This window comes from Reyranella sp. GW821-FHT14A01 (assembly GCF_058803965.1).
On the sequence record NZ_JBXAPM010000028.1, the window covers coordinates 1 to 45,611 of the forward strand.

33 protein-coding genes are annotated in these 45,611 nt (G+C 66.4%); 22 read left to right on the plus strand and 11 right to left on the minus strand.

Features of this window, described 5'->3' with window-relative positions; genetic code table 11:
• Window positions 1–642, plus strand: a 642-nt coding sequence (locus tag AC1ROX_RS30305; RefSeq protein WP_493132444.1) for a calcium-binding protein, incomplete at its 5' end; no start/stop codon positions are given.
• Window positions 643–667: 25 nt separating this feature from the next.
• On the opposite strand, the gene AC1ROX_RS30310 is transcribed toward AC1ROX_RS30305, so the two are convergent.
• From AC1ROX_RS30310 to AC1ROX_RS30360, 11 genes are all read right to left on the minus strand, one after another.
• Window positions 668–1,765 carry a glycosyltransferase gene (locus AC1ROX_RS30310; RefSeq protein ID WP_493132446.1) on the minus strand — a complete coding sequence of 366 codons (1,098 nt, stop codon included), beginning with the start codon at window positions 1,763–1,765 and terminating at the stop codon, window positions 668–670.
• A complete protein-coding gene (locus AC1ROX_RS30315) occupies window positions 1,765–3,852 on the minus strand; it encodes an NAD-dependent epimerase/dehydratase family protein (RefSeq protein ID WP_493132448.1) in 2,088 nt (695 codons plus the stop codon). Before AC1ROX_RS30315 ends, AC1ROX_RS30310 begins: the two co-directional genes overlap by 1 nt.
• A gap of 25 nt (window positions 3,853–3,877) precedes the next feature.
• Window positions 3,878–4,630, minus strand: coding sequence for a YdcF family protein (locus AC1ROX_RS30320; RefSeq protein WP_493132450.1), 753 nt, complete (start codon window positions 4,628–4,630; stop codon window positions 3,878–3,880).
• The gene (locus tag AC1ROX_RS30325; protein WP_493132452.1) at window positions 4,627–6,069 is read right to left on the minus strand and encodes a lipopolysaccharide biosynthesis protein; all 1,443 of its coding nucleotides are present in this window, start codon (window positions 6,067–6,069) and stop codon (window positions 4,627–4,629) included. Before AC1ROX_RS30325 ends, AC1ROX_RS30320 begins: the two co-directional genes overlap by 4 nt.
• 28 nt (window positions 6,070–6,097) lie before the next feature.
• Window positions 6,098–6,997, minus strand: coding sequence for a glycosyltransferase family 2 protein (locus AC1ROX_RS30330; protein WP_493132454.1), 900 nt, complete (start codon window positions 6,995–6,997; stop codon window positions 6,098–6,100).
• Between the two features lie 9 nt (window positions 6,998–7,006).
• A complete protein-coding gene (locus AC1ROX_RS30335) occupies window positions 7,007–8,038 on the minus strand; it encodes a glycosyltransferase family 2 protein (RefSeq protein WP_493132456.1) in 1,032 nt (343 codons plus the stop codon).
• A gap of 22 nt (window positions 8,039–8,060) precedes the next feature.
• Window positions 8,061–9,194: a UDP-galactopyranose mutase gene (locus AC1ROX_RS30340; RefSeq protein WP_493132506.1), complete on the minus strand. Its 1,134-nt coding sequence runs from the start codon at window positions 9,192–9,194 to the stop codon at window positions 8,061–8,063.
• 67 nt (window positions 9,195–9,261) lie between these two features.
• Window positions 9,262–11,184 carry an asparagine synthase (glutamine-hydrolyzing) gene (gene asnB, locus AC1ROX_RS30345; protein ID WP_493132458.1) on the minus strand — a complete coding sequence of 641 codons (1,923 nt, stop codon included), beginning with the start codon at window positions 11,182–11,184 and terminating at the stop codon, window positions 9,262–9,264.
• 306 nt (window positions 11,185–11,490) lie between these two features.
• Window positions 11,491–12,450, minus strand: coding sequence for an NAD-dependent epimerase/dehydratase family protein (locus AC1ROX_RS30350; protein ID WP_493132460.1), 960 nt, complete (start codon window positions 12,448–12,450; stop codon window positions 11,491–11,493).
• A complete protein-coding gene (locus AC1ROX_RS30355; RefSeq protein WP_493132462.1) occupies window positions 12,447–13,718 on the minus strand; it encodes a glycosyltransferase in 1,272 nt (423 codons plus the stop codon). Before AC1ROX_RS30355 ends, AC1ROX_RS30350 begins: the two co-directional genes overlap by 4 nt.
• 3 nt (window positions 13,719–13,721) lie before the next feature.
• Window positions 13,722–14,435: a sugar transferase gene (locus tag AC1ROX_RS30360; protein WP_493132464.1), complete on the minus strand. Its 714-nt coding sequence runs from the start codon at window positions 14,433–14,435 to the stop codon at window positions 13,722–13,724.
• Window positions 14,436–14,860: 425 nt separating this feature from the next.
• On the opposite strand from AC1ROX_RS30360, the gene AC1ROX_RS30365 reads away from it, so the two are divergent.
• From AC1ROX_RS30365 to AC1ROX_RS30465, 21 genes are all read left to right on the plus strand, one after another.
• Window positions 14,861–15,394, plus strand: a complete 534-nt coding sequence (locus tag AC1ROX_RS30365; RefSeq protein WP_493132466.1) for an XrtA/PEP-CTERM system exopolysaccharide export protein — start codon at window positions 14,861–14,863, stop codon at window positions 15,392–15,394.
• A gap of 2 nt (window positions 15,395–15,396) precedes the next feature.
• The gene (locus AC1ROX_RS30370) at window positions 15,397–16,863 is read left to right on the plus strand and encodes an XrtA system polysaccharide chain length determinant (RefSeq protein ID WP_493132468.1); all 1,467 of its coding nucleotides are present in this window, start codon (window positions 15,397–15,399) and stop codon (window positions 16,861–16,863) included.
• 125 nt (window positions 16,864–16,988) lie between these two features.
• Window positions 16,989–17,783: a P-loop NTPase family protein gene (locus tag AC1ROX_RS30375; RefSeq protein ID WP_493132470.1), complete on the plus strand. Its 795-nt coding sequence runs from the start codon at window positions 16,989–16,991 to the stop codon at window positions 17,781–17,783.
• The gene (locus AC1ROX_RS30380) at window positions 17,767–19,509 is read left to right on the plus strand and encodes a TIGR03016 family PEP-CTERM system-associated outer membrane protein (RefSeq protein ID WP_493132472.1); all 1,743 of its coding nucleotides are present in this window, start codon (window positions 17,767–17,769) and stop codon (window positions 19,507–19,509) included. Before AC1ROX_RS30375 ends, AC1ROX_RS30380 begins: the two co-directional genes overlap by 17 nt.
• Before the next feature lie 51 nt (window positions 19,510–19,560).
• Complete coding sequence (locus tag AC1ROX_RS30385) at window positions 19,561–20,541, plus strand: ExeA family protein (protein WP_493132474.1); 981 nt, start codon at window positions 19,561–19,563, stop codon at window positions 20,539–20,541.
• Entirely contained in the window at window positions 20,538–21,404 is an 867-nt protein-coding gene (locus AC1ROX_RS30390) for an XrtA system polysaccharide deacetylase (RefSeq protein ID WP_493132476.1), read from the plus strand. Before AC1ROX_RS30385 ends, AC1ROX_RS30390 begins: the two co-directional genes overlap by 4 nt.
• A gap of 1 nt (window position 21,405) precedes the next feature.
• Window positions 21,406–22,452: a FemAB family XrtA/PEP-CTERM system-associated protein gene (locus tag AC1ROX_RS30395; protein WP_493132478.1), complete on the plus strand. Its 1,047-nt coding sequence runs from the start codon at window positions 21,406–21,408 to the stop codon at window positions 22,450–22,452.
• Window positions 22,453–22,457: 5 nt separating this feature from the next.
• The gene (locus AC1ROX_RS30400; RefSeq protein WP_493132480.1) at window positions 22,458–23,678 is read left to right on the plus strand and encodes a TIGR03087 family PEP-CTERM/XrtA system glycosyltransferase; all 1,221 of its coding nucleotides are present in this window, start codon (window positions 22,458–22,460) and stop codon (window positions 23,676–23,678) included.
• Window positions 23,679–23,777: 99 nt separating this feature from the next.
• Entirely contained in the window at window positions 23,778–25,880 is a 2,103-nt protein-coding gene (locus tag AC1ROX_RS30405) for a coiled-coil domain-containing protein (protein ID WP_493132482.1), read from the plus strand.
• Window positions 25,881–25,894: 14 nt separating this feature from the next.
• Window positions 25,895–26,917, plus strand: coding sequence for a TAXI family TRAP transporter solute-binding subunit (locus AC1ROX_RS30410; protein WP_493132484.1), 1,023 nt, complete (start codon window positions 25,895–25,897; stop codon window positions 26,915–26,917).
• Window positions 26,914–27,567, plus strand: coding sequence for a hypothetical protein (locus tag AC1ROX_RS30415; RefSeq protein WP_493132486.1), 654 nt, complete (start codon window positions 26,914–26,916; stop codon window positions 27,565–27,567). The genes AC1ROX_RS30410 and AC1ROX_RS30415 overlap by 4 nt, the downstream gene beginning before the upstream one ends.
• 40 nt (window positions 27,568–27,607) lie before the next feature.
• Window positions 27,608–28,102 (plus strand): DsrE family protein, encoded by a 495-nt coding sequence (locus AC1ROX_RS30420; RefSeq protein WP_493132508.1) that lies wholly within the window; start codon window positions 27,608–27,610, stop codon window positions 28,100–28,102.
• A gap of 78 nt (window positions 28,103–28,180) precedes the next feature.
• Window positions 28,181–28,705 carry an acyltransferase gene (locus tag AC1ROX_RS30425; protein WP_493132488.1) on the plus strand — a complete coding sequence of 175 codons (525 nt, stop codon included), beginning with the start codon at window positions 28,181–28,183 and terminating at the stop codon, window positions 28,703–28,705.
• Window positions 28,702–29,727 carry a Gfo/Idh/MocA family protein gene (locus AC1ROX_RS30430; protein WP_493132490.1) on the plus strand — a complete coding sequence of 342 codons (1,026 nt, stop codon included), beginning with the start codon at window positions 28,702–28,704 and terminating at the stop codon, window positions 29,725–29,727. The genes AC1ROX_RS30425 and AC1ROX_RS30430 overlap by 4 nt, the downstream gene beginning before the upstream one ends.
• Window positions 29,724–30,848, plus strand: a complete 1,125-nt coding sequence (locus tag AC1ROX_RS30435) for a DegT/DnrJ/EryC1/StrS family aminotransferase (RefSeq protein WP_493132492.1) — start codon at window positions 29,724–29,726, stop codon at window positions 30,846–30,848. The genes AC1ROX_RS30430 and AC1ROX_RS30435 overlap by 4 nt, the downstream gene beginning before the upstream one ends.
• Window positions 30,838–31,854 (plus strand): NAD-dependent epimerase/dehydratase family protein, encoded by a 1,017-nt coding sequence (locus tag AC1ROX_RS30440; protein WP_493132494.1) that lies wholly within the window; start codon window positions 30,838–30,840, stop codon window positions 31,852–31,854. Before AC1ROX_RS30435 ends, AC1ROX_RS30440 begins: the two co-directional genes overlap by 11 nt.
• Window positions 31,851–32,990, plus strand: a complete 1,140-nt coding sequence (locus AC1ROX_RS30445; RefSeq protein WP_493132496.1) for a DegT/DnrJ/EryC1/StrS family aminotransferase — start codon at window positions 31,851–31,853, stop codon at window positions 32,988–32,990. Before AC1ROX_RS30440 ends, AC1ROX_RS30445 begins: the two co-directional genes overlap by 4 nt.
• 5 nt (window positions 32,991–32,995) lie before the next feature.
• Window positions 32,996–33,706, plus strand: coding sequence for an acetyltransferase (locus AC1ROX_RS30450; protein ID WP_493132498.1), 711 nt, complete (start codon window positions 32,996–32,998; stop codon window positions 33,704–33,706).
• Between the two features lie 17 nt (window positions 33,707–33,723).
• Window positions 33,724–34,899, plus strand: coding sequence for a GTP-binding protein (locus tag AC1ROX_RS30455; RefSeq protein ID WP_493132500.1), 1,176 nt, complete (start codon window positions 33,724–33,726; stop codon window positions 34,897–34,899).
• Window positions 34,900–35,059: 160 nt separating this feature from the next.
• Window positions 35,060–43,465, plus strand: a complete 8,406-nt coding sequence (locus AC1ROX_RS30460) for a DUF4082 domain-containing protein (protein ID WP_493132502.1) — start codon at window positions 35,060–35,062, stop codon at window positions 43,463–43,465.
• A 404-nt stretch (window positions 43,466–43,869) separates the two neighbouring features.
• Window positions 43,870–45,611: hypothetical protein (locus tag AC1ROX_RS30465; protein ID WP_493132504.1), on the plus strand; the 1,742-nt coding region annotated here is incomplete at its 3' end.

Genomic DNA, 45,611 nt, shown 5'->3' on the forward strand with positions numbered 1-45,611 from the left:
GCCAACGTCCTGACCGGCAACGCAGGCAACAATGTGCTCAATGGCGGCGCCGGTATCGACACGATGACGGGCGGGACCGGCAACGACACCTATGTTGTCGACAATACCGGCGATACGATCATCGAACTCGCGAGCGGCGGCAAGGACCGTGTCAAAACCATGGTCGACTATGTCTTGCCGGCGAATGTGGAACAGCTCCTCGCGACAGGGACCGCAGGGATCGACCTGACCGGCAACAGTCAGAACAACAGACTGGATGGCAATGCCGGCAACAACATCCTCGACGGCCGAGGCGGATCCGACATGCTCATAGGAAATGGCGGCGCCGACAGCTTCGTGTTTCGCGACGCGCTCGGGCCCTCGAACATCGACAGCATCATCGATTTCAACGTGGCCGACGATACGATCAGACTCGAGAACGCGATATTCACCGCCATCACCGGCACGGGGACGCTGACCGCGGCGCAGTTCGTGGCCAACACCAGCGGCGTCGCAACCAATGCCTCGCAGCACATCATCTATGAGACCGACACAGGCAAGCTGTTCTACGACAGCAACGGCAGCGCCGCCGGCGGCGCGACGCAGTTCGCCCAATTGAGCCCCGGCCTCGCGCTGACCCATTCCGACTTCTTCATCATCTGAGCCAGCCCAATCTTCTCGCCGCTCATCACCCAGATCGTGTGCGGGCGCGAGCAGTGAACAGGTCGTTCCAGGCGACGACCATGCCCTCCTCGGCGAACTCGGCCTCGGCGCGCGCCCGGTTGGCGCTGCCGAGGGCAGCCCGCAGATCTGGCCTCATCGCCAGGCTGGACAGGGCGTGGGCCAACGCGCCGTCTTCCCGCGGCACCACATAGGGACGGTTCGCGGCATCCAGCATGGTGGAGATGTCGCCGACATCGGTAGCCACCACGGGCAATCCCGACGCCATTGCCTCGAGTACCGAGAGCGGCATCTGCTCGGTGTCGGAGGAAAGGGCAAAGATATCGAAGCCCGCATAAAAAGGCGACGGGTCCGTGCGGTGACCGACGAATTCGACCCGCCCTTCGACATCCATGGCGGCGGCCAGCGCTTCCAGTGCCGCCCACTCGGGACCATCGCCGACGATCACCAATCGCACCGGTACCGCCGCCGGCACGAGGGCGATCGCGCGAATCAGCCGAGCGAGATTCTTTTCCGGCCGCAGCGCGGCGACGGTGCCAATCACGACGGGCTGCGCGCGCTCACGCGGCCTGGCGGCGGCGAAGCGGGCGAGATCGATACCGTTCGCCAGCAGCCGCACGTTGGCGCGCGGCAGGCGCCAGGTCTCGTTGGCGATGCGCAACAGCAGGCGGGACGGCACGACCACGGTGGACCGGCGCAACAGGAGCCGGCGCGCCAGCACGCGGCGTGGCAACTGACGGGCGCGCTCCTCCGGGCCGAATCCGTCCTCCAGATGCAAATGCGGCACGCCCGTACCGATCCGCGCCAGAGCCCATTCGATGCTGCCCCAGTTGCTGGTGACAAGCAGGTCCGGATCGATGTCCCGCAGCGCAGCCCGGAAGCGGCGCAGATTGCCTCCTGTATCGCCCTTGACCACGTTCACCTGCGGAAAGTGGATATCGAGCGTGGGGTCGAGCAACGCCCGCGCCTCCAGCTGCCCGTCCATCGCCAGCACCGCATGGCTGAACCGTCCGCCCAGCCGGTTGGCGAGGGTGGCAAAGCGAACCTGCGGCCCCCCCGTGGCGAAGCTGGCAAAGACATGCAGCAGCAGCGGCGCGGCCCGCATCACGGTCCCATTTCGAAGGCAGCCTCGCGGAATCGAGCTGGATCGGCCACGGGCACCCAGCCGAGATCGCGCTTGGCGTCGCTGCAGTCGAAGGGCGCGTACAGGCCGCGCGAAAGCAGGTCCCGTCGCGACGGCAAAGGTGAACGTCGGCCGCCAGCTCGTTTCAGCAGCCATTTCACGCCTTCCTCGGCCAGCAGCGTGGCGGGGAACTTGGGATGGAAGCGCAGCGGACGACCGGTCGCTTCAGCCAGCCAGGCGAGGTATTCGCGCGCCGTCGGACGAACATCGCCGACCAGGTTGAAGCAGCGCCCCAACGCCTGCTCGCCGCGAAGCGCGCCGAGGATGGCCGCAGCCACGTCATCGGCAACCACGAAGGGGAGCGGGTTGCGGCCGCGATTCCAGCCGATGACATGCTGCTCTGTGTTGAAGAAGCCGAGACCGCTATGGATCGGCGAGGTGCCTGCCCCGACCACGAGGCCAGGCCGCAGGATCACCACCGGCAGACCCTCCTGCGCATGCAGGCCGAGCAGCATCAGGTCGCATTCCGCCTTGGCGCGCGCGTAATCGCCGCGCCGGACGGCGTCCTGGTCGGGCGGCGTGGTGCCGGTGACGGGGCCGGCGCCCGGGCCGAGATAGAGCGAGGCGATGGAGCCGACATGCACCAGCCGCCCGGTGCCCGCGGCGAGGCAGGCCCGCGCGACCACCTCCGCCCCTCCGACCATCGCGGCGCGAATCGCAGCGTAGTCGGCGCCACCGCCGCCATGGGCGAGGTTGACCACCGCCCCCGCCCCGGTCACCGCTTGCCCCACCGCGTCGGCGTCGGCGATATCCCCGCGCAGCAATCGAACGCGCGGACCGGAGAAGAGCGGCGGCAGCCCCTCCGTGCCCCTCGCCATCACGGTGACACTGAGCCCTTCCCCCAGCATTCGCGCCACGGTGGCCCGGCCGATAAAGCCGGTGCCGCCCAGCACAGCGACGTCCGGGTGGCCGCGCAGCGTGGCCGGTGCCGGCAGCGGCGCGGGACGATTCTCCTCGGCGGGCAAACGGGCGGCGATTTCCTCGCAGAGCCCGACCAGCCGCGTCCCAAATGCGGCGTTCGCCTCGAAGTGCGCAGGCGCGGCGTGGAAGGCCGCGATGCTGCCTTGCATGCTGCGGAAGAACGAGTCGCTTCTCTTCGCCATGCCCAGGAGCGAGGCACCGTAGCGGCCGGAATTGCCAATGCCGCACGCCAGCATCTCGGCCGCCGAGAGAGCCGGCGCGACCACACCGTCGATCGGGTCGACGAAGCGCGTCCGCCTCTGCATGTGGATGCGGTTGCCGATGATGTCGGCAACGATGGCGCCGTCTTCGCAGATCGCCGTGATCTGCCAGAGCGGGAAATTCTCGCCCACGGCAAAGCGCAGAGTGGCAGATTGGTGCGGACCGCGGAGGGTAACCGTCCAGCCGGCCTGGAAGCGCCGCCCCTCCCACAGCACCCGCGGCGCATCCGGCATCGCCTCCATCGCCTCGATCCCGCCGAGCAGGGCCGCAATCTGCGACAGCGGGTGCACCGCTTGCTCCAGCAGGATGTTCGCCGGCGCAGCGAACATCCAGTGCCCGAGTTGCCCTGCAGCGAGCTGACGAAGCGGTACGCTGTAGACGCATTCCACGAAACGCAGCCGTCCCCGCTGGCCCTCGGCCATTGCGCGGCGCAGGGCAAGGAACGCGGGGTGGAACAGAAAATTCTGGTTGATGCCGAGCGCCGCGCCGGAAGCGGCGGCCGCTTCGGCCAGGCGTTCGCACTCCTCGCGCGAGGCCGCCATCGGCTTCTCCAGCAACACATCGCAGCCCGCCTCAAGCAGCGGCGTGGCAATGGCGGCATGGGTGTCGGGCGGCGTCAGCACATGGGCGGCGTCGAAGCCGCCGGCTGCCAGGGCCTCCTCGGCCGAGCCGACCGGCCGTGCGCCAGGCAGCAGGCGCGCCAGCGCTGCGGAGGCGCCGGAACGCGGGTCGGCCACGGCCACCACGGAGACTTCCGGTATCCCGGAAAGCGCCTCGGCATGGACGCGGGCGATATTCCCGGCGCCGATCAGGCAGATACGTCTCATATGCGTGCTCCGAATCTCGTTTCCATCAAAGCCCGACCTGCATCGCTGCCAAGCCGGTCCACTCGCGCAATGCCAGCCAGCTGAGGGCAAGGTAGTCGGCGCGGGGCAGCCAGTCGGTCAGTCGGCCGTCCGGGCGACGCGGCCGCGCCACGGGCGCCGGCAGGACCGGCAGGCCGGCACGCGTCGCCTCGAACTGCGCTCGCGGCATGTGCCAGGCATGGGTGACGATGTAGGCCGCACCAATCCCTGTCTTTTCCAGTATCGAGGCGGCAAGGCGGAGATTGTCCCCGGTGTTGCGCGCGGCGGGTTCCTCCCATTGCACCGGAACGGTGAAATCGCGCAGGAGGGAGGCACGCATGGCGGCGGCCAGCGGTGGGGTGTCTGGTGAAGGCGGCCCGCCTGTGACGAGCAGCGGCAGACCCGTCTCCCGCTGCAGGGCGGCACCGCGGCGCAGCCGCTCCAGGGTCAGCGGACCGACCTCCGGCCCGTCCGGACCGTTGCTGGCCTCCGCGCCGAGGATGATGATGGCCCCCGGCGTGGCCGCCAACGCCGCAGGTGCCGCCCCTTCGAGCGAAGCGAGCAGAAGGCCGGAGACCATCGGCGTGGCGAGCAGCAGGGTGGCGGCGATACCGACCAGCGCGATCGCGCCGCCTGCACGATGGCCTCGCCACGCCAGCGCGGCGCCTGCCAGTGCGGCCAGCAGGAGCAGGATCGGCGGCAGGGCGAGTCCGCCCAGGACATTCCGCGCGACTGCCAACAGAGGCGCTGTCGCACTCACGCCCATCGCCGCACCTGCATCCAAAGACTGCGCATCTCACCGAGCAACGGGTGCTCCCCCAGCCGTAGCCCACCCAGCCACCCGAGGCCGGCGGCGATGATGGCGACCACCATCTCGCCCACCGACAGCGACGTGCGGAAACCGAGCAGCGACATGACCGCCACGATGCCGCCCGCCGCACCGATCGTGGCCACCATGCCCGGCGCGGCGGCGCGCAGGATCTCCGCCCAGGCAATCCGGACATGCGAACGAACGAAGGAGACCGCGACGAAAACCTGGAGCGGCCCGGTGACGAGGCTGGCTGCCGCCACGGCCGTGATGCCATGCGGTGCCGCGACGGCGATCAACAGGATGCTGGGGGGGAGGCTGATCAGGCTGGAGATCAGCGTTTCCCTGATACGGCCGAGGGCGACCAGCATCGGATAGGTCAGGAAGGCGGGAAACATCCAGATCAGCCCCATGGCCATCAGCCGCACCAGAGGCGGCACCTCGCCCCACTGCGGTCCGAGCAGGATGAGCACGACGGGCTCGGCGAGCAGCGCCAGGCACACCATCGCGGGGACATGCACCGCTGACATGTAGGACAGGCCGACCAGATAGGGTTCTTTCAGCGAGCCGCCGCGCCTTGCATGCTCGGTGAGCGCCGGGAGGATGACCGGATGCAATGCGCTGGCGATCAGCTTGTCCGGCATCTGGCAAACCATCTGGGCGCGGCCGAGCAAGCCCACCGGCACCATCCCGAGCACGCGCCCGATGATGAGTTGCGGCAGCGTCTCGTAGATGACGTTGACGATGCCGGTGGCTGTGGACCAGGCGCCGAACGAGAGGATCTCCCGCCAGCCCGCGAGGCTCGGGCGGAAGGCCCAGAGCATCGGCCGTGCGATGTTGGCGCCGAGGGTGCGCAGCGCCACCACCACCACCCCGGCCCAAGCCATCGCCATATAGCCCTGGCCGAGGCCGGCAAGCAGCACGACGGTGCCGAGCTGGCCGAGGCCGCTCGCGACATTGATCATCGCCAGTTGGCCGAAGGCCATTTCCCGGCGCAGCATGGCGATGGCGGGCGTGCCGAAGGCATTGAGCAGCAGCGCGGCAGACAGCACCAGCACGACATGGCCGACGCCCGGCTCACCATAAAAGTGGCCGAGCGGGATTGCTGCCAGGGCGAGTGCCGCGGCACAGCTTCCGGAGATGATGCAAGAGACGGTGAAGGCCGACCGCACCGCGCTCCGCTCCAGCACCTTGAGCTGCACGAGATAGTTGCCCGCGCCGAAATCCCGCAGCACATCGATCAGCAGGATCACCGACATGCCGACCGCGAACACGCCGAAATCGGCCGGGGTGAGCATGCGCGCACTGGCCATCGTCATGGCCAGGCCGATGACGATACCGGCATAGCGGTCCATGAAGGAGAACAGCAGGGATCGGCGAAGGTTGGTCACCGCAGGCCCCGCCCGTAGTCCTGGCCACTCAACGGACCCATGGCGGAGCCCCGTAGCAGCCTCTTGTCCCGGCCCACATCCCGTGCAGCATGCCGCGAAGATTCCGCCAGTATTCCAGCGGACGGCGCGGGTTCATGGCGCGAATGTACCAGGCCACCAAGAGAAAGTTCTGGAACCAGAAAGCGCCTCGCGACATCGGCAACGCCGAAGATGCGAGGTGCTCATAGGTCAAAAAACGATTTCTGAAGGAGATGTAAGCCTTGTTCTCGGTCAGCTCGGCGGAAAACGGCAGCTTCCTTCGAAAGCAGACTCTGTCGATGTAGATGACGTTGGTGTAGCGGGATGCCTGGTAGCCGTAGATCTGGTCGTCGCCCATCATGAAGAAGCGCTTGTCGGGAAATCCGATCCGCTCGACGATACGACGGCTGATCAACGCTCCTTCGAAGCACCCGTAATTCACGGGAATCCACGTGCGGCCGTTTTCAAACGATATGTCCGTGGGAAACGACTTCTTGCTGCCGCTGGTCGGATCCAGAACCCCCTCCCAGGGGAACGGATCACCCCTATCGGTCAGGCGACGGGGATGGATGAACTCCGATACGGGCTGGAATTCCAGCAGCGTCGACAGGGCATCCGGGACGGCTTCCACATCGTCGTCCATCACCCAGATCCAGTCGAAGCCTTCCGCGTAGGCCTTCTTCATGCCTTCGTGGAACCCGCCCGCGCCTCCAGTGTTGGCCTGCAGGCGGAGAAGCGACAGATGACCGAACTCGTCCGCGAGCATCGAGTCCGTGCCATCGGTGCTGCAATTGTCGACCACCAGAATGGCGTCGAGTGGGCGTGTCTGCTTCTCCAGGGCCAGGAGGCACTCCCGGAGAAGGACCTTGCGATTGTAGGTCACTACGACCGCACAAATGCGAGCGTTCATGCGCCACCTCTATGAGCTGCGGGGCTGGTCGCTCAATCGGCGCGACGGTGCATTCAGCAGCCGGCGCGCCGTCCTGAACAAAAGAGTCGATCCCGCAACGCGTCGAGCAAGGACTTTCCACCACAAGGCCGACCAGACGATGCCGGGACGGATACTTTTCGCCTCGGCCACCAGCTGAACCGCGACACCGCTTGAATCTTCTTCATCGAAGGCGCGGGCAGCGGCCCACAGCATCTCCTCGGCGAGAGACCGGTAGGCGCTGGCTTCGAGCGCTCGCCGCTCCTTCAGATCGCGACCATCGCCGGCGAAGAAGGTCCGGAAGACCACCCGTCGCTGGCGAAAGTCCTCCAGGTCCCTATTGGCCTTGTAGCTGAAGTGCATGTTGTTCGCGTGGATGCGCGTGAAGGCCTGCACGGCCGGCACAAAACCGACCTTGCCGTGCGCGGCGATGCGCAGCCACATCTCCATGTCGCCGGAATGCGGGATCTCGGGGCGGTAGCCGCCCACCTTCTTCTGCAGGCTGGTTCTGACCACGGCCGTTGCGGTCTCGATCCGGTTGACGGGATCGGCGCAGAACCGACGAATAAGGGCGATGCCTTCGTCGACGCTCGCCGCCGACTCGCCGACCCGTGTCATCCGCCCGATCGCTGCGTAGACGTCGGCCTGCGCCGTGAAGCGGACCGACGTTCCGTACACGAAGCCAATGGATGGATCGGCCTCCATCAGCACCAGCGCGCGCTCGAAGGCTCCGGGCGCCAGCATATCGTCCGATGACAGCAGCAGCATGTAGTCGGACGAGAGCCACTCTATGCCCTCGTTGTAGGTGGCGATGTGCCCGCGATTCTTCTCATGGGCCACGACCTGGATACGGCCGTCCCTTGCCGCCAGTGAGCGCGCGATCGCCAGGGAGTCGTCGGTCGAGGCATCGTCGATGATGAGGATGCGGACCTCGCATCCTCGTTGGCTGAGGACGCTGTCCACGCAAGATCGCAGGAATCGACCGTAATTGAAGCAAGGGACGATGACATCGATCGTCGGCATGGCCTGTCTCCTTGACGGGTGTCTACGCCGCACTTGCCAGCCAGGTACGGGCACCCTGCAAGGACTGGTTGATGACTTGATCCATGTCCAAGTACTGATAGGTGCCGCACCGTCCGATGAAGCGGAGTCGGGGCTCGCGACTGGCCAGTTTCTTGTATTTTTCGTAGATGGCCTGATAGCGACCGTCCGATGTCTTCACCGGATAATACCGTTCCAGATTGTTGTCCGCGTAATCGCAGGGCTCTTCGCGGGTTACCGTCTTCATCCCCGTATGCTGCTGCACATGGCAGGGAATTCGGCTCCAGTCGGTCTGCCGGGTAAAAGGCGAGGCGTCGGTGAAGTTCACGACCGACGTTTCACCGATTCCCGCTTCGAACGGCTCCTCCCGGTGGCTGAAGCGGATGGAGCGGTATGGCAACGGGCCGTAGGCGGCATCGAAGTACTCGTCGATGGGCATACTGTTGAAGCAGAAACCGTAGTCGGCAAGCATGGCTTTCTCGAACGTCGTGGCGAGCCCGACTCTTATCCCAGGATGGTCCAGGATCCGCTCGACTATCGCGGTGTAACCATCCCGAGGCATCATCTGGAACTTGTCTTCGGGAAAATAGTGATCCTCATCATCGAAGCGCAGGGGAATGCGTTTAACGACAGCCGCGTCCATGTCCTCGAGGTCAAGCGCCCACATTTTCTTCGTGTAGGGCCGGAAGAACAGGTCGGTCAGCTCCGCCCCGATCTGGGAAGAGAGGTATTCGGCAGCGTTGCGCGGCTGCTCGCATTTCAGCGCCTGGCGGGCGAGGAAGGCGCGCACCTCGGCTTCGTCGCACAGTTCAAGCCCGAACACGGCATTGATGGTGCGCCGGTTGATCGGCAGCGGCACGAGGGTCTGGCTGTCGGGCAGCAGCGCAGTGACCCGGTGCTTGTAGAACACGAACTCGCCAAACCGCGTCAGCCAGTCGATCACACGTTCGTTGTTCGTGTGGAATAGATGCGGACCATAGCGGTGCACCCGGATGCCATTGTCGAGCGTCTCGTCGAAAGCATTACCGCCAATGTGATCCCGACGGTCGATAACGTCGACCAGATGGCCAGACTCGGCGAGCTCACGGGCATAGGTGGCCCCGGCAAATCCTGCTCCCACTACTAAAATTCGTTCCATCACGAACTGTTCCTTCAGACTGGCCAGGAGAACGGACGCCGATCTTCAGCGTCCCTCGCGGAGGCATTCACGCGACGCGGAGCCTCGCCGTCGGATCCAAGTCCGACAGCCTTGCCTCGATCGCCAGAAAGCCCTCCACCACAAGCAGATTCCAAAGAGCCTGCGTATTGTCCGAGCGACCGTCGGCGTGCTGATCCACGAGCCGCGCCATCGACTGCAGATCGAACAGTCCGCTGTCGGCCATCGGTCCGCCCGTCAGCCGCGCCCGGATCTCCGGCGCGGCGGCACGGAACTGCCCGCTGAGGTCCGCCGCGAAACCGCGCTTGCCCCGCCGCAGCAGGGCGGGCGGCAGGAGGGGCGCGGCGGCCTCACGCAGCACGCGCTTGCCGATCCCGCCGCGCAGCTTGGCCGCCGCCGGCAGGGCCAGCCCCCAGCTCACGAGTTCCGGGTCCAGCAACGGCGGGCGCACCTCCAGCGACACCGCCATGCTGGTCCGGTCCACCTTGGTCAGGATGTCGCCCGGCAGATAGGTTTGCAGATCCGCATATTGCGCCTGGAGCAGCGAATCCTCGGGATCGCATTCACCCATAAGGGTTGCAAAGCGCGCCGCCGGATCGTGCCCCGCGATCGCCGCGCGCTGGGCCGGCGTAAACAGCCTCCGCCGATTTTCCTCTGCCAGCTTGCAGACGGTGCCGTAGTAGCCCAGCGCGCTGTCCAGACTGATCTCGGTCAGCGTCGTCTTGGCGCGCAGCCAGCGGGGGGCGCGGTCCAGCTTCGGATAGGCGCGGGCCAGCGCACCCACCGCGCCGCGCCTCAGCCCGGCCGGCAGCAATCGCCGCGCCGCCTCGGCCATCATGTGAAAGCGATAGCGACGATACCCGGCGAACACCTCGTCCCCGCCATCGCCCGAAAGCGCCACCGTGACATGGCGTCGTGCCAGGCTCGCCACCGCCAGGGTCGGCACTGCGGAATGATCGCCGAAGGGTTCCCCGAACAGCTGCGGGATCTTGCGCGCCATATCGAGGTAGTCCAACGCCGCGCCATTCTCGGCGACATGGCGCGTGCCGTAGCGCTCGGCCACCAGCGTGGCGTCCGGCCGTTCGTCCGCCGCGCCGGCAAAGCCGATGGTGAAGGTGGCGAGCGGTTGCGCTGCCGCCGTCGCGGCCAGGCTGGTCACCGCCCCGGAGTCGATTCCCCCCGAAAGGAATGCGCCGAGCGGCACGTCGGCCATCATGCGCGCCTGCACCGCCGCATCGAGGCGCCGCCGCAATACCTCTTCTGCATCGGCGCCGCCGGCGCCGGCCATGCGCGGCGGCGCCCAGTAGCGCCGTTGGGTCGCCCCTGCCTCGCCCAGGCGGAGCAGCATGAGATGCCCCGGCGGAAGGCGCCGGATGGCGGCGTACATGGTCGCCGGCTCGGGGACGTAGCTGAGGGCCAGAAAGTCATCCAGCGCCACCGGGTCGAGACCACGCGGGAGCTGCGGTAGCGCCGTCAGCCCGCCGATCTCCGAGGCGAAGGCAAAGCCGCCATCCTGTAGCCATGCATAGTGCAGCGGCTTCTCGCCCAAAGGGTCGCGGGCCAGCAGCAGCAGCCCGGCCCCGCGGTCCCAGAGCGCAAAGGCGAACATGCCGACCAGTCGGGCCGGCATTTCCGGCCCCCATTCGCGCCAGCCATGCAGCAGCACTTCCGTATCGGAGCGACTGCGGAAGATGTGACCGCGCGCCTCGAGCTCGCGGCGCAGGGCTTCGTGATTATAAATCTCGCCATTGAAGGTGACGACAACCGCGCCGTCTTCGGTGGCCATCGGCTGCGCCCCGCCGGCCAGATCCACGATCGCCAGCCGCCGATGGCCGAAACCGAGATGCGGCTCGGCGTGAAAACCTTCTCCATCGGGACCGCGGTGACGCTGTGCGTCGGTCATCGCCCGCAGGGTGCGGGTCGCCGGAACGGAAGGCCGCAAAGGATGGAACAGTCCGGCTATGCCGCACATGGAGACGACCCTTCCCGTTCGACCACATTGAAAGTTGCGATAATTCCGCGACCTACGCGTGCACCTGGCGAAATGACTTGCCCCGCGACGCCGCACGCTCGTAGGCTGTCGAACCCCTGATGTGACAGTTCGTTTGCACGAGGTGGCCGGGTGGACGTTTCCAAGAAAGCCGTAAAAGGCTCCTCCGGGCTAATCCACTCGCTGCGGTCCCGCGCTCGGCCGGGAATGCGTTGGCCGTGGCCGCAAGCAGCACTCATCATCATCCTGCTGTCGCTGGTGCTTTGGGGCGCTGTGGCGGCCATCGCCCTATTCGCTTTCAACTAGCTCGCCCGTTGCCAGCAGAGGCCGGCCGGCACGCATCCATCGCACCACCTCGCGCAGCCCATCCCGCAGTCCCAGCGGCTCGTCGAGGCCAAGGACCGTGCGTGCGGCCTGAGGGGCGCCAAGGGAATTGCGGACCTCTCCGGCGCGGCCGGGCGCATGACGGATGACCGGCTCCCGGTGGCAGGCTTCAGCGAGGACCTCGGCCAATTCCAACACCGTCGTGCTCCGCCCGGCGCAGACATTGAAGACCGACGCCGACGTATCCGCCCGGTCCATGCCGGCCCGCAGCGCCGCCACCACGGCCGAGACATGGACGAAATCGCGGCTCTGCAGCCCGTCCCCGAATATGGTCAAAGCATCGCCGCGCAGCAGCCGGTCGGCGAAGATTGAAATCACCCCGGAATAGGGCGAGGCCGGATCCTGCCGCGTGCCGTAGACATTGAAGAAGCGCAGCCCGAGCGTCGGGATGCCATGGACGGCGCTCGCGACCCGCGCGTGCAACTCGCATCCGAGCTTGTCGGCGCCATAGGCAGAGAGCGGCCGCGTCTCCGCCGTCTCGGTGAGCGGCAGCGCGTCGTTGCTGCCATACACGGCGGCGGAGGAAGCGTAGACCACCGGCACGCGGTCCGCCCGCGCTGCATCCAGCAGCGCGACGAAGGCCGAGAGATTCACCCGGTGCGTTTCGCGCCATTCCCGCACGCCCCGCTCCACCGATGCGATGGCCGCCAGATGGAAGCAGCCGTCGACGCCTTCCATGGCGCGCGCCAGCAGCGCCGGGTCGCCCACATCGCCGATCAGCAACCTAGCACCAGGAGCGAGATTCTCCCGCCGACCCGAGGACAGGTTGTCGAGCACCCTCACCTGGTCCCCCGCTGCGATGAGGGCGGCGCAGAGATGGGAACCGATGAAGCCGCAACCTCCGGTGACCAGCCAAAGCGTCATGCCGCGCTTCTCCGCATCGTCAGTACATCCCTGAACAATTCGACCTGGCCGCGTGTCGTCTCATCCCAGCCGAAACGTTCGGCATGGGCACGGATGTCCCGGCGGTCCGGCGGGTAGGCAATCAGCGTGCGGAGTGCCGCAGCGATCGGGCCCGGGCCGACCTCGTCGAGCACCAGCCCGGCCTCGGGGACCGAGATGGCCTCGCGGCTGCCCCAGGCAGGTCCGGCGACAACCGGGGTGCCGCAGGCCATCGCTTCCAGCATCACGTTCGCCCAGCCTTCCCGAGTGGACGCAAGCACCAGGGCATCCGCCGCGCCGTAGAGGTTGGCCAGTTCATCATGCGGCCGGGCCCCGAGCAGGCGCACGCGGTCCGCGACGCCCAGCGCCTTGGCCAACGCCACCAGCGCGCCGCGTTCCGGTCCCTCGCCGGCGATCAGCAAAGTGGCCTCCGGCAATTCGGCGAGGGCGGCGATCGTGTGATGATGCGCCTTCCTCTCGATCAGATGGCCGACCGAGAGGATGACCGGTCCCGACAGGCCAAGCGCCGCGCGGCACGCAGCACGATCGGCCGGCGGCGCGAAGCCGGCGAGATCGACACCATTGCGCAGCACTGTCACCTTTGGCGGTGAAGCGCCCAGGTCGATCAATCCGCCGGCGAGGCCCGCACTCACGGCGATCAGCGCATCCGCCTCGCGGATGGCGGCACCGATCAGCCGGTTCGGCACGGCAAAGCGCGGCAGCTGGCTGATGTCCGAACCGCGCGCCGTGATGACCACCGGCAGCCCGGCCTCGCGCGCCAGCCAGACCGCGGCAACGCCGTCGGGGTAGAGATAGTGCGCATCGATGGCATCGAAGCGCGCGCCCTCGGCCTGCAGCTGGGCGAGCGCGGCACGGCCGGCGCGCAGCAGCGCCCAGGGGCCGGTATACATGCCGACGCGCGGCGGCGCGGCGTATCGCGGATGCAGGACGCGCAGCCCGTGCCGCATCTCCTCGGCGGGCGCCGCGGCACAACGCGCCCATCGTCCGAACCTCGCATTGCGCGAGGGAAACCAGGGCACCGGCGCAACCACCGTACTGGTTGCCGCGCCGCTTGCCACCAGATGACGCAACCGGTTCTCGACGAAGACGCCGTGGGTCGGTTGCGCCGCGTTGGGGTACAGCGTGCTGAAGGTCAGCAGGCGGAGCGGCGTGGCTGCCCTGCGCCTTGCCTCAACGGGAAAGGGTAGGATCTTTTCCGTTGTGCCGGCATGGGAGAGCAGGTGCGCCATATCTCAGCGCGCTCCCGCCTGCCGCAGCACCACACCCGCCGTGGCAAGAATGATGCGCAGGTCCAGCCACAGGCTGCGCTCGCGGATGTACCACAAGTCGTAGCAGAGCTTGTCTCGCGCATCCTCGATCGAAGCGCCGTAGGGATACTTGATCTGCGCCCAGCCGGTCAGGCCCGGGCGCACCGCGGCACGGTCGGCATAATGCGGGATGGCGGCGGTCAGCTGCGCGACGAAGACGGGCCGCTCCGGCCGCGGACCGACAAAGGCCATGTCGCCGCGCAGGATGTTGATGGCCTGCGGGATCTCGTCGATGCGGGTGAGACGAATGAATCGGCCCACCCGCGTCACCCGGCTGTCGCCCACCGTGGCCCAGACGGCCGCGCCGGGCGTCTCGGCATTGACCGTCATGGACCGCAACTTGAAGATGTTGAAATTGCGATGGTTACGTCCGACGCGTTCCTGCTTGTAGAAGATCGGCCCGCGTGAATCGAGCTTGATGACCAGCGCCACCACCAGTAGCAGCGGCAGCGTCAGCACAAGCAGTGCGAGGCTGGCGAGGATGTCGAGGCTGCGATGCAGGCCGTGCTCCAGCATGCCCTGCCGCAGGGCGCGGGTGCCGCGCAGCCAGTTCTGCGGCAACGATTCGGGAAGCACCTGTCCGTCGGCACTCACCATGACGGCAACGTCGGCGCCTGCGTATTCCTGCGTTACCGACATCACGTCACCTCAACAGTTGGATTGGTTTCGCGGATGCTGAAAAGGAACATGGACACTCCTTCCCCTGCCACGGTCTGGCGCGAGCAAACGTATCCGCTTCAACTGCACGTTTGCATGCAAGACGAATGGGTACCTCCGATGTGCCCGGTGCCGGAGGATCTGTTGCTCGCGATGACGGCATCCCCTTCCGGATTCACCCTCGTGCGAAAGACCTAATCCGAAAGAGCCAATCGTCTTGCCTTTCGGTGCGTTGCGCCGCGCATACGACTTTGCATAGGTTTACTCGCCAGGCACGACGAGGGCGCACGTCCGCCCCAGGGGGGTTCATGCCATCACAGAGTTTCCTGCGCATTGTCGCAGCCGTTCTTGCCCTTACTGCCATGGGTTGCACGACGTCTACTTCGCCACCGCCCGAAACCGCGGCTGTGGCCACCGGGACGGACGCACCCGACTACGTGATCGGGCCGGGCGATGCCCTGGACGTCTTCGTCTATCTCGCTCCCGAGTTGAGCACGACCGGCCTTCCCGTGCGTCCCGACGGTCGTGTCTCGCTGCCTCTGGTGCCCGACATCGTCGCCGCAGGCCGCTCGCCCACACAGCTTTCCAAGGACATCACCGCGCGACTGCGCCCCTATGTGATCGATCCCAACGTCACGGTGATGGTGCGCAGCTTCGTCGGCTCCCCGGCGCAGCAGGTTCGCATCATCGGCGAGGCCACCCAGCCGCGAACCATGCCGTATCGCGAGGGCATGACGGTGGTCGACGCCGTTATCGAGGCCCGAGGCCTGACCCGTTATGCAGCCGGCAACCGCACCGAGATCATCCGCCGTGATACGCCCGGCGCCGCCCCACGCACCTTCCGCATCCGCCTCGACGACCTGATGCGGGGCGGCGACATCGCACAGGACGTGCCGCTCCGCCCGGGCGATACCATCGTCATTCCGCAGGGCTGGTTCTAGCCGTGGCTGCGATCGACCTGTTCCTTCGCTACTCCGCCTCGGCATGGCGGCACCGCTGGCAGGCCGTGGCGCTGATCTGGGTGGTGGCGCTGCTGGGCTGGACCGGTGTCCGCCTACTGCCCGATCGCTACGTTTCGACGGCGCGCATTTACGCCGACGCCGATGCCGTGCTCGGCATGCTGCTGCGCGGCATCGCCATCGACAATTCACCTGCCGCACAGGTCGAGGTGCTGCAGCGGACGCTTGTCAGCCGTCCCAATCTCGAAAGGATCGTGGACCGCACCGCACTTTCGCAACGCATCGCCGCCGGCATCGACCGCGAGAAGATCATTCAAACACTTGCACGCGACTTCCGCTTCGGTATCCAGGGCCGCAACCTGTTCACTGTGGAGTATGCCGACACCGATCCGCGCGTGGCGCACGACGTGGTGCAGCACGTCGTGGAGCTGTTCCTCGAGCTGGCCAGCGGTTCGGACCGGCGCCAGATGGAGAATGCCCGCTCCTTCCTGGTGCAGCAGCTCGCCGTGTACGAGCAGCAGTTGCGGGAGGCGGAGCAGCGCCGCGCGACCTTCACCGCCAGCTATCAGGATCTGCTTTCGCTGAATGGCAGCGTGTCGCGGCTCGATGCCGTACGGGCCCGCATCGAGACCATGCGCGGCGAACTGTCGGATGCGATCAGCCGCCGCAATCTTCTCCGGCAGCAGATCGCCGCGACTCCCGCCGCCAGCGCTGCGTCCTCCACGGCGGAGGCGGAGCAGCGCCTGATGGTGCTGCGTCAGCGCTACACCGACCAGCATCCGGAAGTGGCCGCGGCGCGCGCCACCCTGGACGCCGCGCGCGCGGTTGGCGGCGCGGGCCGTACCGCCGCCGGCACGGCGCGCGGCGACCCGGCGCGCGAGCAGCTGGCGGTCCGGCTCGTCGATACCGACGCCCAGATCACCTCGCTGGAGCGCCAGCTCCGCGAGCTTGAGATCCAGAGCAGTCGGCTGGAAGAGATGGCACGCAACGCTCCCGAGGTGCAGGCGCAGTTCGCCAATCTCGACCGCGACTACAACATCATCCGCCGCAACTACGAAGAGCTCCTTTCCCGCCGCGAGGCCGTGAACATCGCCGAGGCCGCGCGCACCGGCACCGACCGTGTGACGCTCGACGTGGTCGATCCGCCGACCCTGCCGGTCACCCCGGCCGGTCCGAAGCGCCTACTGCTCGCGGCGGGCGTCCTGCTTGCAGCATTCGGTGCTGCCGGCGCGCTGCTCTTCCTCCAGGTGCAGCTCGACACGAGCTTCTATTCATTGCGCGAGTTGCGGGGCGTCGGCCTGACGGTGCTCGGCGCCTTGTCCGGCTCGACGCGGAGCCGCCTGCGCACGGCCGATGTGATGCTCCTCGTACTCTGCCTGCTGCCGCTTCCACTGGGGCTCGTCGTTGCGACGATGGGACCACGCAACATCATGGAGATGTTTGCCGCATGAATGCCCCCCTGCCCCGGCGTCCCCATCTCGTCGAGCGCGCCGCAGATGCAGCCCGCGCTGCCGTAACGAGCCAGGCTCCCCTCGGCCGCGCGCCCCTCGCGCCGGTGGAGGTGATTGCCCCGTCCATGGATCCGGTCGTGCCACCGGCCATGCCGGCCCCGCGCCCGGCCACGATCGCACCCGGCCGGGAGAGATTTGCCCCGGTTTCTCGTGCCTTGCTGCATCGGGCCGGACTGGTCGATTCCGCCGATCCCGCACGGGAGGAGATCGCCCTGATCCGCGAGCAGGTGCTGCGTGCCGTCGAGGCCACGGTCCCCGCCGAAGGGCGGAATGGGCGGCTCGTGGCGATCACCAGCGCCCACACCGGCGAGGGAAAGTCCTTCGTTGCCCTGAACCTCGCCGCGAGCATCGCCGAAGGAGCACGGCGGCCCGCGATTCTGGTCGATATCGAAGGAGGCGCCGGCTCACTCACCGCCCGCCTCGGGCTCGATGGCACGCCGGGGCTCGAACAGCTGCGCGACAAGGGCGATCCCGACGGGTTGCTGCGGCATACCGAAAGTGCCGGCCTGTTCGTCCTGCCCCGTGGCCTGGTCGAGCCCTCCCATGGGCAGGGCAGCGCCGTGACGGCGGCACTGCTTCATCTCGCCGAGCGGCTGCCGGACCATGTCATTCTCCTGGACACGCCGGCTTGCATGGAACGCAGCATTGCGGGCGTGCTCGCTGCGGCGGCCGGTCAGGTCGTGCTGGTCGTGGAGGCGGAACGCACCAAGCGGGTGGAGGTGGAAGCGGCCCTCGACATCCTCGACGCCTGCCCGACGCTTCAGCTCCTTCTAAACCGCTCCGCGCTGCGGGTCAGCGACCGATTCAGAGGACGTGCCTCGCGAGCTGGCAATGCGGCGATCGGTGCCAACAGGGCCTGACAATGTCCTGGCAGCCGGGCTGGTGGCGGCGTTGCTGATCGCCACCCCTGCCGCTGCGCAGACCGTGGCGCCGCCAAGCAGTGTCACACCGGCGCCCGTCGTCGGCAGCGACCCGACCGCGCCTTCGACAACAACGACGACAACGACGCCAGTGCTGCAATCGCCCGCGCTCGGCCCGCTGGCCGGCCGCGACACGCCGCTCCTCCCACGCCCCTATGCCGGCGGCACGCTGCCCGGATTCGCGACCAGCGGTTACGGTATCGGCGGCTACGGCATCAGCGGGCTGGCCACTCCCTTCGAGCTCGGCAATCGACCCTACGCCTTCCGGCCATCGATCGGCGTCGAGCTTCTCGCCACCAACAACCTGTTCCAGACGAGCCAGGATCAGCGCGGCGATTTCGTCGCCATGATCTCGCCCACCATCGAAGCCGCGGTCTCCACGGCGCGGTTCTCCGGCGCGCTGCGCTATTCGCCGACGTTGCGCCTCTACGCCAATTATCCCAACAACAACGGCGTGGACCAGTTCGGCGACGCGAAGCTTCTCGCCGCCGTGGTCCCTGGCATCTTCTATGTCGACCTGCGCGGATCGGCCAGCGTGCTGCCCGCCACGCTCGGGCAGATTCCCGGCAGCGGCCAGTTCGCTGCCGGAAGCGAGACGATGCAGACCTACACCGCGCAGGTGACGCCCTTCCTGACGCACCGCTTCGGCAGCATGGCTACGGCGCAGGCTGGCTACTCTCTGCAGTATTCCGAGCAGGGATGGGCCGATTTCAACAACACCGGCACGTTTGGCAGCCCGGCAAACTTTCTTGCCCATCGCGGTTTCGCGGTCGTGCGCAGCGGCGAGGATTTCGGCCGCCTGGCGCTGCAGGCACGGGTCGACGGCATCCGGTATGTCGGCGACGGGATCTACGACGGCGCCCATCGCTTCATCTCCGCGCTCGAGGTGCGCTACGCGATCCGCCACAGCATCGCCCTTCTCGGGGAGATCGGATATCAGAGCGAGGCATTCTCGGGCACCAATCCGATCAACATCGAGGATGCGATCTGGTCGGTGGGGCTGCGGCTGCAGCCCAACCCGGACTCCCTCGTCATCGTCCGCTACGGCCACCGCGACGGTTACAATTCCTTCAGCCTGAACGCGGGTGTGGCCATCGGTGTGCGCACCGACCTTTTTGCCACCTACAGGGACTCCATCGGAACGTCGCTGACGGAGGCCCAGGACCTGCTCGCCACCACGACCACCGATTCGCTCGGCAATCCCGTGGACAGCCAGACAGGCGCGCCGGTCGTGCTGATAAATTCGTTCCTTGGCATATCCAACACGCTCTACCGGCTGCGCCTGGGCACGGCCTCGATCCGGCATCATTGGGCGCGGGACGCCTTCACCCTGTCAGGCACCTGGCAGGAACAGATCCCCCTCACCTCCGCAAACAACGCCTTCAACGTCGGCACCAACAGCGGCGTCTATGCCGGCTTCAGTTGGGCACACGAATTTTCTCCCCGCACCACCGGGGTCGCCACGGCGCAGTATGGCTGGGTCTCCTATGCCCAACCGGGCCAGGGCAACAACAACATTGCCGCCCTCTCCGGCACGCTGGTGCACCGGCTGAGCGAGACGCTCGCCGCTGCCATGCAGGTGTCCTGGAGCAACAACAACTATTCCCAGCCCGGGCAGGGCTACTCGCAGTTCGTCGTCCGCATCGGCTTGCGCAAGAGCTTCTGAGGCAGCGTCATGAATCCCGAATTGTACGGACTTCAAGAGCCTCCCTTCCGGATGACACCGGATGTCCGGCTGTTCTTCCCGAGCACGGCGCACAACCGCGCCTACGCGCATCTGCTCTACGGACTGTCGCAGCGGGAAGGCTTCGTCGTCGTCACGGGCGAGGTCGGCGCCGGCAAGACCACGCTGATCGAACGGCTCTGCGCCGAATTCTCGACAAAGGGCCATCCGATCGCACGGGTGATGACGACGCAGGTCGAGGCCACGGAGCTGCTGCGCCTCGTTGCCATCGCCTTCGGCGTACCGGCGACCGGCGGCAAGGCGGAGCTGCTCCATGGCATCATCGCCGCGCTCCACCGCGGCATCGCTGAGGGTGGCCGGCGGCACATTCTCATCATCGACGAAGCGCAGGCCCTGCCCATCGATTCGCTCGAGGAGCTGCGCATGCTCTCCAATGTCAGCGACGGAGCGCATGCCCTGCTGCAGGTCCTGCTGATCGGCCAGCCCCAGCTGCGCCACACTCTGGCGCAGCGCGACCTCGATCAGCTCCGCCAGCGCGTCCTCGCCGCCTATCACCTCCCCGCCCTGACGCGGGAAGAGACCCACCTCTACATCCGGCACCGCATGACATCGGTGGGCTGGACCGGCTATCCCGGCTGGGAGGAGGCCGCGCTCGACCTGGTGCACCAGCACTCCGGCGGCATCCCGCGCCGAATCAACCGTCTCTGCGCCCGGGTGCTGCTGGCCGGCGCGCTGGACAATGTCGCGGTGCTGACCGCCGAACTCGTCAGCAACACCGCCGACGAACTGGCGGATGATCTCAGTGCGATCAGCGCCGATGTAACGCCATCACCGCCGGTACCCGAACCGGCACCACCATCGGTACCACCACCGCCGGACGAACCACGCGACACGATCCGAGCCGTGGCTCAGCTCGTGGATCAGCTCGAACTCGCCGTGGAGCGCCACCACGACAGGCCGCATCGCCTTCACAAGCTATGGAAGAAGTTCACCAACCTGGGAGCGCGCGCATGAGCACGGTTCGCAACGCCATGTCCATCGACGTGGAGGATTGGTTCCAGGTCCAGGCTTTCGCCGGAATCATCCCGCGCGAGAGCTGGGCCTCGCGCGAACGGCGCGTGGAGACGAACACGCACCGTGTGCTCGACCTCCTCGCCGCTGCCGACGTGCGGGCGACATTCTTCACCCTTGGCTGGGTCGCCGAGCGACATCCCTCCCTGATTCGCCGTATCGTGGCCGAGGGCCATGAGCTGGCAAGTCATGGCTATGGCCACGAACAGGTCCATGCCATCGGCGAGGCTGCCTTCCGGGCCGATATCCGCCGCGCCCGAACCGTCCTGCAGGAGACCGGCGGCGTACCGGTTGTCGGCTATCGAGCGCCCACCTTTTCGATCAGCGCCCGTCACACGCCCTGGGCGTATGCCGTGCTGGCCGACGAGGGCTATCGCTACTCGTCCTCGGTTTTCCCCGTGCGCCACGACCTGTACGGCGATCCCGCGGCGCCGCGCCAACCGCACCGGCCACATCCGGGCGGCGTCGCGGAGATTCCCATGACGACCGTGCGCGCTTTCGGGCGAAGCCTGCCCTGCGCCGGAGGTGGCTGGTTCCGGCTGCTGCCTTATGGGCTGACGCGCCGTGGCTTGCGCCGCGTCAACGCGACCGAGGGCCGGCCGGCCGTCTTCTACTTCCATCCCTGGGAAATCGACCCGAATCAGCCGCGCGCCGAAGGTGCCGGACGTCTTTCGCGCTTCCGCCACTATGTCGGCCTGGACGAGATGGAAACACGGCTGGTGCGGCTTCTGCGCGATTTCCAGTGGGGACCGATGAACGACGTCTTCGGCGCCACGATCGTCGGCCCTCTTCGCAAGGCCGCCTGAGATGTCGATCCGCATCCGTCCTCTCGACAAGACCAACGCGGCCGCCTGGGATTCCTTCGTGCGGACACACGCGCAAGGCAGCTTCTTTCATCTGTCCGCCTGGGCGCGGGTGATCGCGCAAAGCTTCGGTCATCGCAGTCACTACGCGCTGGCGGAGCAGGATGGCACGGTGGTCGGCGTGCTGCCGCTGGTGCGCATGAAGACCATGCTGTTCGGCGACGTGCTCGCCTCCACGCCCTATTGCGTCTATGGCGGCGCGCTGGCCGCCACGCCCGAGGGCGCCGCGGCGCTCGATGCCCATGCCATCGAACTGCAGGCGAAGCTCGGAGCGCCAAGCCTCGAATACCGGCGGCTCGGCGCAGCCGATGCGGGGTGGGTCGAAAGGCCGGCGCTTTACTACACTTTCCGCAAGCCGATCGCCTCTATCACCGGCGACGAAGCCAAGGACCTGGCCAACAACATCCCGCGCAAGCAGCGCGCCGAGGTGCGCAAGGCGTTGAAGCGCGGCCTTGAGATCCGGACCGATCGCGACGTCGATGCGCTTTTCCATGTCTACGCGGAAAGCGTCCGCAATCTCGGCAGCCCGGTGTTTCCCAAGCGATACTTCCGTGCCCTGCTCGAGGCCTTCCCGGAGGAATCGGACGTCACGACAGTTCTGCACGAAGGACGGGCGGTCGCCTCGGTGCTCTCCTTCCACTTCAAGCAGGAGGTGCTGCCCTATTACGGCGGCGGCACGCGGGAAGCGCGCGGCCTGGCTGCCGCCGACGTCATGTACTGGGAAGTGATGCGCCGCGCCGCGCAGCATCGCGGCGCCACCCTGTTCGATTTCGGCCGCAGCAAGGCCGATACCGGCGCCTTCGCCTTCAAGAAGAACTGGGGCTTCGAACCGCAGCGGCTTCACTATTGCTATCGCCTCGCACCGGGCGCGAAGGTGCCGGACAACAACCCGAACAACCCGAAATACCGCTACTTCATCTCGGCCTGGAAGCACTTGCCCTTGCCGGTCGCCAACCTGATCGGACCGCACTTGGTGCGGGGCCTGGGCTGAAGCAGATGGGCAGGCCGCGGCTTCTCTTCCTCGCGCATCGCATCCCCTATCCGCCGGATAAGGGCGAGAAGATCCGCGCCTGGCACATGCTGGAGCATCTCGCTCGAGACTGGACGGTCGATCTCGGTTGCCTCGTGGACGATCCGGCGGACACCCGGCATATGTCCGTGCTGCGCGACTGTTGCGCGGAAGTTCATGCCGCGCCCGTGACGCGCAACGGACGCATCGCGCGCACCCTCCTCGGCACGCGCCCCGGCCAACCGCTCAGCCTCGCCTGGTTCCGCGAGCCCGGCCTCGCGCGCTGGGTGCGCGCCGGCCTTGAGGCGCGCCGCCACGACGCGGTGATGGTCTATTCCTCGGCCATGGCGGCCTATATCCTGCCGCGACCGGACGGACCGTTGCAGATCCTCGACATGGTGGATGTGGATTCGGAGAAGTGGCGCGCCTACGCCGCGACCACCGAGGGACCCAAGCGGCTGGTCTGGGCGCGCGAGGCGCGCACCCTGCTGGCCTTCGAGCGCCGCGCTGCGGCGCAGTTCGATCGCACCTTGCTGGTCTCCGCGCAGGAGGCGCAGACCTTCGCCACGCTCGCGCCCGAGGTCGCGTCGCGCCTGGACTGGCTGGAGAACGGGGTCGATGTCGCGCGCTTCACCCCGCAAGGCGACTGGTCCAATCCCTTCGAGGCACAATCGCCCGCCATCGTCTTCACCGGCACCATGGACTACCGCCCGAACATCGAGGCGGTGACCTTCTTCGCCAAGGAGGTGATGCCGCGCCTGGCCTCACTCGCGCCGTCCCCGCACTTCCACATCGTTGGGGCCAACCCGTCGCCTGCCGTGCAGGCGCTGGCCGAGCTTCCGCGCGTGCACGTCACAGGCAGCGTGCCGGACACACGGCCCTACCTCGCCCATGCCGCGGTGGCCGTGGCGCCCCTGCGCATCGCGCGCGGCATCCAGAACAAGGTGCTGGAGGCGATGGCCATGGCACGTCCCGTGGTGGCCTCGCCTGAGGCATACGAGGGCGTGCACGCCATTGCCGGCCGTGACCTTCTGGTGGCCGACGGCACGGAAGCGATGGCAGCGGCGGTCGCGCAGGTGCTGGCTGGCGAGATGCCCGACCTCGGCACGGCGGCGCGCGCCGCCGTTCTGGCCAGGCATGACTGGAAAGCCACGCTGAGGCGGCTGGACGATATCCTGGCGACGGCATCCCGGGCCCGGGCAGCATAAGGCGAAGTACCCCTTATGCTCCATTGAGGCCGCTCTTCCAGCCGGCATAGGCTCGACAGGAGCTGTGTCCGCGGCTGAATCACCCACCTCCGGGTCGTCATGCGTAAGACAATCGAAACCGCCCCGAGGAACGGCGTCTTCGTCATTCTGGAGGACGCATCACACGGCACTTTTGCGGTCGCTCGCTGGTCTGGCGAAGCCACGCAGTGGCTCGATGACGACGGCAAACCTATTCAGTTCAATGCCACGCACTGGCAGTCGCCGCAGAGTCTCGATAGTGAGGCCGCGCCTCGCCGATCCGCCGCGCCAGAGCAGCCGCCGCCCGTCGCAGCCGGCGGGACGACCGTAAAACCGCAGGCGGCTACGGCGCCGACGCGGCCCGCGGCTGCCGATCGCCCGGTCATTCGCAAGCGGTACAGCATCGCGGCGATGGCGGCCTGCCTCCTCGTCGGCGGGGTGTCCGCGCCCTTGCTCTATCGCAGCGATGCCGGACTGCAGCTTCTCCATTGGATGGGATCGGACAACGATTCCGGGTTGAAGCAGGCACTCGACCAGGAACGGGCGCGCGGGACCCGGCTTGCCGCCGACGTCGCAATAGCGAACGAGGCGGCGGATCGGTCGAGAGAAGCTGGCGAGCGCGCCCTGGCCGGACTGCGCGAAACCCTTCAGGCGGAGCAGTCCAGAGCCGAGAAGCTGGCCGGGCAACTCGCCGAAGCGCAACGCGACGGAGCGGCCCAAACCGCGCGGACCCGCGAGACAATGGACGATGCCGTGAAGGAAAGGGAGCGCGTCGTCGGTGAACTTCGCGAGGCCCTGAAGGCACAGGAAGTCCAGACCACCGAGGTCCGCCGCAAGATCGAAGCCGAGACCGTACAGGCAAAGCAGACAGGTCTGTTCATGGCCGAGGCATTGCAGCAGGAGCGTGACAAGGTCGACGAGCTACGCCTCGCGCTGGCGACCACGCGACGCGACGCCGAGGCGCAGGCGGTGACCACACGGTCGACAGGCGATGAGGCCACGCGGCTGAAGGAGGCCAATGCGCGCGCCACCGATGCGCTTCGCGAGGCTCAGGGCCGAACGGAGAAACTCGCAACGGAACTGGCGGCCGCGCGCCGGGAAGCGCAGGCACAAACCTCCCAGCTCGTGTCGGCGAAAGCCCAGGTCGCAGGATTCAAGGAGGCTGCCGGGCGCAGCACCGACGAGCAGCGACAAGCGCTGCAGCAGGAGCGGGACAAGGTCGACGAGCTACGCCTCGCGCTGGCGACCGCGCGACGCGAAGCCGAAGCGCAGGCGGCGACGGCACGCTCGGCAAGCGATGAGGCCACGCGGCTGAAGGAGGCCAAAGCGCGCGCCACCGATGCGCTTCGCGAGGCTCAGGGCCGAGCGGAGAAACTTGCAACGGAACTGACGGCCGTACGCCAGGAAGCCCAGGCACAAACCTCCCAGCTCGTGTCGGCAAAAGCCCAGGCCGCAGGGCTCAAGGAGGCTGCGGAGCGCAGCGCCGACGAGCAGCGACAGGCGCTGCTGCAGGAGCAGAACAAGACAGGGACGCTCACGGCGGCGCTTGCTGAAACAAAGGCGGAGCTGCAGGCGTTGACGAAAACAAAGACCGCCGACGACGTCGTTCGGGACGATCATCTGGCCGCGGTGAAAGGTGAACTCCAAAAGGCAAAAGCAGATGCGGCGGCGGCCCGGGACTCGCTTCAAACGGAACGCATCCGCGCCGAGCAGGCGGAGCAGCTTCTGATCGCGGCGCAGGCGGCCGCCCAGGGCCAGGACTATCGCTCGCAGGCGCCGGCAGCGCCCGCCGCCGCTCGATATTCGACCGCATCACTTTCTACGGCAGGCACACAGACCAGCACGCCGATCGGAGACGCACTGCAAATCCCACGATCGGCAAGCCGATCGGAAACGAGCATCGAGGAGGCCGGTCTCCATGCCGTTCGCCTGATCGCCCGCGCCCACCTGCTGCTGGACCAGGGCAACATCGGGGCCGCGAGAAACATGCTCGACCGGGCGGCGGAAATGGGCAGCGCTGAGGCGCTGTTCTGGCTGGCGGAGACATACGATCCGCTGCTCCTGCCGGCTCGCAACGCCCTCGGCACTCAGGGCGACATTGCAAGGGCACGCGAACTCTACGAACGGGCGCGGGTCGCCGGGGTGAGCGACGCCAAGTTGCGCCTGGAGTCCTTGGAGAAATGAACGGGGGGCAGTCAATGAATTCGAGAATCACGAAGCGCTTGTCGGCGGCGCTGGCGTCCTGTGCGGCGATCCTCCTGGGGCTTTGCGCCGGGGCCGCCGATGCCCAGGATCAGCAGGCTCGACGCGCGGCGCAGACCTATGCCGAGCGGCAGGAAAGGATCAACGCCTGGACCCTCGGCCTGGCCGCCGGTCTTCTCGAGGGTGCCCCGCTGCGACTGGCCACGGAAATGTCCCGGGTCGTCAATGACGGGGAGAACCTCCATCTCCTGCCGATCGTCACACGAGGTCCCACCGAGAACCTCAATGCACTCCTTTATCTGCGGGGAATCGATCTTGCGATCATCAATTCCGACTCGCTGGACGAATACAAGATCGTGTTCCCGGACGTCGGCCAGCATGTGGCATACCTGCTGAACCTCTTTCCGTCCGAGCTCCACGTTTTCGTCCGCCCGGAGATCCAGTCTCTCCAGGACCTTGCCGGCAAGAAAGTGAACTTCAATACCCTGGGCACGGCGGCCGCCTATTCCGGACCGCTGATCTTCAGCCGACTGGGCGTCAACATCGAAAAGACCTTCATCCCGCATCAAGTGGCGTTGCAACAAATGCGCAAGGGCGACATGGCGGCCGTCGTCTTTGTCACGACCAAGCCCGTGGACGCCTTCATCCGCGGCCAGTGGGAGCCTGGCTTCAAGTTCCTGCCGGTGAGCTACGATTCGAAGTTCGAGGACTACTATCTGCCCGCTTTCCTGGAAGCCTCCGACTATCCGGCCCTGGTGAAGCAAGGCGATCGCATCGCGACCCTGGCCGTCCCCACCGTCCTTGCCACCTACAACTGGCCTGCCAACTCGAACCGCTACCAGCGGGTGGCCCGGTTCACCGATTACCTCTTCTCCCGCATCGACAGGCTGCAGGTCCCCGGCTTCGATCCCAACTGGAAGACCATCAACCTCAGTGCGACAGTACCGGGTCTCAACCGTTTCCTCCCAGCACAGGAATGGCTGGATCGCCAGGGTCGTCAGAGCGTGCGGAAGCCATGAAATCGGCGACCGTCTGCGTCGCTGCCGCGTTGGCGCTGGGCTGCGCTTCCGCGATGGCACAGCCCGCCGGCGACTCCATAGACAGGCTCCGAGCCTGCGCAGCTCTGCCCATCGCCGAAAGGACGAGATGTCTGGACCAGCTCTCGCGCACGCTCGGGCCGGAGCCCGCACCCTCGCGGCCGATGCCCGGTACCGAGGGCTCGGCTCCGCCGGAGAACTGGGTCTTCAGCGAAACGACCTCACCGATCGATTACTCGCCCGTCGTCGTCGCCACCGCCACGGCTGCGGTTCCGCCCGGCTCGAGGATGAAGCTGTCGATCTCTTGCCGCGCTGGAAGCACGTCCTTCGTCCTCGGTAGTCCCGCAGGCTTGCCGGCCGGCGATCGCTACGTCGTTTGGTATACGATCGATGGGGGATCCCAGAAGGGGGTGCCCGCGGTCGCCACGTCGGGCGCGGGCGTGGCCCTCGGCGGCGATGTCGTCGGTTTGTTATTGTCGTTGCCGCCTCAAGGTGAGATCGCCTTCCGCATCGTCGGTCGCTATGACGTCGTCCTGGAAGGCCGCTATTCGTTGGCCGGATTGAAGACGACGCGGGAGCGAATGGCCGCTCCCTGCAAATGGCCGTCGCGACCCGATTCGCCCCGCCGATGACGATACTTCGCTCCGCTGCAACCGAGCCCGGGAGGGCATGATGGTGAAACTGCATCCGATCCTGGTCGTCGTACTGGGTACGGCCCTGCTAATGGCCGCACCGCAACCGGTCGTGGCGCAGAACATGTCGTTGCCGGCATCGCCAGCCGCACCTGCCGCCGACAAGAAGGCACATCGGCTGGTCCTTCAGGTGAATACGAACGAGCCGGCGGCGATGAACCTGGCGCTCAACAATGCGACCAATGTCGAGCAACATTACAAAGCCCTCGGCGAGCCGGTCCAGATCGAGATCGTCACCTTCGGTCCAGGCCTGAACATGCTGCGTGACGACACGTCACCGGTGAAGGAGCGGATCAAGGCGCTTGCAGAGACCTCGCGCTCGATCTCCTTCTCCGCGTGCGACAACACAAGAGGGAACATGAGTCGGGCCGAGCAGAAGGAAATTCCGCTCATCTCCCAGGCCACGATCGTGTCGTCCGGCGTGGTCCGCATCATCGAGTTGCAGGAGCAAGGGTGGAGTTACGTACGTCCCTGAGTCGTCGACGTTTGGCCACTTTCGTCTTACCCCTCTTGCCCGATTGCGACGAAGCTGACGAGCACGGATGCTCCGGCCATGGCGCTCCGAAACGTACAACTTGGTCCCGAAATCGGCCTCGCCCACCCCGATCTTGTGAACCTGTACGGGTGTTCGATCGGTGAGGGAACGAAGATCGGTCCCTTCGTCGAAATCCAGAAAAACAGCCACATTGGCGTTCGCTGCAAGATCTCGTCGCACAGTTTCATCTGCGAAGGCGTCACGATCGAGGACGAGGTTTTCATCGGCCACGGCGTGATGTTCACCAACGATCTCTTCCCGCGCGCCTGCGCGCCGGAAGGAGGACTGCAGACCGATGCCGACTGGTCGGTCGTGCCGACGCGTGTCTGCCGCGGTGCCTCGATCGGCTCGAACGCCACCATCATCTGCGGCACCACAATCGGACGATCGGCGCTGGTCGGCGCAGGAGCGGTGGTGACGCGCGACGTACCCGACTACGCGATCGTCGCCGGCGTGCCGGCCAAGGTGGTCGGCGACGTCCGTGATCGCGAAAGTCCCACACCCCCGGCAACAGGCCCGACAACAGGAATGACCGCGCCATGATCAACATCGGTGTCATCGGTTACGGCTATTGGGGTCCCAACCTCGCCCGCAGCGTCGCCGAGACGGAGGGCTGCCGCCTCGCCGGCATCGCCGATTTCTCGGAGGCCGCGCTCGCCCGCGCCGGCAAGCGCTATCCGGGCCTTGCCCTGCATCAGGATCCGCGCCTGCTCATCGGCGACCCCGCCGTCGATGCCGTGCTGATCGCCACGCCGGTCGCGACGCATTACGAGCTGGCCCTTGCCTCGTTGCGCGCCGGCAAGCATGTCATCGTCGAGAAGCCGATCGCCGCCTCTTCCGACGATGCGCGGCGGCTGATCGAGGAAGCGGCACGCCGCAACCTGACCCTGATGGTGGACCACACCTTCGTCTACACCAGCGCGGTCCAGAAGATCGGGGACATCATCCGCTCCGGCGATCTCGGCGACGTCTACTACTACGACAGCACGCGGGTGAATCTCGGCCTCTTCCAGCACGACGTGAACGTGATCTGGGACCTCGCCGTCCATGACCTGTCGGTGCTCGACTATCTGCTGCAGGAAAAGCCTGCCGCGGTCTCGGCCAGCGCCGCCGGTCACATTCGCGGACGCCAGGAGAACATGGCCCATCTCAGCCTGTTCTATCCCTCGGGTGCCGTCGCCTATCTCAACGTGAACTGGCTGGCGCCCGTGAAGGTGCGCCAGACGCTGGTCGGCGGCAGCCGCAAGATGATCGTCTGGAACGACCTCGAGCCCACCGAGAAGATCAAGGTATACGATCGCGGCGTGACCCTCGGCGACGGTCCGCAGCAGGTCGCCTCGCGCGTCTCCTACCGCAGCGGCGACATGTGGGCGCCGCAGCTCTCGGTGAAGGAGGCGCTGCTCACCGAGATGGAGCATTTCGTCGACTGTGTGACCCATGGCCGCGAACCGATCACGTCCGGACGCTGCGGCCTCGCTGTCGTCGAAACGCTCGAAGCCGCCATGCTCTCGCTGCGCCAGCGCGGCCAGCCGATCGATCTCTCTCCTGCAAGGATGGCTTCATGATTCCGCTGTTGGATCTCCGTGCCCAGTACGCCGGCATAAAGGCGGACGTCGATGCCGCGGTGCTCGATACTCTCGCGAGCGGCGCCTATGTCTCCGGACCGAAGGTCGACGCCTTCGAAAGGTCCTTCGCCGCCTTCATCGGCGCCCGCGAAGCCGTGGCGGTGAATTCCGGCACTTCCGCGCTCCATCTTGCGCTGCTCGCGCTCGGCATCGGGCCCGGCGACGAAGTGATCGCGCCCGCCATGACGTTCGTCGCGACGGCCGCAGCCATTCGGTATACCGGTGCAACGCCAGTGCTGGCCGACGCCGATCCCCTCACCTGGAATATCGACCCGGCGGCGATCGAGCGGAAGATCACGTCGCGCACGCGTGCGATCATTCCCGTCCACCTGCACGGCCGCATGGCTGACATGAACGCCATCATGGCGATCGCGGCATTCCATGGCATCCCGGTCATCGAGGATGCGGCCCAGGCGCATGGTGCGGTATGGGCGGGACGCGGCGCGGGCACGTTGGGTGCCATCGGCTGCTTCAGCTTCTATCCGGGCAAGAACCTGGGCGCCTGCGGCGAAGGCGGCTGTGCCGTCACCAGCGATCCCGCCCTCGCCGCCCGGATGCGCAAGCTGCGCGACTGGGGACAGGAAGGCCGCTACAACCACATCGAGCACGCCTTCAATTACCGGATGGACGGCATCCAGGGCGCCATCCTGTCGGTCAAGCTCAAGCATCTGCCGCACTGGACGGAACGCCGCCGCGAGGTCGCCGCTCTCTACGACAGGCTGCTCGCCAATCTTTCCGTGCAGCTGCCGGCGGCGCCCAAGGCGTCGGAGCACGTGTATCACGTCTATGCATTGCGCCATCCGGAGCGCGACCGGATCGCGCGCGGCCTCGAGGAGGCCGGCGTCGCCACCGGCCTGCACTATCCGCGCCCGGTCCATTTGCAGCCGGCCTATGCCGATCTCGGCAGCGGCGCCGGCAGCTTCCCCGTGGCGGAGGCCCTGGCCGCCGAATTCCTCTCCCTGCCCATCTTCCCCGAGCTCACGCCCGACCAGCAGCGTCACATTGCCGGCGCGCTGCACGAACTCGTCGCTCCTGCTGCGGTGACAAGCCATGCCGCGTGAGACGGGAAAATCTCTCGATCCGCACGGCGTGCTCGCGGGCACGACTTGCCTGGTCACCGGCGGCGCCGGCTTCATCGGCTCGCATATCGTCGAGCTTCTGCTGGATGCCGGTGCGTCGGAAGTCCGTGTGATCGACAATATGGTGCGCGGGCGACGTGACAATCTCACCCGTGCGCTCGCCAGCAACCGTGTGCGCCTGGTCGAGGGCGATATCCGGGACACGGCGACGATGAAGTCCCTCGTCACCGGCTGCGACACCGTCTTTCATCAGGCCGCGCTGCGCATCACCCAGTGCGCCCAGGAGCCACGCGCGGCCTTCGAGGTGATGGTCGCGGCGACCTATGAGCTGGTGGAACTGTGCCTGGCCGCGAACATCCGCAAGCTGGTCGCGGCCTCCACCGCCTCGGTCTACGGGATGGCGGACGAGTTCCCCACCACGGAAGCGCAGCACCCATACAACAACCGGACGCTCTACGGCGCGGCCAAGGCCTTCAACGAGGGCCTCTACCGCTCCTTCAACGACATGCACGGGCTGAACTACGTCGCCCTGCGCTACTTCAACGTCTTCGGCCCCCGCATGGACATCCACGGGCGCTACACCGAGGTCCTGGTTCGCTGGATGGAGCGCCTCGCCCGGGGCGAGCCGCCGATCATCTTCGGCGACGGCCTGCAGACGCTGGACATGATCGATGTGCGCGACGTGGCGCGCGCCAACATCCTCTCGGCCGTCGCGCCGGCGAGTGATGTCGCGCTGAATGTCGGCAGTGGTACCGAAACTTCGTTGCTCGACCTGGCACGCCTCCTTTGCCGCGTCATGGGGCAGCCGCAGCTCGTACCGCAGCATCAGGAGACGCGCGCGGTGAACCCCGTGCCGAAGCGTCTTGCCGATGTCTCGAAAGCCCGCGAGACGATTGGCTTCGAGGCAACGCATCCGCTCGAGAAGAGTATCGCCGAACTGGTCGCCTGGTGGCGTTCCGAGACCGTGCTCGCCGGAGCGGCCGCATGATCCCCATCACCATGCCCCTGATCGGCGAGGAGGAGGCTCTCGCGGCCGCCGAGGTCGTGCGCTCCGGATGGCTGACGCAAGGACCGCGTGTCTCGCGCTTCGAGAAGGACTTTGCCGCCGTCACCGGAGCGGCCCATGCCTGCGCCGTTTCCAACTGCACGACGGCCCTACATCTGGCGCTGCTGGGTGTCGGCGTGCGCACGGGCGACGAGGTGATCACCGTCAGCCACACCTTCATTGCCTGCGCCAATGTCATCCGCCAGTGCAGGGCGACGCCGGTCTTCATCGACATCGAGCCGGTTGGCTATGGCATGGACGCTTCGCTCATCGCCGCAGCCATCACGCCCAAGACGCGCGCCATCCTCTGCGTGCACCAGATCGGCATGCCCTGTGACATGGACGCGATCATGTCGGTCGCGCGCGCGCACAAGCTGAAGGTGGTCGAAGACGCCGCTTGCGCCCTGGGATCCGAAATGCAGTTCAACAGATCCTGGCGTCCCGTCGGCAAACCGGCCGGCGACGTCGCCTGCTTTTCGCTGCATCCGCGCAAGGTGGTTACCGTCGGCGATGGCGGCGTGCTGACCACGGACGACGCCGCACTCGATGCGCGCTTCCGCCTCCTGCGCCAGCACGGCATGACGGTGCCGGACACGGTACGCCATGCCAGCCCGCAGGTGATCTTCGAGTCCTACGAGACGACCGCGTTCAACTATCGCCTCACCGACATCCAGGCGGCGGTCGGCATCGAGCAACTCAAGCGCCTGCCCGAAATCGTCTCGGGCCGTCGCACCCTGGCCGAACGATATCGCAAGCGCCTTGCCGCTGAGGTGCCCGGTGTGACGGCGCCCATCGAGCCCAACCGCGTGCGCACCAACTGGCAATCATACGCGATCCGGCTGCCGAACGGCGTGGATCAGCGCGCGGTGATGCAATCCATGCTCGACCGCGGCATCGCTACCCGCCGCGGCATCATGTGCATTCATCGCGAGAAGCCCTACGCGGGAACGGCCCGCTTCCCGCTCCCGGTCTCGGAAGATATCCAGGACCGCACGATCCTGCTGCCGCTCTATCCGCAGATGACTGAGGACCAGCAGGATCAGGTGATCGACGCCCTGCAAACGGCGGTACGGCAGTGAGCCGGGTGCGTGTCGTCATCCTCGGCGCGTCGGGCAACGCACTCGATATTCTCGACATCATCGATGCGCTCGGCGCACCCTGGCATGCGGTCGGCGTGCTGGATGATGAACGCCGCAAAGGTGCCGGATTTGCCGGGCTGCCTGTCTTGGGTCCTCTGGCGGGGGCCGCGTCCATGGCCGATGTCGCCTTCGTCAACGGCATCGCAAGCGAACGGACCCATCGCCGCAAGCTGCGGATCATCGCCGGCACCGGCCTCGACGACGAGCGCTTCGTCACGCTGATCCATCCCCTCGCCGCGGTGTCACGCCGCGCCAAGATCGGGCCCGGCAGCTGCATCGGGCCGGGCTGCGCGATCTCTGGCCAGGTCGAGATCGGCGCTCATGCATGGCTCGGCAGCCACGCGGTGATCGGCCACGACTGCGTGCTGGGTCCGGGTGCGACCGTGGCGCCCTCCGCGATCCTGGCCGGTGGTGTGACAGTCGGGGCACAGGCCTATATCGGTTCCGGCGCCGTGCTGCGGCCGGGTATCACGGTGGGAGAAGGCGCCCTGATCGGCATGGGCGCCGTGGTGCTCAAGGACGTGCCGGCCGGTTTCGTCGTTGTCGGCAACCCGGGCCGGCGGCTGATGCAGTCGACCGCCCCGAACGGCGCGCTCGGCCAGATGCCGCATGGCCGGATGGATATCCCTCCTCCCGGCCTCCTGCGGCAGGAATAAGGCTCTCGGGGTCCAGCATGCCCGGCAGGTTGCCCGTCACCGTCCTGTCCGGCTTCCTCGGCGCCGGGAAGACGACGCTTCTCAACCATGCGCTGCGCAACCGCGAGGGCATGCGGATCGCCGTCATCGTCAACGACATGTCCGAAGTGAACATCGATGCGGAGCGTGTGCGCCTGGACGGTCCCGAGGTGTTGCGGCGCGACGAGCACCTGGTCGAGATGACCAACGGCTGCATCTGCTGCACTCTCCGCGGCGACCTCCTGACCGAGGTGCGTCGCCTGGCCGCCGACGGGCGCTTCGACTACCTGCTCATCGAATCGACCGGCATTTCCGAGCCGCTGCCCGTGGCTGCCACGTTCGACTTCCGGGACGCGGCCGGTGTCAGCCTTTCCGATGTCGCCCGGCTCGACACGATGCTGACCGTGGTCGATGCCGCCAACCTCACCCGCGATTTCGCAAGCCGTGACTTTCTGCGTGATCGCGGCCAGCAGCGCGACGGCGAGGACAAGCGCGCCCTGGTCGAGCTCCTCGTCGATCAGATCGAGTTTTCCGACGTCATCGTCCTCAACAAGGCGAGCAGCGCAAGCCCCGGAGAGCTGGCCGATGCACGCCGCATCATCCGCAGTCTCAACCCCGCCACCCGGTTGATGGAGACCGACTTTTGCGAAATCCCCCTGGCCGATGTCTTCGCCACCGGCCTGTTCGATTTCGAGAAGGCGCGCACCCGGCCGCTCTGGGTTCAGGAGTTGAACGGTCACGAAGCGCATACTCCCGAATCCGAGCAATACGGCATCGAATCCTTCGTCTGGCGCGCGCGACTCCCGTTCGACGCGCGACGGATCCAAGCCGCCCTGTCCGGCGCCATGCCCGGTGTGCTTCGCGCCAAGGGCTGGTTCTGGATCGAGGCCGACCCCAACCTGATCTTCGAGTACAGCGTCGCCGGCGGCCTGACCGACATACATCCGCTCGGTCGCTGGTGGGCGGCGACTCCGCAGAAGGACTGGCCGACCGCCGCCGAGGCCGTGTCCCGGATCCATGCAAACTGGCGCGCGCCGTTCGGCGATCGGCGACAGGAACTCGTCTTCATCGGAACCGGTATGGATCGCGCGGCGATAACGGCAGCGCTTGAGAAGTGTCTTGTCTCGCGGTCCCACGACACAGGTCTTCCAACAAGGTCACGACGTTCCCACTGAATATTGGGAGTACCCCGGATGTACTCGCGCCTCGACGTTTCGTCTAAGGCAAACTCACCGATCACAGGTCCAAAGAGAGGCGGCGATGACACGGAGAGTCGTGCTTGCTGGCGAGTGATTTCACCCTGTCCTCTCGTCAATGCGTGGTTGCGAGGCCTACATGAATAAAATCGTGGAAGAGAACGCGATCGTCGAAGGTCGTACGGATATCTCCTACTGGGACGTGCCGCACAGCACGGAGATCGAAGGCTTCGCCACCGATATGAGCGTCAACGCCGGCACGCGCGTCGACTTCAAGATCAACATCGACAGCGGCGCGGGCAGCGACTATCGCGTCGAGATCTTCCGCCTGGGTTACTATGGCGGCAGCGGCGCCCGCGAGGTTGCCGAGTGGACGAACACCAACGCCACGGTCCAGCCCGACGCGCTCGTCGATGCGTCGCGTGGCCTTGTGGACGCCGGCAACTGGTCGGTGACCGACAGCTGGGACGTGCCGGCCGATGCCGTCTCCGGCGTATACCTTGCCCGCCTGCAGCGGCTGGATTCGAACGGCGATCCGATCAACGGCGCCGTCAACCAGATCCCCTTCATCGTGCGCAACGACGGAGAGGCCCACGACATCGTCCTGCAAACCTCCGACACGACATGGCAGGCTTACAATGCCTGGGGCGGCAACAATGGCGAGGTCGGTGCCAACCTCTACGGCGACAAGAACGGCAGCATCAACTGGGAGCCGATCGACGGGGCCGGCAACTTCTCGCAGGATCGCGCCTACGCCGTCAGCTACAATCGCCCCTTCATCACCCGCGACGGCACCGGCCAGGTCTCGGGTCCGCAGGACTACCTGTTCGGCGCCGACTACGCGGCCATCTACTGGCTCGAGAAGCAGGGATACGACGTCTCCTACATCTCCGGAGTCGACACCGATCGGCTGGGCGCTGATTACCTCAAGAACTACCAGTCGTTCATCTCGGTCGGCCATGACGAATACTGGTCGGGCGATCAGCGCGCGAACGTCGAGGAAGCCCGCGACGCCGGCGTGAACCTGCTTTTCTGGAGCGGCAACGAAGTCTACTGGAAGACTCGCTGGGAGACGGCCTACAGCGCCGACGGCACGGCCTATCGCACGCTCGTCTGCTACAAGGAGACGCTCGCGGTCGCCGACACAAGCGCCGGCCCGGAGGACTATTACAACCTCGATCCGACCGACATCTGGACCGGAACGTGGATGGATACCCGCTTCCACGGCAATCCCTTGGCCGGCGGCGGAAATCCTCAGGATGTGGATCCGATGACGGGCTTAAATCCTGCCTGTCATTGTGCCCAGAATCAGCTTACCGGCCAGCTCTTCGGCCCCGACGGCACGGGGCAGTTCGGCGGGGCGCTCGACGTTCCCTCCAACTATGGCAACATGCGCTACTGGCGCGACACCGCCGCCGCGAATGGCGGCGAACTGAACATGGCGCCGGGAATCATCGGCTACGAGTGGGACACCGCGCCTGACGACAACATGCGTCCGGCTGGCCTCATCAAACTGTCCGAAACGACCCTGCCCTGGGACGGCATCCTGATCGACCAGGGCAACACCACCGTGCCCGGCGTTGCCACGCACACCCTGTCGCTCTATCGCAGCCCGAGCGGCGCGCTGGTCTTCGGCGCCGGGACCGTCTTCTGGTCGTGGGCGCTCAGCGACCTGCACGACAGCTCGCCCTACGGCGCCTCGATCGAGAACCTCGACATCCAGCAGTTCACGATCAACATGTTCGCGGACATGGGGATCCAGCCGGCAGTTGCCGACGCCTTTCTGATCTCGCAGGGACTGAAGCGCGCCACCGGCTCGTCCGACACCACGGCCGCGGTGGCCTCGATCAACGACCTTCCCGATACGGTCGAGGCGTTCAGGTCGGTGGCAATCAGCGGCACCGCGACCGACAATGACGGCAATCCGTCGACGTCCGACGGCATGGTCGCCGCAGTCGAGGTCTCGGTCGATGGTGGCACCACCTGGAAGCTGGCCAATACCACCAACAATTGGGCGACCTGGAGCTACAACTGGGTCCCGACGGCGCAAGGGGCCCAGGCGGTCAAGGCGCGCGCGATCGACGACAGCCTGAACGTCTACAACCTCACCCCGGACAGTGAAGCCGTCACCGTCACCGCGCCGACCGCCTTCAGCTTGTTCAGCGGTGCGACGCCGCTCTCGCCGTTCCTGAACAACGACGAGATGACGTTGGAGCTCGGCATGCGCTTCTCCGTCGACCGTGCCGGAAGCGTGACCGAGCTCAAATACTGGCGCGGCAGCGGCGACGCCATCGACACCGACGTACGGGAGGGCCATCTCTGGCGTGCCGACGGCACCCTGATCGCCACGGCAACCTTTACCTCGGGCCTGGGCCAGGCCGGCTGGCAGGTCGCCACCCTGTCGGCACCCGTCACGCTGATCGTCGGCCAGCAATACGTCGTCTCCTACCGCACCAACGACAACTATGTGTCGACGGACGGGTTCTTCGTCGACGCGAACGACGTCGCCTTCGACGGGCTCGACAACAATTCCTTCTGGGGACTCGGTGGCGTCGTCCGTGCCGTCCAGGACGGCGTCAGCGGCACGAACGGCGTCTACCACTACGGCGACGGAGCGCCGGTCATGCCGTCGCTATCGTTCAATGGCGCCAATTACTGGGTCGACATCACCTTCGACTCCACCAATGCACCGTCGAACTCGCCCCCGGTCATTACGTCGGCCGCCGCGCTGACCTCGACGGAGAACCGGCTTGCCGCCGGCACCATTACGGCAATCGACGCCAATGGCAACCCGCTGACCTACGCCATCACTGGCGGCGCCGACGCCGCGCGCTTTGCGATCAACGCCTCGACCGGAGCGCTGAGCTTCGTGTCTGCGCCGGACTACGAGACGCCGGCCGACGCGGGTGGCAACAACGTCTACGACGTCACGGTCAGCGTCAGCGACGGCATCGCGCCGGCCGTGAACCAGGACGTTACCGTCACGGTCACCAATCTTGCCGAAAACGGCGGCGGCAGCTCCAACGTCTTCGCCCCGACCGACGTGCCGGTGACCACCCAGACGACCGACTCGACCGACTACGAGCTCGGCATGAGGTTCACGGCGAACGCCGCGGGCTCCATCACCGAATTGCGCTACTACCGCGGCACGGCGGATGCGAACGACACCGACACGCGCGTCCTGAACCTGTGGAACGCCAACGGCGACCGGCTTGGGTCGGTCACGGTCACATCGACCGCCGGCGAAAGCGGTTGGCAGGTCGGCGCTCTCACCGCACCGATCACGGTGCAGGCCGGCGCGACCTACATCGTGTCCTACGGGACCACGCAGAACTACGCTTTCACCGAGAACTACTTCAACACCGCCCACACCGGCCCCGACGGTCTCCTGATCGCCGGCGTCAACGGCGGCGTCTTCGCCGACGGCACGCCGGGCGTCTTCCCCACCGCCACCTGGAACGCCTCGAATTACTGGGCCGACGTCACCTTCGTCCCCGGCACCGCGGCCAACACCGCGCCCGTCATCACTTCGGGCGCCACGTTCACCTCGCCGGAGAACCGGACGGCCGTGGGCACGATCGTCGCGACCGACGTCAACGGCGACGTGCTCGCCTATGCCATCACCGGCGGCGCCGACGCCGCGCGCTTTGCGATCAACGCCTCGACCGGAGCGCTGAGCTTCGTGGCCGCGCCGGACTACGAGACGCCGGCCGACGCGGGTGGCAACAACGTCTACAACGTCACGGTCAGCGTCAGCGACGGCGTCGCGCCGGCCGTGAACCAGGCGGTTGCCGTCACCGTCACCAATCTTGCGGAAAGCGGCGGCGGCAGTTCCAACGTCTTCGCCCCGACCGACGTGCCGGCGGCGACCGAGACGGGCGATCCGACCGACTACGAACTCGGCATGCGGTTCACGGCGAACGTCGCGGGCTCCATCACCGAATTGCGCTACTACCGCGGCGCGGCGGATGCGAACGACACCGACACGCGCGTCCTCCACCTTTGGAGCAGCAGTGGTGCGTCGCTCGGATCGGTCAGCGTCACCTCGACGGCAGGTCAAACGGGCTGGCAGGTCGGCACGCTGGCGGCGCCGATTTCGGTTCAGGCTGGCGTGACCTATGTCGTGTCCTACGGAACCACGCAGAACTACGCCTTCACCCAGAATTACTTCAATACCGGCCACACAGGACCGGATGGTCTGCTGACTGCCGGTCCAAACAGTGGCGTCTTTGCCGACGGTACGCCCGGTGTCTTCCCGACCGCCACCTGGAATGCGTCGAACTACTGGGTCGACGTGACCCTCGTTCCCGACACGGTCAACAACGCGCCGGTCTTCACTTCGGCCGCGGCGCTCACCTCGCCCGAGAATCAGCTCGCTGTCGGCACCGTCACAGCGAGCGATGCCAACGGCAATCCCCTCACCTACGCCATCGCCGGCGGCGCCGACGCCGCGCGCTTCGCCATCAATGCCTCGACCGGAGCGCTGAGCTTCGTGTCCGCCCCCGACTACGAAACCCCAGCCGACGCGGGCGGCGACAACATCTACAATGTCACGGTCAGCGTCTCCGACGGCATCGCGCCGGCCGTGAACCAGGCGATCACCGTCGCCGTCACGGACGTCGCCGAGGCACCGCCCAACAGCCTACCGGTCTTCACCTCGGCCACGGCACTCACCTCGCCGGAGAACCAGCTGTCCGTCGGGACCGTTACCGCGACGGATGCCAACGGAAATCCGCTCACCTACGCCATCGCCGGTGGCGCCGACGCCGCACGCTTCACCATCGACGCCGCGACCGGCGCGCTGAGCTTCGTGTCCGCGCCCGACTATGAGGTTCCAGCCGACGCGGGCGCCGACAACATCTACAATGTCACGGTCAGCGTCAGCGACGGCATCGCGCCCGCCGTGAACCAGGCGATTACCGTCGCCGTCACCGATGTCACCGAGACACCGCCCAACAGCGCACCTGTCTTCATCTCGCCGGCTACGGTCTCCGCTACCGAGAACCAGCTTATCGCCGCCACGCTCGCCGCAACCGATATCGACGGCGACGCGCTCACCTATGCCATCGCGGGCGGCGCCGACGCCACGCTCTTCACCATCGATGCCGCCACCGGCGTGCTGAGCTTCGTCTCCGCTCCGGACTACGAGGCCCCGGCCGACACAGGCGCCGACAATGTCTACAACATTACGGTCAGCGTCACCGACGGCCTGTCTCCTGCGATCGAGCAGGCATTGGCAATCACCGTCACAAACGTCGCCGAGAACAGCGCACCGGTCTTCACCTCGCCGACCACCGCCTCGGCTGCCGAGAACCAGCTCGTTGCCGCAGCCCTCAGCGCCACCGACACAAATGGCGATGCACTCACCTACGCCATCGCCGGCGGCGCCGACGCCGCACGCTTCACCATCGACGCCATCACTGGCGTGCTGAGCTTCGTGTCCGCCCCCGACTTCGAGACGCCGAACGACGCCGGTGCCAACAACACCTACGACGTCACGGTCAGCGTCAGCGACGGCTTCGCGCCGGCCGTGACCCAGGATCTGGCGATCACCGTCACCGACGTTGACGAGACGCCGCCCAACAGCGCGCCCGTCTTCACCTCGCCGGCCACCGCCTCGGCTGCCGAAAACCAGCTCGTTGCAGCAACGCTCAGCGCCGCCGACACAAATGGCGATGCACTCACCTACGCCATCGCCGGCGGCGCCGATGCCGCGCTCTTTACCATCGATGCCACCACCGGCGCGTTGAGCTTCGTGTCCGCCCCGGACTATGAGGCGCCGGGCGACGCCGGTGCCGACAACGTCTACGACGTCACGGTCAGCGTCAGCGACGGCATCGCGCCGGCCGCGACCCAGGATCTGGCGATCAGCGTCACCGACGTTGACGAGACGCCGCCCAACAGCGCGCCCGTCTTCACCTCACCGGCTACAATCTCCGTCGCCGAGAACCAGCTCGTTGCCGCAACGCTCAGCGCCACCGACACAAATGGCGACCCGCTCACCTACGCCATCGCCGGCGGCGCCGACGCCGCACTCTTTACCATCGATGCCGAGACGGGTGTGCTGAGCTTCGTCTCCGCCCCCGACTTCGAGGCGCCGGGCGACGCCGGTGCCGATAACATCTACGACGTGACGGTCAGCGTCAGCGACGGCATCGCGCCGGCCGTGACCCAGGCAATCGCCGTCGCCGTCACCGACGTCGACGAGACGCCGCCCAACAGCGCGCCCGTCTTCACCTCGCCGGCCACCGCCTCGGCCGCCGAGAACCAGTTCGTTGCCGCGACGCTCAGCGCCACCGACACCAACGGCGATGCACTCACCTACGCCATCGCCGGCGGTGCCGACGCTGCGCTTTTTACCATCGACGCCACCACTGGCGTGCTGAGCTTCGTGTCCGCCCCCGACTTCGAGACGCCAGGCGACGCCGGTGCCGACAACGTCTACGACGTGACGGTCAGCGTCAGCGACGGCATCGCGCCAGCCGTGACCGAGGCGATCGTCGTCACTGTCACCGACGTCGACGAGACGCCGCCCAACAGCGCGCCCGTCTTCACCTCACCGGCTACAATCTCCGTCGCCGAGAACCAGACCGTCGCTGCCACGCTCGCAGCGACCGATGCCGACGGCGACCTGTTGAGCTACGCCATCTCGGGCGGCGCCGACGCTGCGCGCTTCACCATCGACGCTTTGACCGGCATACTGAGCTTCGTGTCCCCGCCCGATTTCGAGGCACCGGGCGACGCAGGCGGCGACAACGTCTACGACCTGGCGGTCACCGTCAGCGACGGTACCGCACCTTCCGTCGCACAGGTCCTGGCCGTCACCGTCACCGACATCGCCGACACCAACCTTGCACCGACGATCTTGCCCATCGCCGCGCCCAATACCAACGAGGACGTAGCAGGCCCCGTGCAGATCGACTTGCTCACCGGGGCCGCCGATCCGGAGGACAATCCCATCACTGTGATGTCGCCGGTCTCGGTGACCTCGTCGAACGCCGCCCGTACCGTGGCCTTCACCATCTCGGCGGCGGGCGTACTCAGCTTCGATCCGGCCCAGTTCGGCGCGCTGAACATGGGCCAGTCCGAATTGCTGACCGTCAGCTACCAGATCAGCGACGGCGTCAATGCCGGCGTGACGAACAGCGCGACGATTACCGTCGAAGGACGTGACGAGGTCGTCCCCGGCCAAATCATCAACGGCTCGTCCGGCAACAACACCCTGACGGGCGGACAGGGCAACGACACGATCAATGGCCGCGGGGGCAACGATACGATCCGCGGCAACGGCGGCAACGACACGATCGACGGCGGCACCGGCGCCGACAATATTGACGCCGGGGCCGGAAACGATCTGATCCTGATCGCCGGAGGTGAAGCGTCTTCCGATACCATGGCTGGCGGGCTCGACACCGATACGGTCAGGATTACCGGGACGGCCGACACAGTCCTGACGGGCACGTCGCAGATGAGCGGCATCGAGATCTTCGACGGATCGGGCCTATCGCTGCGCGGCACAAGTGCCGCGAACACCTTCAACTTCAGCACCTACACGGTGACGAACCTCGCCGGCATCCTGACGCTTGCCGGCAACGACACCGTGCTTGGGTCAGGTGGCGCAGACATCATCAATGGTGGTAGCGGCACGGACAATATCAACGGCGGACTGGGCAATGACACGATCCGCGTCACCGGTACGGAGGCGCAGGCCGACACAATAGCCGGCGGCGACGGTACCGACACGCTGCAGATCTTCGGCTCGGTCGATCTGACGCTCAACGGCACCTCCACGATCACCGGCATCGAGATCCTGGACGGCGGGGGCCGGTCAATTGTCGGCACCGGCAGCACCAACATCTTCGATCTGTCGATTTTCGACACGGTGACGAACCTCGCCGGCGTGCGAGGCCTGGGCGGCAACGACACGCTGATCGGCGGCAACTTCGCCGACCGGCTCGACGGCGGCTCCGGTGCCGACACGATCCGCGGCGGCGCGGGCGACGACACCATCGTCGTGCGCACCAACGAAGCGGTGAACGACACGATCGACGGCGGCGCCGGTACCGGCGACCGTCTGCTGGTCGACGGGAGCAGCAACCTGTTGCTTACCAACACCGGTCGAATCACAGGCATCGAACGGCTTGAAGGCGGCGGCGGCGCCATCGTCGGTTCTTCGAGTGCCGACACGCTCGACTTCTCCGGTATCGCAATCTCCGGCATTTCGTCTATCCAGGGTGGCTCCGGTGCCGATAGAATCGCCGGTGGCACCGGCGATGATGTGTTGATCGGCGGTCTCGGCAACGATTCGTTCGTCTTCCGCGTCGATGCGCCTGCAGGCGCCGACCGGATCACCGACTTCGATGTCCTCGGCAACGATGTGATCCGCCTCGTCGGCTTCAGCCCGTCATCGGATCTGGCTGGCGCCACCACATTCGACTCTCAGGGCGCGCTGATCGACCTGTCCGACATCGGCGGGAGCGGCACCATCCGCCTGACCGGTGTGACGTCGCTCAACTTCACGACCGAGGACTTCCTCTTCGTTTGACGTTATGCCGACGCGACCGGAATGAAGAATGACCAGATGGTTGATTCATTCCGATCGCGCACCACGATGCCACTCGGCCTCCACAATAACCTTCGTCACACGCCGCGTGCATGAGCAAGCTCGTTCATATCGACGGACCTCTGTCCGCTTCATGGGATGTGCGAGTGATTGCGTTCACTTCTTCTCGCAACAGCTGACCACTCTTTGGTCACTTCTGTTTGCGAGGCGCGAGCGGTAAGCCAGATCGCGCGACTGGAACTCTGCTGAGAGTTCCACATCGAGGGCCCTTCCCAGGAGCGATGGCTCGAGGTCATTGCAATAGTGGGACTTGCAACGCGAATGTGCGCCACCCATGCGCCGACAGCGCGGCACGGCGGGGCCGAACTTCCTAGGGGCGTACAATCATGGCCACTCTCAATGTCGGTGCCGGACAGACCTATGCGACTGTTTCGGCGGCGGTAAATGCATCGCGCGACGGCGATGTTATCGCCGTACGAGCGGGTACTTACGTGAATGACTTCGCGACGATCACCAAGGACATCACGATCACGGGTGTCGGCGGCATGGCGAACTTCGTGGCGACCGTCCCGCCGCCCAATGGCAAAGGCATCTTCGTCGTAAACGGTGACGTTTCGATCGAAAATCTCAGCTTCTCCGGCGCCGCCGTGTCCGACATGAATGGTGCGGGAATACGCTACGAAGGCGGCAACCTCGTCATCAGCGACAGCTATTTCCACCACAACCAGGACGGCCTCCTGGCGGCCGCGGATCCAAACGGCACGATCCGCATCGTCAATTCGGAGTTCGCCTACAACGGCGCCGGCGACGGCCAATCGCACAACATCTATGTCAACAACATCGCCTCGCTGGTGATCGACAACAGCTATTTCCATGATGCCTCCATCGGACATCAGATCAAGAGCCGCGCTCAATCCACGACCGTCACCAACTCCCGCATCTATGACGGTACTGGTACGGGCAGCTACAGCATCGACCTGCCCAACGGCGGCAAGGGGATCATCCGTGACAACGTGATCCAGCAGGGACCCAATACCGACAATCCGAGCATCATCCACTACGGTGGGGAGAGCGCGGCCTATGCCGGCTCGAGCCTGGTCATCGCGGACAACGTGTTCGTCAACCAGAAGTCCGGTACCGCCCTCCTGCTCAACAATGCCACGACGGTCACCGGCACGTTGAGCGGCAACTCGGTCTATGGCCTTTCCGCAAGCCAGATCACAAACGCCGGTGAGACCACATCCGGCACGACCTACCTGTCCACGAGCCCCACGCTCGACACCAGCGCACCCTGGCTTGATGACGGTGACGGCGGTTCCGGCCCCTCCCCCACACTTGGCACTGCTGGCGCCGACAAGCTCGTGGGTACCGCCGGGGCCGACACGATGACGGGGCTCGCCGGTAACGACGAGTATGTCGTGAACCATGCCGGCGACGTCGTGGTCGAGGCAAGCGGACAGGGTACCGACACGGTGTTGAGCTCGGTGAGCTATACGCTGCCTGCCAATGTCGAGAACCTGACGCTGACGGGCAGCGGCAACATCAACGCCACGGGCAACGAGCTGGCCAATGCGCTCATCGGCAACGCCGGCAACAACACGCTCGATGGCGGTGCCGGTGCCGACACGATGACGGGGGGCGCTGGCAACGACATCTACCGGGTCAATCACGCCGGCGATGTGGTCGTCGAGTCGGCCGGCCAGGGCACCGACACGGTGCAGAGCTCGGTGAGCCATACGCTGTCTGCCAATGTCGAGAACCTGACGCTGACGGGCAGCGGCAACATCAACGCCACGGGCAACGCACTGGCCAACGTGCTCACCGGCAACGCCGGCAACAACACGCTCGATGGCGGCGCCGGTGTCGACACGATGACGGGTGGCGCAGGCAACGACATTTACCGGGTCGACCATGCCGGCGACGTCGTCATCGAAGCGAGCGGACAAGGCACTGACACGGTGTCGAGCACGGTGAGCTATACACTGTCGACAAACGTCGAGAATCTCACGCTGGCCGGCAGCGCCAACATCAACGGCGTGGGCAACGCCTTAGCCAACGTCCTGACCGGCAACGCAGGCAACAATGTGCTCAATGGCGGCGCCGGTATCGACACGATGACGGGCGGGAC

Bases quoted from the DNA above. Each gene is read 5' to 3' on its own strand.
- AC1ROX_RS30420 (WP_493132508.1), top strand. From the start codon at position 27,608: ATGGTGAAACTGCATCCGATCCTGGTCGTCGTACTGGGTACGGCCCTG.
- AC1ROX_RS30425 (WP_493132488.1), top strand. From the start codon at position 28,181: ATGGCGCTCCGAAACGTACAACTTGGTCCCGAAATCGGCCTCGCCCAC.
- AC1ROX_RS30330 (WP_493132454.1), bottom strand. From the start codon at position 6,997: ATGAACGCTCGCATTTGTGCGGTCGTAGTGACCTACAATCGCAAGGTC.
- AC1ROX_RS30315 (WP_493132448.1), bottom strand. From the start codon at position 3,852: ATGAGACGTATCTGCCTGATCGGCGCCGGGAATATCGCCCGCGTCCAT.
- AC1ROX_RS30385 (WP_493132474.1), top strand. From the start codon at position 19,561: ATGACACCGGATGTCCGGCTGTTCTTCCCGAGCACGGCGCACAACCGC.
- AC1ROX_RS30355 (WP_493132462.1), bottom strand. From the start codon at position 13,718: ATGGCGCACCTGCTCTCCCATGCCGGCACAACGGAAAAGATCCTACCC.
- AC1ROX_RS30360 (WP_493132464.1), bottom strand. From the start codon at position 14,435: ATGTCGGTAACGCAGGAATACGCAGGCGCCGACGTTGCCGTCATGGTG.
- AC1ROX_RS30410 (WP_493132484.1), top strand. From the start codon at position 25,895: ATGAATTCGAGAATCACGAAGCGCTTGTCGGCGGCGCTGGCGTCCTGT.
- AC1ROX_RS30460 (WP_493132502.1), top strand. From the start codon at position 35,060: ATGAATAAAATCGTGGAAGAGAACGCGATCGTCGAAGGTCGTACGGAT.
- AC1ROX_RS30435 (WP_493132492.1), top strand. From the start codon at position 29,724: ATGATTCCGCTGTTGGATCTCCGTGCCCAGTACGCCGGCATAAAGGCG.
- AC1ROX_RS30310 (WP_493132446.1), bottom strand. From the start codon at position 1,765: ATGCGGGCCGCGCCGCTGCTGCTGCATGTCTTTGCCAGCTTCGCCACG.
- AC1ROX_RS30350 (WP_493132460.1), bottom strand. From the start codon at position 12,450: ATGACGCTTTGGCTGGTCACCGGAGGTTGCGGCTTCATCGGTTCCCAT.
- AC1ROX_RS30430 (WP_493132490.1), top strand. From the start codon at position 28,702: ATGATCAACATCGGTGTCATCGGTTACGGCTATTGGGGTCCCAACCTC.
- AC1ROX_RS30400 (WP_493132480.1), top strand. From the start codon at position 22,458: ATGGGCAGGCCGCGGCTTCTCTTCCTCGCGCATCGCATCCCCTATCCG.
- asnB (WP_493132458.1), bottom strand. From the start codon at position 11,184: ATGTGCGGCATAGCCGGACTGTTCCATCCTTTGCGGCCTTCCGTTCCG.
- AC1ROX_RS30415 (WP_493132486.1), top strand. From the start codon at position 26,914: ATGAAATCGGCGACCGTCTGCGTCGCTGCCGCGTTGGCGCTGGGCTGC.
- AC1ROX_RS30440 (WP_493132494.1), top strand. From the start codon at position 30,838: ATGCCGCGTGAGACGGGAAAATCTCTCGATCCGCACGGCGTGCTCGCG.
- AC1ROX_RS30340 (WP_493132506.1), bottom strand. From the start codon at position 9,194: ATGGAACGAATTTTAGTAGTGGGAGCAGGATTTGCCGGGGCCACCTAT.
- AC1ROX_RS30390 (WP_493132476.1), top strand. From the start codon at position 20,538: ATGAGCACGGTTCGCAACGCCATGTCCATCGACGTGGAGGATTGGTTC.
- AC1ROX_RS30375 (WP_493132470.1), top strand. From the start codon at position 16,989: ATGGATCCGGTCGTGCCACCGGCCATGCCGGCCCCGCGCCCGGCCACG.
- AC1ROX_RS30445 (WP_493132496.1), top strand. From the start codon at position 31,851: ATGATCCCCATCACCATGCCCCTGATCGGCGAGGAGGAGGCTCTCGCG.
- AC1ROX_RS30455 (WP_493132500.1), top strand. From the start codon at position 33,724: ATGCCCGGCAGGTTGCCCGTCACCGTCCTGTCCGGCTTCCTCGGCGCC.
- AC1ROX_RS30335 (WP_493132456.1), bottom strand. From the start codon at position 8,038: ATGCCGACGATCGATGTCATCGTCCCTTGCTTCAATTACGGTCGATTC.
- AC1ROX_RS30395 (WP_493132478.1), top strand. From the start codon at position 21,406: ATGTCGATCCGCATCCGTCCTCTCGACAAGACCAACGCGGCCGCCTGG.
- AC1ROX_RS30405 (WP_493132482.1), top strand. From the start codon at position 23,778: ATGCGTAAGACAATCGAAACCGCCCCGAGGAACGGCGTCTTCGTCATT.